The organism is Prevotella sp. tc2-28 (assembly GCF_900107705.1).
In the GTDB taxonomy this organism is placed as follows: domain Bacteria; phylum Bacteroidota; class Bacteroidia; order Bacteroidales; family Bacteroidaceae; genus Prevotella.
Genome location: NZ_FNRE01000015.1, coordinates 1 through 57,671 on the forward strand (window position 1 = coordinate 1; position 57,671 = coordinate 57,671).

General features: G+C 46.4%; 48 protein-coding genes and 1 tRNA gene (1 of these 49 running past the window's edge). 25 read left to right on the top strand and 24 right to left on the bottom strand.

The genetic code is table 11. The features are described 5' to 3' along the window. The 3 genes from BLU47_RS12315 to BLU47_RS15295 all read right to left on the bottom strand — a co-directional run. On the bottom strand, positions 1-282 hold a 282-nt coding region (locus BLU47_RS12315; RefSeq protein WP_218131549.1), incomplete at its 3' end, for a helix-turn-helix domain-containing protein. Then, entirely contained in the window at positions 279-770 is a 492-nt protein-coding gene (locus BLU47_RS14575) for an acyltransferase family protein (protein WP_143025569.1), read from the bottom strand. The genes BLU47_RS14575 and BLU47_RS12315, both read right to left, overlap by 4 nt. Further along, positions 770-1,210 (bottom strand): acyltransferase family protein, encoded by a 441-nt coding sequence (locus BLU47_RS15295; RefSeq protein WP_091963255.1) that lies wholly within the window; start codon positions 1,208-1,210, stop codon positions 770-772. Before BLU47_RS15295 ends, BLU47_RS14575 begins: the two co-directional genes overlap by 1 nt. Before the next feature lie 313 nt (positions 1,211-1,523). Between BLU47_RS15295 and BLU47_RS12325 the strand changes: the two genes are divergently transcribed. The 3 genes from BLU47_RS12325 to BLU47_RS12335 all read left to right on the top strand — a co-directional run bounded on the left by BLU47_RS12325 (position 1,524) and on the right by BLU47_RS12335 (position 4,147). Then, on the top strand, positions 1,524-2,360 hold the full coding sequence (locus BLU47_RS12325; protein ID WP_091963260.1) for an alpha-1,2-fucosyltransferase: 837 nt from the start codon (positions 1,524-1,526) through the stop codon (positions 2,358-2,360). A gap of 1 nt (position 2,361) precedes the next feature. Further along, positions 2,362-3,543, top strand: a complete 1,182-nt coding sequence (locus BLU47_RS12330; protein WP_091963264.1) for a glycosyltransferase family 4 protein — start codon at positions 2,362-2,364, stop codon at positions 3,541-3,543. Between the two features lie 193 nt (positions 3,544-3,736). Next, positions 3,737-4,147, top strand: coding sequence for an HU family DNA-binding protein (locus BLU47_RS12335; RefSeq protein ID WP_091963269.1), 411 nt, complete (start codon positions 3,737-3,739; stop codon positions 4,145-4,147). Between the two features lie 21 nt (positions 4,148-4,168). Here the strand turns inward: BLU47_RS12335 and BLU47_RS12340 are convergent, their stop codons facing one another. Both BLU47_RS12340 and BLU47_RS12345 read right to left on the bottom strand, forming a co-directional pair. Then, positions 4,169-5,149, bottom strand: coding sequence for an acyltransferase family protein (locus BLU47_RS12340; protein ID WP_091963273.1), 981 nt, complete (start codon positions 5,147-5,149; stop codon positions 4,169-4,171). Continuing rightward, positions 5,142-6,455, bottom strand: a complete 1,314-nt coding sequence (locus BLU47_RS12345) for a DUF6056 family protein (RefSeq protein ID WP_091963276.1) — start codon at positions 6,453-6,455, stop codon at positions 5,142-5,144. The genes BLU47_RS12340 and BLU47_RS12345 overlap by 8 nt, the downstream gene beginning before the upstream one ends. A gap of 96 nt (positions 6,456-6,551) precedes the next feature. Here BLU47_RS12345 and BLU47_RS12350 point away from each other — a divergent pair, with 96 nt between their 5' ends. Continuing rightward, positions 6,552-7,493 (top strand): glycosyltransferase family 2 protein, encoded by a 942-nt coding sequence (locus BLU47_RS12350; protein ID WP_091963278.1) that lies wholly within the window; start codon positions 6,552-6,554, stop codon positions 7,491-7,493. On the opposite strand, the gene BLU47_RS12355 is transcribed toward BLU47_RS12350, so the two are convergent. From BLU47_RS12355 to BLU47_RS12365, 3 genes are read right to left on the bottom strand one after another with little or no spacing between them, the layout of a single operon-like run. Further along, positions 7,490-8,617, bottom strand: a complete 1,128-nt coding sequence (locus tag BLU47_RS12355) for an acyltransferase family protein (protein WP_091963281.1) — start codon at positions 8,615-8,617, stop codon at positions 7,490-7,492. The genes BLU47_RS12350 and BLU47_RS12355 overlap by 4 nt on opposite strands. Before the next feature lie 2 nt (positions 8,618-8,619). After that, the gene (locus BLU47_RS12360; protein WP_091963285.1) at positions 8,620-9,756 is read right to left on the bottom strand and encodes a glycosyltransferase family 4 protein; all 1,137 of its coding nucleotides are present in this window, start codon (positions 9,754-9,756) and stop codon (positions 8,620-8,622) included. Beyond that, positions 9,753-10,616, bottom strand: a complete 864-nt coding sequence (locus BLU47_RS12365; protein ID WP_091963288.1) for a glycosyltransferase family A protein — start codon at positions 10,614-10,616, stop codon at positions 9,753-9,755. The genes BLU47_RS12360 and BLU47_RS12365 overlap by 4 nt, the downstream gene beginning before the upstream one ends. Positions 10,617-10,704: 88 nt before the next feature. Between BLU47_RS12365 and BLU47_RS12370 the strand changes: the two genes are divergently transcribed. Beyond that, the gene (locus tag BLU47_RS12370) at positions 10,705-11,727 is read left to right on the top strand and encodes a glycosyltransferase family 2 protein (RefSeq protein WP_091963291.1); all 1,023 of its coding nucleotides are present in this window, start codon (positions 10,705-10,707) and stop codon (positions 11,725-11,727) included. A 224-nt stretch (positions 11,728-11,951) separates the two neighbouring features. Further along, positions 11,952-12,932 (top strand): glycosyltransferase family 4 protein, encoded by a 981-nt coding sequence (locus tag BLU47_RS12375; RefSeq protein WP_255402190.1) that lies wholly within the window; start codon positions 11,952-11,954, stop codon positions 12,930-12,932. Here the strand turns inward: BLU47_RS12375 and BLU47_RS12380 are convergent. The 3 genes from BLU47_RS12380 to BLU47_RS12390 are packed head-to-tail and all read right to left on the bottom strand — an operon-like array spanning position 12,856 to position 16,206. Next, positions 12,856-13,875, bottom strand: coding sequence for a glycosyltransferase family 2 protein (locus BLU47_RS12380; RefSeq protein WP_176780584.1), 1,020 nt, complete (start codon positions 13,873-13,875; stop codon positions 12,856-12,858). The genes BLU47_RS12375 and BLU47_RS12380 overlap by 77 nt on opposite strands. Positions 13,876-13,894: 19 nt before the next feature. Beyond that, entirely contained in the window at positions 13,895-15,046 is a 1,152-nt protein-coding gene (locus tag BLU47_RS12385) for a glycosyltransferase family protein (protein WP_091963302.1), read from the bottom strand. After that, a complete protein-coding gene (locus tag BLU47_RS12390; RefSeq protein WP_091963305.1) occupies positions 15,043-16,206 on the bottom strand; it encodes a glycosyltransferase family 4 protein in 1,164 nt (387 codons plus the stop codon). The genes BLU47_RS12385 and BLU47_RS12390 overlap by 4 nt, the downstream gene beginning before the upstream one ends. 98 nt (positions 16,207-16,304) lie before the next feature. Here BLU47_RS12390 and BLU47_RS12395 point away from each other — a divergent pair, with 98 nt between their 5' ends. From BLU47_RS12395 to BLU47_RS12405, 3 genes are read left to right on the top strand one after another with little or no spacing between them, the layout of a single operon-like run. Next, complete coding sequence (locus tag BLU47_RS12395; RefSeq protein ID WP_091963308.1) at positions 16,305-17,441, top strand: glycosyltransferase family 4 protein; 1,137 nt, start codon at positions 16,305-16,307, stop codon at positions 17,439-17,441. Between the two features lie 12 nt (positions 17,442-17,453). Next, positions 17,454-18,614, top strand: coding sequence for a glycosyltransferase family 4 protein (locus BLU47_RS12400; protein WP_091963311.1), 1,161 nt, complete (start codon positions 17,454-17,456; stop codon positions 18,612-18,614). Next, positions 18,604-19,197, top strand: a complete 594-nt coding sequence (locus BLU47_RS12405; protein WP_091963314.1) for an acyltransferase — start codon at positions 18,604-18,606, stop codon at positions 19,195-19,197. Before BLU47_RS12400 ends, BLU47_RS12405 begins: the two co-directional genes overlap by 11 nt. On the opposite strand, the gene BLU47_RS12410 is transcribed toward BLU47_RS12405, so the two are convergent. From BLU47_RS12410 to aspS, 3 genes are all read right to left on the bottom strand, one after another. Beyond that, positions 19,180-19,515, bottom strand: coding sequence for a hypothetical protein (locus tag BLU47_RS12410; RefSeq protein ID WP_091963317.1), 336 nt, complete (start codon positions 19,513-19,515; stop codon positions 19,180-19,182). The two genes, BLU47_RS12405 and BLU47_RS12410, sit on opposite strands and share 18 nt — an antisense overlap. 69 nt (positions 19,516-19,584) lie before the next feature. Further along, positions 19,585-19,875, bottom strand: coding sequence for a winged helix-turn-helix domain-containing protein (locus tag BLU47_RS12415; protein WP_091963320.1), 291 nt, complete (start codon positions 19,873-19,875; stop codon positions 19,585-19,587). A gap of 114 nt (positions 19,876-19,989) precedes the next feature. Then, positions 19,990-21,750, bottom strand: coding sequence for an aspartate--tRNA ligase (aspS, locus tag BLU47_RS12420; RefSeq protein WP_091963323.1), 1,761 nt, complete (start codon positions 21,748-21,750; stop codon positions 19,990-19,992). Positions 21,751-21,965: 215 nt separating this feature from the next. Between aspS and BLU47_RS12425 the strand changes: the two genes are divergently transcribed. Next, entirely contained in the window at positions 21,966-22,355 is a 390-nt protein-coding gene (locus tag BLU47_RS12425) for a DUF1573 domain-containing protein (RefSeq protein ID WP_091963326.1), read from the top strand. Positions 22,356-22,364: 9 nt separating this feature from the next. On the opposite strand, the gene BLU47_RS12430 is transcribed toward BLU47_RS12425, so the two are convergent. After that, positions 22,365-23,543: a DUF3078 domain-containing protein gene (locus tag BLU47_RS12430; protein ID WP_091963439.1), complete on the bottom strand. Its 1,179-nt coding sequence runs from the start codon at positions 23,541-23,543 to the stop codon at positions 22,365-22,367. A gap of 237 nt (positions 23,544-23,780) precedes the next feature. On the opposite strand from BLU47_RS12430, the gene yidC reads away from it, so the two are divergent. The 3 genes from yidC to BLU47_RS12445 are packed head-to-tail and all read left to right on the top strand — an operon-like array spanning position 23,781 to position 29,289. Beyond that, positions 23,781-25,652 (top strand): membrane protein insertase YidC, encoded by a 1,872-nt coding sequence (yidC, locus tag BLU47_RS12435; RefSeq protein ID WP_091963329.1) that lies wholly within the window; start codon positions 23,781-23,783, stop codon positions 25,650-25,652. Continuing rightward, positions 25,649-27,112: a DUF1846 domain-containing protein gene (locus tag BLU47_RS12440; protein ID WP_091963332.1), complete on the top strand. Its 1,464-nt coding sequence runs from the start codon at positions 25,649-25,651 to the stop codon at positions 27,110-27,112. The genes yidC and BLU47_RS12440 overlap by 4 nt, the downstream gene beginning before the upstream one ends. 17 nt (positions 27,113-27,129) lie before the next feature. Beyond that, a complete protein-coding gene (locus BLU47_RS12445; RefSeq protein WP_091963336.1) occupies positions 27,130-29,289 on the top strand; it encodes a dipeptidyl-peptidase Dpp5 in 2,160 nt (719 codons plus the stop codon). 41 nt (positions 29,290-29,330) lie between these two features. On the opposite strand, the gene BLU47_RS12450 is transcribed toward BLU47_RS12445, so the two are convergent. Then, complete coding sequence (locus tag BLU47_RS12450) at positions 29,331-31,112, bottom strand: SpoIIE family protein phosphatase (protein WP_091963339.1); 1,782 nt, start codon at positions 31,110-31,112, stop codon at positions 29,331-29,333. A gap of 111 nt (positions 31,113-31,223) precedes the next feature. On the opposite strand from BLU47_RS12450, the gene BLU47_RS12455 reads away from it, so the two are divergent. Beyond that, complete coding sequence (locus BLU47_RS12455) at positions 31,224-32,846, top strand: MFS transporter (protein ID WP_091963342.1); 1,623 nt, start codon at positions 31,224-31,226, stop codon at positions 32,844-32,846. Positions 32,847-33,104: 258 nt separating this feature from the next. Here BLU47_RS12455 and BLU47_RS12460 read toward each other — a convergent pair whose 3' ends face one another. From BLU47_RS12460 to BLU47_RS12480, 5 genes are read right to left on the bottom strand one after another with little or no spacing between them, the layout of a single operon-like run. Then, the gene (locus tag BLU47_RS12460; protein ID WP_255402191.1) at positions 33,105-34,589 is read right to left on the bottom strand and encodes a DUF3943 domain-containing protein; all 1,485 of its coding nucleotides are present in this window, start codon (positions 34,587-34,589) and stop codon (positions 33,105-33,107) included. 27 nt (positions 34,590-34,616) lie between these two features. Continuing rightward, positions 34,617-35,534, bottom strand: coding sequence for an endonuclease/exonuclease/phosphatase family protein (locus BLU47_RS12465; protein WP_091963345.1), 918 nt, complete (start codon positions 35,532-35,534; stop codon positions 34,617-34,619). After that, complete coding sequence (locus BLU47_RS12470; protein WP_091963349.1) at positions 35,528-37,057, bottom strand: peptide MFS transporter; 1,530 nt, start codon at positions 37,055-37,057, stop codon at positions 35,528-35,530. The genes BLU47_RS12465 and BLU47_RS12470 overlap by 7 nt, the downstream gene beginning before the upstream one ends. A gap of 8 nt (positions 37,058-37,065) precedes the next feature. Continuing rightward, the gene (locus tag BLU47_RS12475; protein ID WP_369796985.1) at positions 37,066-37,830 is read right to left on the bottom strand and encodes a porin family protein; all 765 of its coding nucleotides are present in this window, start codon (positions 37,828-37,830) and stop codon (positions 37,066-37,068) included. Between the two features lie 9 nt (positions 37,831-37,839). After that, positions 37,840-39,237 (bottom strand): PBP1 and LysM peptidoglycan-binding domain-containing protein, encoded by a 1,398-nt coding sequence (locus BLU47_RS12480; protein WP_091963356.1) that lies wholly within the window; start codon positions 39,235-39,237, stop codon positions 37,840-37,842. Positions 39,238-39,338: 101 nt separating this feature from the next. Here BLU47_RS12480 and BLU47_RS12485 point away from each other — a divergent pair, with 101 nt between their 5' ends. Both BLU47_RS12485 and uvrA read left to right on the top strand, forming a co-directional pair. Continuing rightward, positions 39,339-40,016 carry a T9SS type B sorting domain-containing protein gene (locus BLU47_RS12485; protein ID WP_091963359.1) on the top strand — a complete coding sequence of 226 codons (678 nt, stop codon included), beginning with the start codon at positions 39,339-39,341 and terminating at the stop codon, positions 40,014-40,016. Then, positions 40,009-42,843, top strand: coding sequence for an excinuclease ABC subunit UvrA (uvrA, locus tag BLU47_RS12490; protein WP_255402192.1), 2,835 nt, complete (start codon positions 40,009-40,011; stop codon positions 42,841-42,843). Before BLU47_RS12485 ends, uvrA begins: the two co-directional genes overlap by 8 nt. Here the strand turns inward: uvrA and BLU47_RS12495 are convergent. From BLU47_RS12495 to BLU47_RS12505, 3 genes are all read right to left on the bottom strand, one after another. Further along, the gene (locus BLU47_RS12495) at positions 42,832-45,768 is read right to left on the bottom strand and encodes a DUF4450 domain-containing protein (RefSeq protein WP_091963367.1); all 2,937 of its coding nucleotides are present in this window, start codon (positions 45,766-45,768) and stop codon (positions 42,832-42,834) included. The genes uvrA and BLU47_RS12495 overlap by 12 nt on opposite strands. 297 nt (positions 45,769-46,065) lie before the next feature. After that, positions 46,066-47,697 (bottom strand): chaperonin GroEL, encoded by a 1,632-nt coding sequence (groL, locus tag BLU47_RS12500; RefSeq protein WP_091963370.1) that lies wholly within the window; start codon positions 47,695-47,697, stop codon positions 46,066-46,068. Between the two features lie 58 nt (positions 47,698-47,755). Continuing rightward, a complete protein-coding gene (locus BLU47_RS12505) occupies positions 47,756-48,028 on the bottom strand; it encodes a co-chaperone GroES (RefSeq protein ID WP_091963373.1) in 273 nt (90 codons plus the stop codon). 192 nt (positions 48,029-48,220) lie between these two features. On the opposite strand from BLU47_RS12505, the gene sppA reads away from it, so the two are divergent. The 9 genes from sppA to BLU47_RS12550 form a co-directional block, all read left to right on the top strand. Then, positions 48,221-49,993 (top strand): signal peptide peptidase SppA, encoded by a 1,773-nt coding sequence (gene sppA / locus BLU47_RS12510; RefSeq protein ID WP_091963376.1) that lies wholly within the window; start codon positions 48,221-48,223, stop codon positions 49,991-49,993. A 49-nt stretch (positions 49,994-50,042) separates the two neighbouring features. Continuing rightward, positions 50,043-51,209 carry a tetraacyldisaccharide 4'-kinase gene (lpxK, locus tag BLU47_RS12515; RefSeq protein WP_091963379.1) on the top strand — a complete coding sequence of 389 codons (1,167 nt, stop codon included), beginning with the start codon at positions 50,043-50,045 and terminating at the stop codon, positions 51,207-51,209. Then, positions 51,094-51,975, top strand: coding sequence for a purine-nucleoside phosphorylase (locus BLU47_RS12520; protein ID WP_091963382.1), 882 nt, complete (start codon positions 51,094-51,096; stop codon positions 51,973-51,975). The genes lpxK and BLU47_RS12520 overlap by 116 nt, the downstream gene beginning before the upstream one ends. Next, on the top strand, positions 51,957-53,021 hold the full coding sequence (gene thiL, locus BLU47_RS12525) for a thiamine-phosphate kinase (RefSeq protein WP_091963385.1): 1,065 nt from the start codon (positions 51,957-51,959) through the stop codon (positions 53,019-53,021). Before BLU47_RS12520 ends, thiL begins: the two co-directional genes overlap by 19 nt. A 91-nt stretch (positions 53,022-53,112) precedes the next feature. Continuing rightward, positions 53,113-53,185 (top strand) — tRNA-Phe (locus tag BLU47_RS12530). 97 nt (positions 53,186-53,282) lie between these two features. Beyond that, positions 53,283-54,035 carry an exodeoxyribonuclease III gene (locus BLU47_RS12535; protein WP_091963388.1) on the top strand — a complete coding sequence of 251 codons (753 nt, stop codon included), beginning with the start codon at positions 53,283-53,285 and terminating at the stop codon, positions 54,033-54,035. 91 nt (positions 54,036-54,126) lie between these two features. Further along, positions 54,127-54,744 (top strand): hypothetical protein, encoded by a 618-nt coding sequence (locus BLU47_RS12540; RefSeq protein WP_143025570.1) that lies wholly within the window; start codon positions 54,127-54,129, stop codon positions 54,742-54,744. 105 nt (positions 54,745-54,849) lie between these two features. Continuing rightward, positions 54,850-56,691, top strand: coding sequence for a carbohydrate-binding domain-containing protein (locus tag BLU47_RS12545; protein ID WP_091963394.1), 1,842 nt, complete (start codon positions 54,850-54,852; stop codon positions 56,689-56,691). Positions 56,692-56,719: 28 nt separating this feature from the next. Next, positions 56,720-57,671 carry the 5' portion of a sensor histidine kinase gene (locus tag BLU47_RS12550; protein WP_091963397.1) on the top strand. 173 nt of this gene lie beyond the right edge of the window, so 952 of the gene's 1,125 nt are visible here — the first part of the coding sequence; its start codon is at positions 56,720-56,722; the stop codon falls past the right edge of the window.

Consider the following 57,671-nt stretch of genomic DNA (forward strand, 5'->3'; position numbering starts at 1 on the left):
CGGATTTGGTTTGACATCTGGAATGCCTTGTCTTCTACGCTCAGGCACTTTCCCGTCTGCAAAGGTACTAATCCATCTTCGAATTGTCCTACTACTAACACCAAAATCTGCACTTAGTTGCTCAGTTGGCACATGATTTAACAAATGGGCCTTGACTATCATGCGTATTTCAGCCAAAGACTTGTGCTTTTTGACGTTTTTGTGCTTTAGTGCGAGTTCCTGCAACTCCAACAAATCTGAATCTTCTGTTTTCTCCATTTTTAAACGTTGTTTTTGATTCAACGTTTTTCAGGGCAAGACAAACACCCTAAACTTGCTATGATTGAGAAAAAAGTAGCTACAATGGCATAACAAATCATTGTAGAGTCGAAACGGAAAAATGGTTCGACAAATTTTGAGGCACCCACAAAAAGGGGGGAGAACACATAAATTGCCAATGAGTTGCGTCCCAAATAACCGAGTAAGGACCTTCCTTGATTACCAATATATCTAACAGCAAACAGCAGGAAACAGATTATTAATAAGGTAATGAACAACCCTGGCAAAGTTCCTCTGAATAAATGATCTCTCGAAGAGAGTAATATGACCAGAGGAATTAATGCGAACCATGAGGCAGGAAAGACTTTAGTGAATGGTATTCCAGACAAACGAATCAGAACGCCTAAAAGGAAAAACAAGACGCTCTCCCATACAAAGCCACTACCTGCCATAATGGGTACTACCTCATAATGTCTGACAGAATAAGCGATGGCATAAACAATAGTACTCATCAACAAGAACTTTGATGAATTAGCCATTTGAAATGAAACACCAGGTAATAAACAATGCCACAGACTATCAACACCTGTAAATACCAATAAGCACCAACTGGGTATACTAGCAAGCGAATGGCTACATCCTTCAGTGTCAAGACATCCATCGAAAGCGTCGCATTAACCCCATCTCCGAACAAATGCAACAGCAGCATATAAACTGTCTCGCAAATGATATAAGGCACTATAAGCCGAAGTATGGATCTTCCATAATCCGCAGGATTCTTGTTAATATTAGTCAAATAACCGGATATAATTAAGAAAACCGAAACATGAAATGTGTAGACAGCCATACGTACCGTTGGATAGGCTATATCCAATGCTACTAAATGAAACATGACGACAAGTATAATCATCACTCCTTTAAGATAATCTATTTCTGCTATTCTTTGGTGCATGATTGACAATTCATTTTCGTAATTCCTATCTCTTTGACTATCCCAATGCCGCTGGGAAAGACCGAAAAGCGCATACTATAAAAGGATATAAGACAACCATTACTTTGGCCCAGTCTATCCAATTTATTCTACACTGATTTACCATTATGGTGCAAAAATAGGAAAATATATTGTGGGAACCAAACAAAAAACAAAATTTTTCCATGTAATAAAGAATCATCTCTCTAAAACACGTAAAAATCAGTTTTTATCACTATCTTTGCAGAAGAATTCAATATAAGGGAGATATCTTTTTATAATTTTGGAATGCAGTATGAGAATCATCTGTGATGCCCCAGGTCAGACATGCAACCGTCTATGGACTTATGTTGCAAGTGTCGCTCAGTGTGTTGCTGAGCGCAAGCGAATGGCTATTTTGTTCTTCGACTGGACCATCGAGGACTTTCCCAATCTGCTCCATGCTCCGTTCATATACTATCCACTATGGCACAAATGGTATTTGGAACGGGGTAACGGATGGAACAATTATAAGGGGTTGACATGGAAGGTGACTCACAACAAGACATGGGATAAAATCTTCCACTTCCTCGGCTTCACCAAAGGATGGAGTACAAGGACTGACACCCGCTATCTTCAACAGACATTGCCAGAGCTAAAGCGAATCTTCCGTCCCAAGGATGAGATTATGCAGAAAGCGGAGGGGATGATAGCCCAACTGAAGCAAGTATCTGACATAGTGGTTGGGGTACATATACGTCGCGGGGACTATGTCACATGGAATGACGGACGTTTTTTCTACGAATTAGAAGACTACCATCAATTCATGCTGAACGTAAAAGAGTTATACAAAGACAGAAAAGTATCATTTTTCATCAGCAGCAATGAAAATTTTTCATTGGACATATTCAATGGATGCCATTGTTGTCGCTTTGGACAAGAACCATCAGGAGCCATTCTTGATCTCTATACGCTTAGTCTCTGCGACCGCATCATCGGTCCCTTCAGCAGCTACTCCCGTTGGGCTTCATTTATTGGGGAAATTCCACTTTGTTTTCTAGAAGTGAAAAATCAACAGTTTTCAGAAAGTGACTTCTCCAAGATTGTCGACTATTTCCATTTCGAGAACGGTAAAGAAATATTAGACTGGTAATATGAAAATTGCGATATTGACCTCAGGCATACTTCCTATTCCTGCTGTTCAAGGAGGAGCAGTGGAAAATCTGACAGATTTTTACCTGGAATACAACAATCAGCATAGGCTACACGATATTACCATCTATAGTGTCTGGCACCCTGATGTGGAAAGACATCCTGCCTTACAATCTACTGTCAACCATTACGTATATATCAAGGTAACAGGATTATGGGCCAAGTTGAAAAAGAAATGGCATCAGCTTACACGTCACGAAGAGTACTACCACTATACGATAGAATTTTATCTGCAAGAAGCCATTAAGGATATAAGCAGACGCTCTTACGACATCATTTTGATAGAAAATCGCCCTGCTTATGCACTCAAGCTAAAAGAAGTTTCCAATGCCAAGTTAGTATATCATCTCCACAATGAGAAACTGGACAGCAAATCGGAAAAAGCACTAGACATTTACAATGCAGCTACTTGCATTATAACCGTTTCCGACTATATCAAGTCACGCGTACTGACCATCAATCATTATGACAAGAAGACAACAACCGTATACAATGGTATAGACTTGCATGCTTTTTCTTCTTGCAACCACAGTATCAACCGCAATAGTATCGGTCTTCAAGAGGATGATTTTGTGATGGTATTCAGCGGAAGAGTGACTGCAGAAAAAGGCATCATGCAATTGATAGAAGCGATGACTCTGCTTCAAGACTTACCCAGAATCAAACTTCTTGTGATAGGCAGTTCCTTTTATGGTAACGATGATAATGAAAACTCTTTTGCAAAAGCTTTGAGGGAAAAAGCCGCACATCTGTCTGACCGTATTATTTTCACAGGATTCATTCCTTATGCCCAGATGCCCAACTACTTACAAATAGCCGACATTGCCGTTATTCCTTCCGTATGGGACGACCCCTTCCCCACAACGGTTCTAGAGGCACTGGCTACGGGGCTTCCCATTATTTCTACTCGGCGAGGAGGAATACCAGAACAAGTAACAGAAGAATCGGCTATCCTCCTCGACACCGATGAATACTTTGTCGACAATTTGGCCACCGCTATCCGCAATCTCTACCAACATCCCGAGAAGCGGAAAGCTTTAGGTCAGGCTGGACTTTTGCACTCCAAATATTTCGATAAGGAACGTTTTGCAAAAGATTTCTTTAAAGCAATACAAACTATTTGAGGTAATCATATTAACTCAAATCATAGCAAAACATATGGTTTTACGATGTAAAACATATGGTTTTGTGACGCAAAATATATCATTTTACATCATCTTTTGTTAATCCAAATGCAATAATGAGTTGCAAAAATCGTTATTTGGAATAGGAATTTTATGAGATTACACAAAATCACCAAAGTAAACAATAACAAAAATGGATAAGACTATGGCGCTACAAATTAGAGTACAGAAAATGAAAAGAAAGGGGCAGCCAGACAAATGGTATGGGAAGGCTGTAAAGTGGCAAGACGTGTCATTAGCAACTATCGCAGAAAAGATCAGTATGGACAACTCTGTCACGGAAAGCGATGTGTATGCAGTATTAAAAGCTCTGGTCTATGAAATGAAAAAACAACTACAGATGGGAAACACGGTCAAACTTGACGGATTCGGCAGTTTTCATCTCACTGTGGAAAGTGAAACTGTAGACAACAAAGAAGACTACAAACTGGATGAACATGTCAAACGAGTTGTATGCAAATTCACTCCTACTGGCCATCGTAAAAGCGGTAAGCTCCACTACGATTTCTGTGAGGGTGTGAAATTAAGAAAGATAAAAAAATAAAGACTGTTACATCGTCTGGATTTACTTAAACAGCCAAGGCATATACCTGTTCATGCCTCTTGAAATATACATTCCTACGATGGCTACCGATAATATCTTTATGAGGGTAATCATATAGAACACAATGCCTTCAGTTGGAAAATGTAACATTGAATGAAACACTTGATGACAAATTCGTAAAAGAAACATCTGGGAACAAAAGATAACGAGAGAATGATGACCAAAATCAACTAAAAGCCCCCCCAACGGGGTTTTCTCTATCTTTATTGACAACCATAATAGGAAAACCGCCCCTAAAACACAACCTAAATAATAAAGTATAAAACTGCGACCATATTCACGAACAGATAGATTGTCGCCTCCATTGAATAAAATGACTAAGAAAAAAAATACCAATGTCAAAATATATGTATAATCCGACCGACTCAACAATGATTTATCGCTTCGTAATACAACTCCTGCATACATAAATGCAGCCACCAAACAGGCATTATCCAAGTTCCAAGGGAGCAGTATTGGAATATACTGACAGCCAAAAGTATAGATAGTAAAAAACATCAGAATCCAATTGGCCTTTTCCTGGTTTTTCATTAAGAAAAGAAACGGAATATAAGCTGACAACATGGAAGTCAGGAACCACAGAGGAGGATTACCTCCCCCCATCAAAAAAATGTTGTCTATAGTATGATATGGATAAAGGCAGTATCGGGAATAGAATACGCCAAGAATATCAAAGATTGAGAAACGTTGATAGAGCAAGAGCATTACAATGCTAAAAAAGAAATAAGGTTTCAGTAATCTAACTGCTCTTTTAGAAAATTGATGAAGATAAGATTCATCATGATATTTATATGTATATCCTGATGCAATAAAAAACAAAGGGACAAAAAAATCTCCCATATTTGACATCAACCATTCTTCTGCTCCAGAATGACTGAATATGACCATTAGGATACCAAGACCTTTCAGAATATCAATATAGTCTAGTCGTTGCTTATTCATAATTATTTTTCAGAGCGGTTGGAATGATTTTCAAATGCTTTGCGGCTTTAGTATAATATAGCGAGAAAGTTAGAAGTTCGAAAGGTCTTTCACTACAAAGGGGAGTAGGAATGTATCTTTTCACAATATGTGATTCTGGATGCAAATCGTAATAGACAGTACCGTTAGGACTGTGCAAATATAGCGCTATTACTTCATCATACTGTTTGCGTACCTCGCCAGAACGATAAACGAGCCAAGAGAAATGCACAACCAAGAGCAGTAGACAAGTATAAGAAAGGTTCGTGAGGAAATATCCATTTCGTTCTTTATAAGCAAAGACCTTTAAAAGTAAGATAAAAGAGAACAGCTCCGTACCCCATAGCACTCGGCCATTTCGATAGCCCACATAGAATAAGAAGAGCGACTGAAAAGCCAATGCTACCAATAGTAAACGATTCTGCTTTATAAAATCTGTACTTCTGGAGAAGACAACCCACGCCAAGAGGAATAACCAGAAGATTCTTAGTCGGGAAAAAGACAATAGATGATTATATAATGGCAATGCAGCATCTGTGCGATTGAAATTTCCCGGAGCTATACACAACAAGAAGGCTCCTGCAACAAAACAGATTGCCCAGATCAGCTTTTGAGTATTCAACCGATGACTATATATATCAAAGCACTGGTCAAAGAACAAGCCTGCTGCTATGCCAACGGCCAATCCCTCATGTGACCACCCTGCTCCAAAAGCGAAGACACAACCCATGCCAACTAACCAAGAGGATACGCGATGGTGACCTATGAAAAAATACAAATACAAGAATGATGCACAAATAGCAGAGCTCCACAGATAGTTCAAAGCATAAGTCATCAGGAAAAAACAGGTATTCGTCTCGGGCATTAACAACCAAAGTCCCGACAAAACCACAACCCACCATTTCCAGAATCGCTTTCGATGGTCTACTATCAGCAACGTTACCATCGTTATCATCAAAAAGAACACGAAGGCATTCAATACATTGAACACTGGTTTTCCTATCAGCGCACCAAATACCTGGCTCGTCATATGAGGGAAGAGACGACCATTGGCATTCATGTAATGATAATAGCTGGACTCAAGCAAATCTGGTATAGACTCGACTCGTTCATAACGCCCCAACTGTATGGTATCAGCTACTGCCGAGTTACTCATAGCTGCACCCAATGACGCATCCGCCTTCAAGGTATACACAACATCTTCCCACATCAACGGAGTACGTGAAGAAATCACATAAACAAAAAGCAGAGTCAGCAATGCGAATATCTTAATAAGGATATCTTTCATGAAACAGCAAATGAATAATCACATGCAAAAGTACACAAAAATTTTGATAGAAAGAAATTATTTCGTATTTTTGCAACGACATAAACATACTTGACGATGAATAAACTTGTTTCTATACTCATACCCTGCTATAACGAGGAAGCGTCTTTGCCGAAACTTTATGAGGAAGTCAATAAACTAATGGACAGCGAAACCAGCTACAACTGGGAATTACTCTTTGTAAATGACGGTAGTCAGGACAGGACGATTGACATCATTAAGGAACTATATGCCAAAGACAGCAGAATATCCTATATCGACCTTTCACGCAACTTTGGCAAAGAGAATGCCATGCTGGCAGGTTTTGACCACGTGAAAGGTGACTGCATGGTGATTATGGACGCAGACTTGCAAGACCCGCCTTCATTGATTCCCGAGATGCTGAAATACTGGGAAGAAGGGTATGATGATGTTTATGCCAAGCGAAACTCACGAGGGAAAGAAAGCTGGCTCAGACGTCAGTTCTCGCTGCTTTTTTATAATATTCTCGACCACTCAACGCGGTATGAGGTCCTTCGTAATGTGGGGGACTTCCGCCTATTAGACAGAAAATGTATTGACGCATTGAAACAATTGCGTGAAAGTGAGCGATATACGAAAGGGTTGTTCTGCTGGATTGGCTATCGCAAAAAAGAGATCATCTTCGATAGAGGTAACCGTGTGGCAGGACAGTCAAACTGGGGTTACCATGCTTTGTTCAACCTAGCTATTGAAGGAATCACAGGTTTCACCACTGCCCCACTTCGCTTTGCAACCTTCATCGGATTAATCATCGCCATCTGGGCTTTAGGATATATGGGATGGATCATTGCCAAAGTATTAATCTGGGGCGACCCCGTTCAAGGTTATCCCACCATCATGACCGTCATGCTTTTCTTAGGAGCAATGCAACTTATCGCCATCGGCATATTGGGTGAATACATTGCACGCATTTTCAACGAGGCCAAGAATCGTCCGACCTATTTAATTAACGAGTACAAGGGGAAACAAGCCTCTTAACGCTTGCCTATCAAAACAGAAGTAACTAGAGGCATCCACCGCTTCAACAAGTAATAGACAGCAATATACAAACATGTCTTTATCAATGGAGCAACAAGATATTGTAAGGCATGTGTCACCTCATGTGTTGTTGGGAATACTTTTCCTACCAATTGATCAACAAAAGACAAAAAAATCACATAGTGAACAGCAAACACGAAGAAAGAACCTTCTGCGAAAACGGGTGGCAAGGAAGATGAAGTATGCCGAACACCCCATTCAGCAAAACCCAAGAACACAAACATGCCTATCAACCGTAACAACGGGAATAACATTGATGCCGCTTCCGTTCCGTGTCTCCAAACCATTATACCCAACAACAAGACATACAACCATAAGGCTGGTTGGAAGAAACGATGGAAGAATGTTGCAAAATCTCTTTTAGTAATACTGAACCATGCTCCAAAACTATAGAAAAAGACACAACAAGAAGATAGACCTGGACTGTTTTGGAACAACCCGGAAAGGAATAAGACTGCAAGGAAGGATAACGCCCACCCCCGCCCTCGCCTAATAACAAAATATACTACGGGAGAACAGATAGAAACAACGATTAAGTCGCGAAGAAACCACAGAGGCAAATCAACAGGTGCTGTCAGATGGCTGACATTTCCAAACCAGTCAACACTACCACCACCTATCATGTAGAAAATCCAAAAGCAGGAGAAAATACCTTTTTCCATGTAGTGTGACACTACTTCATCCGCAGCAAGTCCCATATCTATTTGACGAACAAACCAGACACCCAGTGCTATCAGGTTCCAAATAATATAAGGTATCAATAGAGAAAAGAACCGATTCCTCATTTTTGTACGATAGAGTTGAAGGCTATAACCTTCCACCCGATAGAACATCAAGAAGCCAGAGATAAAGAAGAAAGTTGGAACGGCGGAATGAGCAATCATTCCAGATAACAATGTTCTCACCATTTCATAAAATCCCGAATGCAAAAGGGGAACATTGGTATCCTCTGCCGGAATGCCAAAACTGTGAATATAGACCACTAACAAAATCAACGGGAATCGCAACCTACTGACAATAGTTGACTGAGCATCTGCCGTTGAAGAAGGAATATTGTTTGCCATCCTTATACTAATTTCTCAAAAAGTTCCTGCCACATTTCCATTACCTTTACCTGCGTAAACTTCATCGCATGAGAACGGGCCTGTATTCCATACTGTTTCCGCTCCTCCGGATGACTAATCATCCAACAAATTGCATCAGCCAGTTTCTGGACGTTCCCATTTTCAATGAGCAGACCATCTTCTCCGTTCTTAATAATATCAGAAGGACCACAGGGGCAATCGAAAGATACAACTGGCAAGCCAGCAGCCATCGCCTCTACGAGCACCAAGCCGAAACCTTCATTCCGTGAAGACAATACGAACAAAGAGGATGATATATATTGGGTATCTATATCTGTAACAGGTCCATTACAATGTACAACATCCTTCATTCCCATTTTGTCAGCCATCTGTTGGTATTCCTCTCGATTTCCGGCTCCATAGATATCCAAATGCCATTCCAAGTGATATTGACAGACCTGTTTCCATGCCTCTATCAACAGGTCGAAACCTTTTACTCTATCATATCGCCCAACGGCGATAACCCGCTGACGGTTCCCATGAGATGCCTCTGCTGGAATATGAGTTATAAAATTAGGTATGACCTGCAGATTAGAAAGGGCTTTCCAATGTGCAGCGTCTTGATGAGTCAGTACCACAAAACTATCAAGGCGAGCGATTTGTTTCTGTAGCCTCTCCATCCACAATTGCGACAAATATCGATTAAGGCAAGCAGGTAGGATTGGTATATGTACATTCCGATAGTTTGATTTATTAAAATGAATCTCTCCTACCTTCTTACTACCATCCGGGATATCATTGATAAAATTAATCTCTCTCCTGACAGTGGACACCGTGATATCTGGGCGAACTTGCATCAGATAGTCAGTAAACATCTTCTTATATCTACGCTGTTTCTGCTGATAAAAGAACAGTTTTTTAAGAAATGGCATGGTATCCAACTCATCAAAGTTGATATCAAAATTCACCCAATGCACTTTCGGATTGATGGTATAATACCACTTCTGCCCAGCCTTTTCCGTGAGGATCATATATAGTTCATAGTCCGTATGCTCTGCCAAATAATTGATTTTAGCACTCAGCACCGAACTCATCCCATTAGGAGCAAGCAGACCACCCACGACATAGACTATCTTCATTGCTTCTTCATTTTTGAGACGAGATTGTCATCACTATCAACATAGTGAGTAGTCTTATGAAAAATACGCGTGATGCCCTTCATCTGAACCTTAACATGATTCAGGAAGCTCTTCCATAGTGATTCCTGCCCCATCGTTCCATAGCCAGTGATAGCGCGACAACGTGAATCGCGGACAAAGACTATCTTACCATATTTCTTCAGATTAAAGGCCATCGAACCATCTTCACCTCGGATAATGTCAACACGATAGGGTTCCTTCCGTCCATAATCAGCATTATAGGCAAAGACAAGACCACGGACAGACAGTTCTGGACGCTTAAAGTGCTGTATCCACAAAAACAGGTCGCGAGTCATCTCAAACATCTTCAAACCAAAGGCAGAATGATTAGCATCTGGGAAATAGCCCCAAGTGGCAGAAACACACGAGACTCCCGGTTTCAACAGATGGTCAATCATTACTTCGTAATACTGAGGAGGATAAAGTGTGTCACTGTCTACATCAAAATAGAAACGCCCTTTGGCATGTTGCAGACCACAACGACGAGCATAGCCACAAGAATGCTGGTATTCGGTATAAAATGGGATACCTGACTTTTCATAAATCTCAGCAGTACGATCTTTTGAGTCATTGTCAACACCGATAATCTCAACAGGATATTTGCATTGGATTTCACTAATAGCCCATAAACATGCCTGCAGATGTGTCTCTTCATTATAGCCAATAACTACGATAGATGCTAATGGTTCTGAACTCTGTAAACGCGCTAACCGTTCACGAGTCTCATCAATCACTTGCTGGGGCACCTCACTAAAAGGTTTCCCGTAAATGGTCATGTATTTATCGTACCAATTTGCCATTTTTTTAAATCTATTTTGCAAAAATAGCATTTTTTTTTTTGAAATATAAACTTTTCTCCGTAATTTTGCGAAAAAGAACAGAAAAAAGATGAAAGAACTCTCTATTATCATACCTGTCTACAACGTTGAGAATTTTATCGCAGAATGCCTCAATTCTATTATCAGCCAAACTTATGACAATTTTGAGTGCATTATAGTCGATGACTGCTCACCAGACAGGAGTGCAGATATCGCATCAGATATCATTAACCATTATCAGGGGAATATTGAGTTCAAGCTATTACATCACGATACCAACAAAGGGCCATCTGCTGCAAGAAATATAGGCATCCAACAGTCGACAACCGACTATGTATTCTTTCTTGACTCAGATGACCGTCTATACCCTAATTCCATTGAAACACTTGTCAATGAACTAAAGAGGCATCCTAATGCAGATATTATCGATGGAGAAGTTTTTATGGAAGGGGATGCATCTCCGCTGAGTGACTTACCATCAAGTATATGTGGAGAAAAAATGCTATACAAATATTTGATGGATTCCAAAATCATACCCCGTGTATGGAACCAACTTATCAAAAAAGAAATTATCATCAATCATCAAGTATTTTTCAAAGAAGGGATCCTCTTTGAAGATCTTCTTTGGTGCTATTATTTTTATCGATACGTCGAAGAATACTACCGCGTCAAACAATATACCTATTTTTATAGGACATCCAACAGCAACTCTATCATGAGAGAAGCCAGCAAAAAATTTGACAAGCCTGCAAGGAGCTTCATTATTGTCATGAAGGAAATTATCAAGGATATTGACTACTCACTCTATCCACAAAACATCGTTTTTATTCTCAGCAAGTTGATGCCTATAGTCTATAACGCCAATAAGATGGGGATTGAGGATGATACAAAAAAACTGCTGCATCAGTTAAAAAAAGAATTACTTGTAAGGCATCTGAAAGAATTCAGACCTTTGGAAGTTATCTATGAACTTCATCTGTTCCTTCCACTTAGCCATCTGCTTAATCTTGGGTATTATAGACACCAGGTTTTGTATAAATACTGTTCACTCATCAAATTGTACTATAAAATATTAGGAGCATTCTACGCATGAAGATTATATATATTTACACTGGTCTAGTCACTAAAGGCGGTGCAGACCGAATCTTAAGCGAAAAAGCAAACTATTTAGCAGAGCACGGCTATGAGGTTGCATTCATTACCGATACGCAATTAGGCAGGCCTCCTATCTACCCTCTTTCAGAGAAAGTTCGAATCATCGACCTTGCCATAGATTTCAGTCAGGAATACGGACATGGATTGTTAATGAGGGCTTATATGTACTTCAGACTCATGCGTCAATATAAGAAGAAACTTAAAGATACCCTTCTTCGTGAAAAGGCTGATATCGTCATTTCCACCCTAGGGCGAGACATGGATATACTGACCTCCATCCATGACGGTAGCATCAAAATAGCAGAGTCACACATTGCAAAGCCATTCGTACGCAATTTTCACCTCATGGAGCAACGCGGTTTTCCATATCGACAGATAGCTCACTATTGGCGACACAAGCATGAACGGAATGTCAGCCAACTGAAGGCGTTGGTCCTTCTGACTCAACGAGATGCTGAGGCTTGGAGTCCATTCGTGAAAACAGAGGTTATCCCTAACTCTTTGCCTTTTGAAGAAGAACATATCTGTACCTGTATGAACAAACAGGCTATCTGCGTGGGGCGGCTGAACGAACAAAAAGGGCTCGACTATCTGATAGATGCTTGGGAACTCGTTGCTCGGCAACACCCAGACTGGACTCTGAACATATACGGAGCTGGGGAATTGAAAGAAGAACTACAGCAACGTATTGATAGCAAGCATTTGCAGAGAAATATAATCATTAATGCCCCTACTACAGACATCAAAGAAAAATATTTGGAGAGTTCTATCTATCTGATGACTTCCCGTTTTGAGGGTTTTCCTATGGTTTTATTAGAAGCCATGGAATGTGGACTGCCTTGTGTGGCCTTCGACTGTCCAAATGGTCCTGCAGAAATCATCAGTCATGGAAGAAACGGCTATATTACTCCCTACAAGGATACTAATACATTCGCCACCTACGTATGCAAACTGATTGAGAATGAAAAGCTAAGATGCACTATGGGTCTTCAAGCAAAGAAAGATATAAAACGCTACAAGAGGGAGAACATCATGCGACAATGGGAATCCCTATTTTGTCATCTCATCAATCCCAAACTGACAACTTGCGCACAAGACGAACAATTTGATGATGATGATGACGGAAGAAGCGGAAGTATGTAAGCCTACTCCACGGATTAAATAGTATCATCAAATATAAGGCAAGGAGAAAATGACTTTTTGATAAGGCCCCTTTCATCAACCGTCTCTTCAGTTGCGTAAACTGCTGCCGAATTCCGTCCGAAAGTCTACTTTTATTCATCTTATCTTGAACTATCAACATAAAATACGCAATAAACAGACTACAATCTACATACAATTCTTTGTCAATATGCTCGATAGCATCCTCAAAAATATACATATAACTTTTTGCAGGAGTTTCAAAGTCCCTATCAGCTTGACGCATAATAGATTGAGGGTTATCCTCATACGAATAGGTAACCTCTGGGACAAAGGCATACGACGGTAAAATGCGAAACAGGCGGTAAGACCAATTCAAATCTTCAAACAACAGACCTTCTTTAAAGAAAAACCGATTCTGAAGAATAAAATCCTTGCGTATTAATTTGTTCCAGGCGGTAACAGGAAGGGAATGAGAATAAAATAATTTCCTAATCACATGATTGTCATAACTGCAAAGTGGAACTTCACCAACCTTGATTGTATTTGACAAATTATTCTGCGTATTACCTAATACCATTGTTATATCAGGATGTTGCTCCAATTGAAACGCAAGCTTTTCCAAACAACCTTCTACGATATAGTCATCAGAATCAACAAATAGTAGATAACTACCCCGAGATTGCATGATTCCCGTATTACGTGCAGCTGACAAACCTCTATTCTTTTCATGATTAATGACTCTAAAAGAAATATTTCCCCGATAACCATCAATGATACGCTTAACTATTGACATACTATTATCTGGAGTACAATCATTAACAAGAATACACTCAAATGGCTTCCCGTATGTCTGGTTCATCACTGAACAAAGACACCGCTCAATAAATTTCTCAACTTTATAAACGGGGATAATAACCGTTATGTCAAATTCTGCACTCTTCATCGCTGGTCGTTTTTGGGAGTTAAAACAATTCATTCAATACACGTTGCATCTGCATCTTCCACCTCAGATGCCCTACTGACTGTCGAATATCTATCGGCTGCATACTGAAGGAATCTACGAAATCTATGATAGACAGTATTGATATTGGAGACTCATCAGCCGGTGCTTTCAAAACGTATGACTGCGTATCGAAATCACTGTCTTGTTCACTATAGATAAATGGGATTCCTCGTGCGGCATACTCTCTGTTCTTCAATGGCTTGATATTTGTTATGCCACTACGATGACGAGCTAGTGAGCCAATAGCAAACTGACATTGATTAAAGACTTCGTCCAGTTGCTGTCCGAAGAGTTGTCCATGGAAAATCACCTTGTCTTTAATCTGGTATTTTTCCATCAGTTCAGCAAAACCGGGAGCGTGTGTGGAGTCATACATCTCGCTTGGTCCCACCCCACCAACGATATGGAAAAACACATCTCTCTTTCCTCCATTTTTATAGTATTCGCCAATACCGGCAATCAAACGGTCATAACCGTGCCAGTAGTGTACTTCCGCAACACCGATGAGATGAAGAGGGACCTCTCCCCCCGCCCTCTCTAAAGTGAGGGGGGACTGATGCAACGGAATACTATCGAAATCTACACCATTACTAATGTTTATAGTACGCTGGCCGAAAATTTCCTGAGCATCTGAAAAAGTAACAACAGCATCCATTTGAGCATAGAGCTGCCGACGGAACAACTGGTCTATCTTTAGGCCAAGGCGTGTTTCCTGCGGAAAGCCAACAAACTCGCTATCATAAGGATAGGTCGGTATCTCCGTCACAGAACGAATACCAGCTTGCTTTAATTTCTTGAAGAAATGAATCAGCCAGGGATTAGCATTCTGGAAACAACGGGCATATACAAACTGGATACCCTCTTGTATGCAATAGTTATATATGCAATCGTAGTCTAAACGTTGACGAATTCCTGCCCACTTGCCCTTACCATAGTCCATAATGACCTTATCATCAATATATCGACAACGATGACCATTTTCTGCAAAGCCATAGTAACACAGGCGCACATCATGTCCATTCTCTCGAAGTCCCTTCACTTGATAGTGAATTTTCTTGGAGATTCCACTGACCTCTGAAAATCCATGATAGACAAGAAATAATATAATCATGATGCACTTGGATTTAATGATTCAAAGACGCTTCTCCATTGTTCTGCAATATTCTCTATTTCAAAACGCTTAACATTCTTCAATCCAGCTTGAGCCATAGATTGTCGAAGAGTTTTCTCGTTCATCAACTTTAACATGCTTGAAGCCAATAAATCAAAACGACCATTCTCAACTAAGATACTATCCTCATCATCAGATAATATATAGCGAGGTCCCCAAGGGCAATCAAAAGACACGACGGGAAGGCCACAAGCCATAGCTTCTGTAAGAACCATGCCGAAACCTTCGAAACGAGAGCTCAAAACAAAGACACTACTATTACAATATTCTTTCTCCACATCATCAGTTCTTCCATGCAACTGACAAGATTTCCTATTAATCTTTAATTCCGAAATCAGCTGTTCATAAGGAGTTATATCCCCATCACCATATACATCTAATCTCCAATCTGAAATTTGCTTTTCAACGATAGACCATGCTTTTAACAACAAGTCTATTCCCTTTTCATGTGAATAACGGGCTATTGCAACGACACGTTTCTCAGTTAAAGGACTAATCGTTGTTGGAGATAAAGACAACGGATCAGGAATAGTAACTACATTATTCAATTCAACCCATGACTCACGATCACTATCTGTCAGAACAACCAACTTATCAAGACTTTGAAGATGATGCAAAAGATTTAAAAACCAGAACCTTGCAAATAGCTTCTTTAAAAGATTTGCCTTTTCAGTATTGAAATTTCTATAATTAGCCCGATTTATGTGCATTTCGCCGATTTTCCTGCTCCCATCCTTTATGTCATTCAAGAAATTAATTTCACGACGCAGCAGACTAATGGTTATGTCTGGGCGAAGATGCATCAGCTCTGCAGTAAGCAATCGTTTAAAACGATGTTGTTTCGATAAATAGACAAACACCTTCTTGGCAAATGAACAAGTCCAAAGTTTTTCAAATCCAATATCAAGATTGACAACTTTGATTTTATCCGACAAGGGATAAAACAAAGGTTTGTCCTTGCCCTCTGTTAGAATAATCGTAATATCATAACCAAAATGTTCCGCAAAATAGTTGGCCTTCAGTGTCAATACGCGCTCCACTCCTCCTGCCATATACAAAGCGGGGGTAACATATACAATTTTTAAAGGACGCTTATCCATACACATCTTGGTTGATGGCACAAAAGTACGACAAAAATTTGGAATAATCAAAATTTTATTGTATTTTTGTCCAATCTATCAAAAGAATCGAGACAAGTATGATTATCGGCATCGAAGCACAACGGATATTCCGTAAAAACAAACACGGCATGGACTATGTGGTACTGCAGGATATTAAAGAATTGCAGAAGCTAGACACAGAGAATGAATATTATGTGTTTGTTAAGCCGGGAGAGGACAGATGTGTCGAAAGCACAAAGAATATACACATCATTGAACTGAATTGTCCATCCTACCCACTTTGGGAACAGTGGGCTCTGCCACGTGCAGCGAAGAAACATGGGATTGAAATCCTTCACTGCACCAGCAATACCGCCCCCCTTTGGTGTGATATTCCACTAGTGCTGACTTTACATGACATTATCTTCCTTGAACCACGCGACAAACAAAACCACTCCTTATACCAGAACATGGGATGGCTTTATCGTAGACTTGATGTGCCCAGGATATTAAACAAGTGCCAGCGCATTATTACGGTGTCCAATTTCGAACTGGAAAATATTGTCGAAAAGCTAAAAATCCCTCGCGAACGGATGGCGATGATTTACAATGGCTATAACGAATGGTTCAAACAGATAAAGGACACAGAGAACATCTGTCAAAAATACATTTCTGAAAAAGGCTATTTTTTCTTCCTCGGCAATACCGACCCCAAGAAGAATACGGAACGGACGCTTGTGGCTTATTCTAACTACCTGAGACTATCAAATGTCAAACGAAAACTGCTGATGGCCGATTTGGATTCTGCCTACCTTAACAGCATCATTCAACGCAACCACATTGAAAATATCAGGGATAATATTGTAATGCCCGGTTATATTGTCAATAGCGACTTGCCCTACATCTACAATGGTGCCTTTGCCTTTCTCTACACCTCGCTACGTGAGAGTTTTGGCATTCCTCTGCTGGAAGCGATGGCTTGCGGAACGCCTGTCATTACGAGTAACACGTCATCCATGCCAGAGATTGCAGGCACTGATGCTATCCTCATTCATCCAGAAAACAGCGAAGAGATCACCCAGATGATGTTACGTTTGGAGACCGATGAGGTATTCTATAAGAAACAAGAACAAATAGGCTTGAATCGTGCCAAGCTCTTCTCATGGAAGAAAACGGCAGAGTGTCTTCTTCAAGTCTACAAAGAGGTGTACGACACATGTTATCAACGAAAGTGATAGTCTTATAATATGAAAAAAATTTGCTTCTTAATGGATTCCATCTTCTCATACGGAGGAGTGCAACGCGTGACAGCAGTCATTGCGAAGGAACTGGCAAAAGACTGTGACGTAACTATCGTTACGCTGGACGCGCCTTCGTTGGAGAATACTGCTCTCTATGGACTTCATGAAGCAAAGATTCACTATCGCTTTTTCTCTTATCCAGAGACTTCTCGATGGAAACTGCTTTTTTGCAAGGCATATAGTTATCTGTATAGGAAGTATATCCCTCAAAACCAATTTACTTCAAAGCTATACGGTCATAGTTCTTTTCCTTCCGAAAAGCGAAAAGCACTGACAGAAAAGCTAAAAGCGGGAGACTATGATGTCATCGTCGGAGTACATGCCCCTCTTGCAGTACGTTTGGCAGCATGTAAACAAGAGTTGAAAGGTGTCAAGCTGATTGGATGGATCCACAACTCATACAAAGCTTTGTTTGGAAAGTCTTCTCAATATATCGGTGACGAGGTTCAAAAGTTCTACGAAATCCAGTTGAAAAAATTGAATGAGACCATCGTTCTTAGTCATGATGACGCGAGTCAATATTCTTTCCCCGTGCAAGTGATATACAACCCCTTGACGCTTGAACCAGGGAAGTTGTCACAAGGGAACAGCAAAAGATTTCTAGCTGTTGGGCGTTTTTCCCGACTACATAAAGGTTTCGACTTGCTCATTGAAGCCTTTCACTTGTTTACCAAGAAAGACAAGGAATGGACGCTTGATATTGTCGGAGAAGGAGAAGAAGAGGCGTTATACAGAAAGATGATTGCAGAATACGGACTGCAAGAGCGAATACATATCCATCCATTTACAAACCACATCCAAACCTACTATTCTGAGGCACAGGTCTACGTGCTCAGTTCACGCTGGGAAGGATTTGGACTCGTCTTGGTTGAAGCGATGGCTCATGGACTACCTATCGTCTCGTCTGATCTCCCAACCAGTAAGGAAATCATGGGTGACTTCGGCATATATTTCACGAACGGAAATGTAGAACAACTGGCTCAACAATTGGAGTTTGCCACCCGAATAGATTGGACAAAAGCATCTGCAGAGGCTTTGCAAATAGCCCAGCGATTTGACATTTCACATATCATCGAACAATGGAAAGACATTATATATGAAAGATAAAGAAGGAATACGTGAAGGATTGAAAAACAGTCCCAGACTGAAGCGATGGCTAGACTACCTCATCATGAACCAACGTGATGCTCGTCCTAGATGGTATATTCGCTTACTGGCACCATTGTATCAGCATCGGGGAAGGGATTCGAAAATTTATTGGAGCGTCAGGATGGACACACCACCCTACCGTCGTTTTTTCCTCGGACGAAAGAGTGTCATTGAATCATATTGTTGTGTTAACAATGCTGTGGGCGATATCGTAATTGGTGACCACACACGCATCGGCATTCATAACACAATTATCGGTCCGGTATGTATCGGAAGTCACGTAAACCTGGCACAAGGTGTTACCATCACAGCCTTGAACCATCGTTTTGAGGACACGACGAAACGCATCGATGAGCAAGGCATCACCACCAAACCCGTCGTCATCGGAGATGACGTATGGATTGGAGCCAATGCAGTAGTTCTGCCAGGTGTAACAATCGGTAATCATTGTGTGGTAGCAGCAGGTGCCGTTGTCACGAAAGATGTGCCAGACAACAGCCTTGTGGGTGGTGTACCTGCCAAACTAATCAAACAGATTTAATGAAAGGTCCTGTTGGGTTTTCTCTTCTTTAGTTTCCTGTTGCTCCTCGCGAAACTGGAGTACCATTTGCTGTGCATCCGCAGAACCTGCCGTGTTCAGTCGGTAATAGCCGCGACGTCCGACATTTTCTATCAGTGACTGCGACGATTTACTGTTACGCAACAGATACTGCTGGATATAATTGCGTAATTCTTCGTAATCAGGAGTCGTGAAGAAGGTGTGGTTCATATTATAAACGTGCTTAGCAATAGCCTGTACGCTTATCCCCTGTTCACCTGCAACAGCCAGTATATGTAGTATCTGTTTGTCGTACGTCATGTTTTGATACGAAAAGAGACCGGTATGCCTTGTAGCTTACCGGCCCCTTTTTATTCTTCTTAATTGAAATTAAGCCAAAGTTACTTTGTCATCAGCGGTAGCGAGCTTACCCTCCTTGAAGAGCCAACCCAGACCCAGCAGAGTCTCCTCCTCGCTGATCTTAGCTGCCTTAGCAATCTCCTTAACGGTCATAGCCTTCTCTGCAGCTGCAAGAGCCTGATAAACATCACCAGCCTTGAAACCAGCATTCTCAGCGTTTACTGTAAACACTGCCTTCTTAGCAGCAACGGCCTTCTTTGCAGGGGCCTTCTTTGCGGGTGCCTTCTCAGCAACCTTCTTTGTAGTTTTCTTTTCTGCCATAATTTTGTAAATATTAATACACTATTGAATGGATATTCTATATTTTGCGTGCAAAATTAAGAACTTTTCAGAAAATTTATGCTCACTTACCGCTGAGTTTTTCTTATTTCTGCTTTATTCTTGATGTAAGTCAATCTTTAACTGCAGTTCTTCCAGCTGTTTAGGGTCAAGTTCACCCGGTGCATCCAACATGACATCACGACCACTGTTGTTCTTGGGGAAGGCGATGCAGTCACGGATACTATCAAGACCAGCCATGATACTTACGAAACGGTCAAGACCGAAGGCAAGACCTGCATGGGGAGGAGCACCATACTTAAAGGCATTGATGAGGAATCCGAACTGAGCCATTGCGCGCTCTGGCGTGAAGCCCAGAATCTGGAACATCTTCTCCTGCAACTTGCCATCATGAATACGTAGTGATCCGCCACCAACTTCGATACCATTGCAGACAAAGTCATAGGCAACAGCGCGAACCTTTTCAGGTGCTGTATCCAACAAGGGGATATCGTCCGGATTGGGCAGTGTGAACGGATGATGCGTAGCCATCAGACGCTGTTCCTCGTCACTCCACTCGAAGAGGGGAAAGTCAACAATCCACAAGCACTTGAAGGTATCTTTGTCACGCAGTCCCAGACGGTCACCCATCTCGAGGCGGAGCGTACAAAGCTGCGTACGGGTCTTATTCGGTTTGTCACCACTGAGAATCAGCACAAGGTCACCATCCTTGGCTTGTGTTTTCTCCTTCAGTTTAGCCCATACCTCTGGTGTATAGAACTTATCAATAGAGGTTTTCACTGTTCCATCTGTGTTGAACTTCACATAGACAAGTCCCTTGGCTCCTACCTGCGGGCGCTTCACAAAATCAGTCAGTTGATCGAGTTGTTTACGGGTGTAGTCAGCACAGCCAGGAACGACGATACCGCCGATATACTCTGCCTCGTCGAACACAGGGAAGGTTCCCGTACCCTTCAGCACGTCCATCAACTCTACGAATTCCATGCCAAAGCGAAGATCGGGTTTATCTGAACCGAAACGACGCATGGCTTCATGCCAAGTCATACGCTCCAACTTAGGGAGTTCCACACCTCGTACCTCTTTGAACAGATGACGAGCCAAATCCTCGAATATATTAAGTACGTCTTCCTGATCAGCAAAAGACATCTCACAGTCAATCTGCGTAAACTCAGGCTGACGGTCTGCACGCAAATCTTCATCACGGAAGCACTTGGCAATCTGGAAATAACGATCAAATCCACTGACCATCAGCAGCTGTTTCAAAGTCTGAGGTGATTGAGGAAGTGCATAGAACTGACCTGGATTCATACGTGAGGGAACCACGAAATCACGTGCGCCCTCTGGTGTTGAACCAATCAAGATAGGTGTTTCCACCTCGATAAAGTTCAGGTTATCAAGGAAATTACGAATCAGAATTGTCATACGGTGGCGCAACTCCAAATTCTTACGGACACAATTTCTACGCAGGTCCAGATAACGATATTTCATGCGAATGTCGTCACCACCATCGGTCTGGTCTTCAATGGTGAACGGAGGTGTCTGGCTCTCACTCAACACGTTCAGTTTATCCACCAAGATTTCGATATCACCCGTTGGCATCTTGCCATTTTTTGACTGACGCTCACTCACTTTACCAGTAGCTTGAATACACCACTCGCGTCCGAGTTTGTTAGCCTGTTCGCAGAGTGCAGCATCCTTAGATTCGTCAAACACCAACTGTGTAATGCCATAACGGTCACGTAGGTCGACAAAGGTCATGCCTCCCATCTTTCTCGTTCTCTGTACCCAGCCAGCAAGCGTTACCTCGCTGCCAACATCCGTGAGCCGGAGCTCACCACAAGTCTTTGTTCTATACATTATTATTTATTGTTTTTCTTTCGACCTGCAAAGGTATGAATTATTAATGAAACAGCAAAAAGATTTAAGGGAAAAAGATGGAACTATTGATGGAAATGGCGCGTTTGTGTTAAAATTGATAAAAATAGCGACCAAAATAAGAACTATATTAATTATTTAGTTTACTTTTGCGGCTGAATAACGTCTTATAATATGGACAATTAAAAAGAAAAAGTATGAAGAAATTTATATTTTCTACCTTATTGTTAGTGTGCGGTCTGACGATGGCAATGGCCCAGAAACCGGCTCAGATCAAGTTTGACAAGACCACTCACGACTTTGGTTCTTTCTCTGAGAAAAGCCCTAAAGTAACATGTACGTTTACCTATACCAATGTAGGCGAGCAGCCTTTGGTTGTTAACCAAGCTATTGCTTCGTGCGGATGCACAGTACCCGAGTACACAAAAACACCTGTCAAGCCAGGCGAGACAGGTGAAATTAAAGTAACTTACAATGGTGCTGGCAAGTTCCCCGGTCACTTCAAAAAATCAATTACAATTCGCACCAATGGTGCCGTAGAAATGACTCGTCTCTACATTGAGGGAGACATGACAGAAGCGAAATAATCTTTCCTCTTACCAGCTATAGCTCAGTCCTATGGAGCTCCACTCCTGGAATTGGAAGTAGCCCATGTCATTATCCCACGTTCCAGAATCGTCGAAACGTGGATAGAGAAACAGGTTGGCTGAAAGATATTTCGTAACCTTGAGTTCGAACTGGTTTTCCCATTCTACCAATGCGCGGTGATAAGACGTATTGGCATAGAAGCGTGTCTTCCATGAAAGCTGGTCAACAATCTGCCATTTCAAATCAGCCGTGAATTGTGAACCGAAATCCTCTGAAGTATGTCTTCCACTGGAGATGCCATTTTTCTCGGCCAACCCTAAGCGGTCAACGTAGACAAGGTTGAACGACAACGGAAGGAAGTTCAAACTTCCCGTAAGCCTCTTATCGAACGCTTCAACCTTGTATTCCATACCGACACCGACATTCAGATGAAAAGGTGACATAAAGTCAGAGTAGGTATTAACGTCATTTGCTTTAAGACCTTTGGCAAACTGCGTATAGGCCAGCACCTGCAAGGTATAGTACCAACGTTTATGTGCCTGTAGTCCCAGTTTACTGGTCAGACGCAACAGGTCGTTGTTAGTCTTGAACTTATGTACGGTATCCGACTGGGAAGTCTGGAAGCCCAATTTCATTTCCAACTTATTTTCGAAAGTAACTTTGTCCTTGTCGTTATAGTTCAACTCGAGCGTAGCAGCAGCAACAGCAGAATAATTGCTTTCACCACCTTTGTGCCAGTTATCTGACACGTAGTTCTGCAAGAACTGCAAATATCCATCACCCTTGAACTTCCAGAAATTAGGTTTCTGGATGAGCACTGCTACAGGAGCCGGAGCTGCTTGGGGCTCTTGAGGTATCGGAGCAGCCATCTCCACCAGTTCCACCTTCTGTGTCAGTTCCGTATTCACATCATCACGCAGGGAACCGACTTTCTTTAGCTGGCTTTCATCGTTTTTTACCAAATCCGGACGCCGCATATAAAGACTCATCAACGCAGCGTCAACGGCATCAGTCACCTCGTCTCCTATCTTGGGAGATAACGACAACTGTTTGTTAGCCCCAGAATGATAGAACGTGGTGGGGGCAAACAGACGCAGATAGCGCCCGTCACTCGATTCTGTTCGCAACTGACTGTTCACTTGCTGCAACGAATCAAGCTGACGACGAAGTACTGTCAACGAATCCATATAGTCTTTGACAACCTGAGCCGTATCGGGATTCGTTAGTATTTTTTTACGTCGTTGACCTGATGCATCAACAAATGCTATCAGGACTAAGCATAAAGCTAAAACATACTTGTATCTCATAATCGAGTGCAAAGATACAAAAAAGTTAAGAGTTAAGAGTTAAGAGTTAAGAATTATTTTGGTGTTCGGAGTTTTTTTTGTAATTTTGCACCTTGTAATTTTAATAATAGGTAAAAGATGAATAAAGATACCATTATCGGTTTCGTCCTCATTGCTGTAGTCTTGATAGGTTTCAGCTGGTACAACCAACCATCAGCAGAGGAGATTGAAGCCGCTCGTAAACAGGATTCAATTGAAACGGTTATGAAGGAGAAAGCTGTCAAGGAACAGCAGGTAGCAGCACAGGCCAAGCAGGCCGCTGTCGACTCTATGGCGCTCAATGACACCACAGCTCTCTTCCATCAGGCCATGAGTGGTACCTCACAGAAAGTCGTGCTCAAGAACGACAAACTGGAGCTGACGCTCGACACCAAAGGTGGTGTCGTTCGAAAGGCCGTTATCAAGAATTTCAAGAGCATTGACGGCAAGCAGGATGTGACACTGTTCGACGAGCAGGACCAGAACATGAATTTCATGCTTGCTGGTAAACAGGACAACATTGTTTCTGACGACTTATACTTCACACCCACAGAGCAGACAGACTCAACAGTCACGATGACGGCTCTGGCAGCAGGAGGCGGTTCCATTAGCCTTAGCTATCTACTCGGTCAGGACTATTTGTTGCACATGACCTTGCAAACCAAGGGACTATCCAAGTTCTTCTCCCCTTCCTACAAGGAGATGGAGATAGAATGGAACGACCACTGTCGCCAACAAGAGAAGGGTTTCTCTTTTGAAAGCCGTTACACCTCTTTATATTATAAGGAAACCAAAGGAGGCACCGACAAACTAAGCGAGTCGTCAGACAAGACGGAAACCGTTGAAGAGCGATTGGATTGGATTGCTTTCCGTAACCAGTTCTTCAGCGTAGCTCTCATCTCGAAAGATGACTTTGCAGCCAACGCCACACTTACTAGCACCCAGGACGAGAAAGGCTCTGGCTATCTCAAACATTTCAATGCCAAGATGAAGACATCCTTCGACCCAACAGGTGTCAAGCCCTCTGAATTTGAGATGTATATCGGTCCTAACAACTTCCGGCTGATTAAGGCTGTTGAGGAGCAGAGTCAGTTTGGCAAGGAACTAGACCTAGAGCAGCTTGTAGATCTGGGATGGTGGCTGCTGCGTTGGATCAACCGTTGGTTCACGCTTTATGTATTCGACTGGTTGACAGGCTTTGGACTGAATATGGGTATCGTGCTCATTCTGATTACCTTGTTGCTGAAAGCCATCACCTTCCCAATGGTCAAGAAGAGCTATATGTCTTCTGCCAAGATGCGCGTGCTGAAGCCTAAGTTCGAAGAGGCTACCAAGCAATACGACAAGCCGGAAGACCAGATGAAGAAACAACAGGAGATGATGTCGCTCTACTCCAAGTATGGTGTTTCTCCCCTCTCAGGATGTCTGCCTATGATTATCCAGATGCCTATTTGGCTGGCTATGTTCTTCTTCGTGCCCAACGCCATCCAATTGCGTGGTGAGTCGTTCCTGTGGATGAGCGACCTGTCAACCTATGATCCCATCGTCGAATGGGGTACAAACATCTGGGGTATTGGCGACCACCTGTCCCTAACCTGTATCCTGTTCTGTGCCGCCCAAATTATCTATACTTGGTTCTCAATGCAGCAACAGAAAGACCAGATGGTAGGTGCCCAAGCTGAACAGATGAAGATGATGCAATGGATGATGTACATCATGCCGCTCATGTTCTTCTTTATCTTCAACGACTACAGTTCTGGTTTGAATTTCTACTATTTCGTATCGTTATTCATGTCTGCAGCCATCATGTGGACCCTGCGTAAGACCACAGATGATGCCAAGCTGTTAGCCATTCTGGAAGCAAACTATCAGGCCAACAAGAACAACCCCAAGAAGCAGTCTGGTCTTGCCGCTCGCTTAGAAGCACTGCAAAAGCAGGCTGAAGAAATGCAAAAAGGAAAAAGAAGATGAAGATTGGATTTGATAACGAGAAGTATCTGAAGATACAATCAGAGCATATCCGCGAACGTATTGCTCAGTTCGACGGAAAGCTCTACCTCGAGTTAGGTGGTAAACTGTTTGACGACCATCACGCCTCTCGCGTGCTTCCCGGTTTCAAACCTGATTCAAAACTTAAAATGTTCGGACAGCTACGCGACCAGTTAGAGATTGTTATCGTGGTCAGTGCTGAGGACATTGAGAAAAACAAGATTCGAGCAGACCTCGGCATCACTTATGACGAGGATGTCCTGCGACTGCGCGATGAGTTCATGAAGCGTGACTTCATGGTAGGTTCTGTGGTTATCACCCATTACAACGGACAACGGGCTGCTGACCAGTTCCGTCATCGTCTGGAGCGCTTGGGTATCAAGTCTTACATTCATTACTTGATTGACGGATATCCTCACAACGTGGAACTCATCGCATCAGACGAAGGATTCGGAAAGAACGAATATGTAGAGACCTCACGTGAGTTGGTCATCGTCACTGCTCCAGGCCCTGGCTCTGGCAAGATGGCCGTTTGTCTGTCTCAGCTATATAACGAGAACAAGAGAGGCATTCGTGCCGGCTATGCCAAGTTTGAGACATTCCCTGTCTGGAACCTACCCCTTAAGCATCCTGTCAACATCGCCTATGAGGCTGCCACGGCCGACCTCAACGACGTGAACATGATTGACCCGTTCCACCTGGAGGCTTACGACAAAATTGCCATCAACTACAACCGCGACATTGAGATATTCCCCGTGCTGAATGCCTTGTTTGAAGGCATCTATGGTGACAACCCCTACAAATCGCCTACCGATATGGGGGTCAACATGGTGGGATTCTGCATCAGCGACGACGAGGTGTGCTGCAATGCCTCACGCGATGAGATTATCCGCAGATACTACAACGCCACCAACAAACTGGCCGATGGTGCTGACAATGACAACGAGGTTCATAAGATACAGTTGCTGTTCAATCAGGCCAAGATTAGCACAGCCTATCGACGCGTCACGGTTGCTGCAGCTGCCAAACAAGAACTGACGGGCCTTACTTCTGCCGCCATCGAGCTGGCTGACGGTACTCTCATCACAGCCAAGTCGAGCCCCCTGCTCGGGTGCTCTGCAGCACTATTGCTTAATGCCACCAAACACCTGGCAGGCATTGATCACGAGGCCAAGCTCATTCCACAGTCGATGATTGAACCCATTCAAAAGACTAAGATTGAATATCTAGGTGGTAAGAACCCACGACTGCATACCGACGAAGTATTGGTAGCCCTCAGCGTGCTCTCTGAGAACGACGATCTTTGCAGACGTGCCTTGGAGAAACTTCCTGAACTGCGCGACTGTCAGGTCCACTCTACTGTCATGCTCAGCGAGGTCGACCGTAAGATTTTCAAGAAGCTTGGATGTGGGCTTACCTGCGACCCGGTGAGAAAGAAATGAAGAAATAATGATGAGATATGAAAAGAATACTAACCTTAACGGTGCTGGCACTGATGGTGCTGGGCACAGCAACAGCTGAAAACGACGTGATAGGTAAACAACATATCAAGCTGAATAGTCGCATGATGACGCCTGAGGCTCTTTGGGCCATGGGACGCATTGGCACCGTAGAAGCTTCGCCAAACGGTCGCCAGGTGGTCTATCAAGTAGGCTATTATAGCGTAAAGCAGAACAAGAGTCATCAGGTTATCTGCATCATGGATGCCGACGGAAAGAACAACCGCCAGCTGACAACGAGCAGCAAGAGCGAAAGCGATCCCACATGGCTCGACGCCCAGACTATCGCCTTTCTGAGCAAGGGAGAAGTATGGACTATGCGTCCTGATGGTTCTGAGCGCAAGCAACTGTCTGAAACCGACGGAAAGGTTGAAGGATTCAAGTTCTCACCAGACCGTCAGAAGGTCATCATCCTCAAGTCAATACCTTTCAATGAGGTCATCCAAAAGAATCCAGACGACCTGCCTAAGGCCACAGGTCGACGCGTTACTGATCTTATGTATCGCCACTGGGACCATTATGTAGAGAGTATCCAACACCCCTTCCTCTGTTCAGTAAGTAGCGATAAGATTGCCACAGACATGACGGATATCCTCGAAGGTGAACCTTTCGAATGTCCTATGGAGCCTTTTGGCGGTATCGAACAATTGACATGGAGCCCTGACTCAAAGACAATCGCCTATACTTGTCGAAAGAAGAAAGGTATCGACTATGCCACTTCTACTGACGCTGACATTTATTTATATAATATAGGTACGCGCGAGACTCGGAACCTCTGCAAGCCTGAGGGTTACGTAGCTCCGAAGTACGACCCCAGCCACACCTTGGCTGACCAGGCTGTCAATCGCAACACACAGGAGAACAACCCTGGCTATGACCAGAACCCACAGTTCTCACCTGATGGTAAGTTCATCGCATGGCAGTCTATGGCTCGTGATGGTTACGAGGCAGACCTCAACCGTCTTTGCATTTACTCGTTGGAAGATGGCAGGAAACACTATATCAATTGGAAGAGCGACGTGGAATCTTTCTGCTGGGCTCCTCTGAATGACAAGCAAGCCAATCTCTATTTTATCAGTGTATGGCACGGTTGCGCTAACATGTATAGCTGTAATTGGAAAGGAGAAGTAAAGCAGTTGACAGAAGACTGGGCTGACTGGACTTCCCTGCAACTGGCTAACGACGGCAAGCGCATAGTGGCTACTCGTCAAAGCCTCAGCACTCCGACAGACATTTATATGGTGACACCGGGAAAGAATGTAGAGAAGACCAAGATTGAGCAGATTTCCTTTGAGAACAAGCATATCCTCGACCAACTGACGTTCGGTAAGATGCAGCAATACTGGGTACCAACTACTGATGGCAAGAAAGAACTTGTCTGGGTAATGCTACCGGCTAACTATGAAGAAGGCAAGAAATACCCCACCCTGCTTTTCTGTGAAGGAGGTCCTCAGTCTCCAGTCTCTCAGTTTTGGTCGTATCGCTGGAATTTCCAGATAATGGCTGCAAATGGCTATGTTGTCGTAGCACCTAACCGTCATGGTCTTCCGGGATTTGGACAAGAATGGAAAGAGGAGATTAGCGGTGATTGGACAGGCCAGTGCATGGACGACTACCTGTCTGCCATCGATTTCGCTGCAGACTCACTGCCTTTCGTTGATCGCAACAAACTGGGAGCTGTAGGTGCCTCCTTCGGTGGATTCTCCGTTTACTATCTTGCAGGTCATCACAACAAGCGTTTCAAGGCATTTATCGCCCACGACGGTGCCTTCAACCTGGAATCGATGTATACGGATACTGAGGAAGTATTCTTCTCCAACTGGGAGTACGACGATGCCTATTGGAATAAGAACCGCACCAGCCGTGCAGCAAAGACTTACGAGAATTCTCCCCATAAGTTTGTCGACAAATGGGACACCCCTATCCTCTGCATCCACGGAGAGAAAGACTATCGAATCGTCTATAACCAAGGTATGGGCGCCTTCAACGCTGCCCGCCTGAGAGGTATTCCTGCAGAGTTGCTGATATTCCCTGACGAGAACCACTGGGTACTGAAGCCCCAGAACGGCATACTCTGGCAGCGCACCTTCTTCAACTGGCTTGACCGCTGGTTGAAATAAGCAACCTTTTCAAATGTACAACAAGGGGGTATGACAATTGGTCATGCCCCTTTGTTTTGATAACGTATGGCTAGCAGAGTCAGATCATCACTTTGCTCAGCTCCTTCCGCAAAGTCATGAACGGCCTTCGTCACATGAGTCACCAAAGCCTCGCAACTGCCATTCTCCACGACGGTTTCCTGTACACGCTTCAAACCAAACTGTTCGCGTCGCACATTCATAGCTTCCGTCAGTCCATCGGTATAGAGGAACAACATCGTACCCGGTTCCAGCATCATCTCCTGCTGACTAAAACTGACATCATCAAATACGCCTAATGGCAGATGAGGATTGGCATCCAATTGTCCCTTGCCCACAATGACAGGTTTGTCATGACCTGCGTTACAATAAGACAGACGGCCTGTAGGCAGATCCAGCACGCCAATGAAGAAAGTAATGAACATATTCGACTTGTTGCGAAGACACAAAATCTCATTCAGCGCCTGCATGATATGGGCAGCGTTACTTTCCTTCGTCGAAGCCACACGGAACAGCGACTGTGCCTGTGCCATAATCATCGCAGAGGGAACTCCTTTTCCACTGACATCGCCAATACAGAAGAATAGTTTCTCATTGCGGATGAAGAAATCAAACAGGTCACCACCAACCTCACGGGCAGGCAACAACTGTCCATACACATCAATATCCGTACGGTCGGGGAAGGGTGGAAAATCCTTGGGCAGCATCGACTGCTGAATATTGCTCGCTATACGAAGCTCGTCGGCTATGCGTTTCTGCTCCATGTCCTTCTGGTTTAAAGTGATGATGTTTCTAATCATCCTATGTATAATAAAGCCTAACAGCAGGAAACCCGCCAGCATCAACAACATGCTATATTTCCGAATTTTATCTAGTCCACCATACACTTCACTGTCGTAGCATACCAACGCAACCGTCCAAAAAGGATCATGGTGCATTTGCAGATAGTAGATATAGGCCTTATCTTCTTTCTCATCGTCGTAGAACTCGATATACCTCACATTGTCAGCGTCAGCCAACAGATGGTCAACGGTAGAGTCGTTAATGAGCATGACTACCTGGTCACGACGTTTCTTGCTGACAATTTTCTCTGATGGACCTCCTACAAGTTGTCCTTTCGGTGTCAGGAAGAGTTCGAACGACGATGTTTTATGGTGATGAGCATTCAATGTGTCACCCAGCCATGACAACGACACATCGAGTCCATAGGCAGCTATCAGTCGATTATTCTTGTCCAACAACGGATAGGTATAGGTTGTCAGCGACTGTACACCCGATGTACTTTTGTATTCATAAGGATCACTCCAGAAAGGTTCGTGCTGCTTCATGATTCTAATGAACCCCGGATGTTCCAGATAATTGTGTCCCTCCAACTCACCAAGCTGCTCCGTCATGATTTTCCCATTCTTCTCGTAGACATAAGGTTCATAGAGTCGTCCCTTCTCTTTATAATAATAAGGTGTAAAAGCCAGAAATCCGCCCACAACCTTATCGTTTACTTTGACCACATGGCTCAGCGTATTAGTAATCGAATCGGGGGTTTCCAGACTTTTCCTAACATCCCAAATATGCTCTTTCAACGTCTGTTCGGCAGAGTTCAGCGTTGCTCTAAGGTCACGCACCTTCACACCGAGATCCATCAATACACGCTGTTCCATCTCACTCTCCAGCATTTGACGTGAGTAGTAATACTGAAGTGCAGACACCAACTCCAGCAGCAAGGCTGCGACGGCAACCACCGCCACATTGCGCCATCCCCCGCGATGAATCAACCTATAGGTCCAATTTATCTTCTCTTTCTTCATACTTTATCGGCAAAGGTACGAAAAGTCATCAGTAAAACAAAGAATCTAAGAACTTTTTTGTACCTTTGCAGTCAAAATCACAAAAAAAATAAAAATATAACAATAATTCAAATGGTTCAACAAATTCAAAAAACGTTGAGAGACTCAGCAGCGATGCGCTGGACTGCACTACTGCTTTTGGCCATGGCCATGTTCTGTAGCTATATCTTCATGGACATTCTCTCACCCATCAAGGATCTCATGCAGGAGACACGAGGATGGGACTCTACCGCCTTTGGCACCATGCAGGGTTCCGAGGTATTCCTTAACGTATTCGTATTCTTCCTTATTTTCGCAGGCATCATCCTCGACAAGATGGGTGTTCGCTTCACAGCGGTCCTTTCAGCTGCTGTCATGTTGGTAGGTGCTTGTGTCAAGTGGTATGCAATCAGCGACAGCTTCATTGGCAGCGGATTGGAGACGTGGTTTAACAACAACTTAAACTACATCCCGCTGTTCGACGAACTAGGGGTTTCACCCTTCTATGCCGGCATGCCTGCTTCTGCTAAGTTTGCTGCTTGCGGCTTTATGATTTTCGGTTGTGGTTGTGAAATGGCAGGCATTACCGTGTCCAGAGGTATCGTAAAGTGGTTCAAAGGTCGTGAGATGGCGCTGGCAATGGGTTCTGAGATGGCATTGGCCCGCCTGGGTGTTGCCACCTGTATGATCTTCTCGCCTTTCTTTGCCCGCCTGGGTGGTGAGGTCAGCGTTAGCCGCTCTGTTGCCTTTGGTGTCGTACTGATGTGTATTGCGCTCATCATGACCATCGTCTATTTCTTCATGGATCAGAAACTCGACGCACAGACCGGTGAGGCTGAAGAAAAAGACGATCCCTTCAAGGTCAGCGACATCGGTAAGATCCTCTCCGACAGCGGTTTCTGGATTGTTGCCTTGCTGTGTGTGCTCTACTATTCTGCCATATTCCCCTTCCAGAAGTATGCTGTCAACATGCTTCAGTGCAACCTGACACTGACATTGCCTGCAGCAGACTCTTTCTGGGCAAAACCCGACGTGACCATCATTCAGTACGTCATCATGCTTCTGGTGGCTGCAACCGGTTTTGCCTCTAACTTCCAGAAAAAGGCTAATATGAGATATGGGCTGTTGTGCATCTCTGTCCTTGCCCTGATTACCTACTGCTATATGGGCTTTATGCGTCAGTCTGCGGAGTCTATCTTTGCCGTATTCCCCTTGTTGGCAGTGCTCATCACTCCTATCCTAGGCAGTTATCTCGATCATCATGGCAAAGCAGCCACCATGCTGGTGCTGGGTTCATTGCTGCTCATTGGATGTCACCTGACATTCGCCTTTGTATTGCCCATGTTCAAGGGTAATGCGGTTGGAGGTATCATCATTGCCTATACCACCATTTTGGTCTTGGGAGCATCATTCTCCTTGGTACCCGCTTCGTTGTGGCCCTCTGTGCCCAAGCTCGTTGATGCCAAGGTAATTGGCTCTGCCTATGCCCTCATCTTCTGGATCCAGAACATCGGTCTCTGGCTATTTCCACTGCTCATCGGCAAGGTGCTTGATGCCACCAACCCTGGTGTCACCGACCCCACTCAGTTCGATTATACCGCGCCACTCGTCATGCTTGCCTCGCTGGGTGTAGCAGCCCTCTTGTTAGGCCTGTTGCTGAAGGTGGTTGACAAGAAGAAAGGTATCGGACTCGAGGAGCCGAATATCAAGGCATAATCACCAAATGCAAAACGAAAAAAGAGTCGCTATCATCCACTGGTAGCGATTCTTTTGTTTGGGCTCGTCAATAAGCGGGGGGTATTTTGCAATAACCCAGCCTTATTGTGAAATAACCCAGCCTTATTGTGAAATAACCCAGCCTTATTGATGAATAACCCTTCCTTATTCAAAAATACTTCCGGAGTATGCTAAAATACTCCGAAAGAAAAAAAATTTACTCCAAGAGAAATGAAAACTAGTGTAATGATGATTCGATTAAAAGTAATAGGTAAATCCAGCCTTCGTCTCAAATGTCTTAGCTTCCTTGTTTGAGTGTTCCTTATAACGTGTATTTCGATGATAATAGGAACCGGAAAGGGTAAGACTGCAACGTTTCCAGAGGTCGACCTCGAAGATGGGAGTAACCACAAACAGCCCTGCATTACCTTCATCGCCCTGCACATTGAGATAGCGCAGATCGTCTATCTTAAGCTCAGACTTCTTATAACCTACCCATGTAAAGATACGGAAATACTTGACATGCAGATCGAAACGCCCCCAATTGCCAAACTCCAGGTGCGTCTTCGTCTTAATACTGAATCCGCTGCCCATGTTGTAGTCACGCTCCAGCACATTAAAGTAGTCGCTTTTGGTACCACCTAGCAAGATAGCATCGAGAAAAAGGCGTTGTTCCCAACTGGAAATGAAACCTTTCTGGTGTTCGCCAGCAAAGATAAATCCAGGTCCCAAGGCTGCCGGTTCGCTGATACGATAGGGTGTCTGGTCCGATCCATCAATGACTGGACTCGAATCGTAGTAGTTGAAATGCTGGTAGATGCCAAACTCGCCCAGTTTTCCGTTCTTATCCAATATCGGAGTACTCCACAAACGTCCAACAATGTGCAGGTCGTTGATGAACGGCTGGTTAGAACTAAGACCAAAGGTAACGTCAACGTCGAAGAAATCAAAAGGAGTTGTATGCCGTTCGCCATCCACAGCATCCCCATAGACAAGGAACAGGTCGATGAAGGGATTGCTTTCACCACCCGTCAACTTGCCCTTGTCAGCCAGATATCGCCAACCTGCCGACATGGAGAATTTAACAGGGAAACGGTGGGCGTCGTGATACTTGTAATGTGTACTCTTGACCCTCCACGCATCGCCACGTGCCAGGCGGGCAATGCCCTTCATAGGATTAATAACGAAGGCTGCCGCCTCACGCAGGAAACGTCCGAAACCGCGCTGACGATCATCGAGAATGATGTCACTCACACGATGCGTTATCTCACCAAGAGCCATACCACCCATCGTTGTCGTGATAATATCGTTAACAGCTGGCGGGTCTTTCTCGCCAAAGAGTTCCCACATCAGCGAACCACCCAGTGCATAAGGTGCCGACTCCCAGAAATTCATACCGTTAGAACGGGCCACATTGAAGTATAGATTACCATGATAAGGATGGGCAAACATGTTCATGATGAATACGTCGTTGTCCCACACAAAACCTGTGTTTAGGTTGTCGCGGATGGTACGCATCGTTGTTTGGGCAAACTCCTCCTTTGTGACATAACGGTTGTAGAGTTGTACACTAGTGTTCAGTGCCGTTACAGCTGCTGCCGCTACCCACGGATGCTTCTTCTGCGGCTGAGCCATAATAGAGTCAGGGCAGATAGTCGAATCAGCCTTTTCCATCGGTGTCTGCTGAGCCATCGCTGCCAACGACATCAAGAGGAACAATACCGTATGTAGTAGCTTCATCATCACAAATGCTGCGGCAAATAAAATCAATTAATATTGAAAACGTACGACCAAAGGAAGATGATCGCTAAAACCACGCTGATATCGAAGACCATTGAAAGTACGGAAGGGTTTAACACCTCCATATTTTTTGTCTTCCTCCAAAAGGAAGGGGGCATCGTTGATATAGGCTGTTGACACATGGCCACTCAATGCAGCACTAACGAAAATATGGTCTATACTCTCCCAACGTCCTTGATAGCGATAGGTTCCCTCTGCCCCATGACTGCCTTGTGCTTCACGGCTGACATTCGTCAGTGCATGGTCTTCCAGAAAACGCAAGGCAGGGTCATTCGCTCCATCGTTGAAATCGCCAGCAATGACAACCTTAGCATGAGCAGATAAATGACTGATGGCTTCAACCAACTGGTCTGCTACCACCTGACGATTGGGACGTGTCTGCTTCTCGCCACCAAAGCGACTGGGCGCATGAACGACAAAGACATGAAGGGTATCGCCTGATATAATCTCCCCCTGCACATAGAGGATATCACGCGTAGGACGCATGCCTTCCAATGGAGTGACAGCAAGAAAATCATAACAGATAGGACGGAAGGAGAATGGCTGATAAAGCAAAGCCACATCAATGCCTCGGAGATCGGGCGACTCGGTCATCAAGAATTCATAACCGGCATGGCGGAGCAAGGAGCGACGGGTTAAGTCAAAGAGACAGGAGTCATTCTCCACCTCAACCATAGCGACGAGGTCCGGAATACCATTTTCCTGACACGACAAGATTTCTTGTCCTATATGGTTCACCTTACGCCAATAGCGGGCAGGAGTCCATTTACGCACTGAAGCAGGCAACCACTCGGTATCCTGCTTCAGTGAATCATGATGACAATCAAAGAGATTCTCGCAGTTCAGTTCCACGAGTGTCAGCCATGATGTCAGAAGAAGACTTAACATACCTTCTCTAGTCTCTTCATCATCGCAAACATAAAGACTGCAGCAACGAGACAGACACCGAGGAAGACGCTCCAGCATATCCACAGGGGTACAGCGCCCCACAGCAATCCACCAACCACAACGAGCTGGTTACCAATAGCTGTGGCCACAAACCAGCCACCCATCATCATACCCTTGTACTTGGGAGGAGCAACCTTCGATACAAAGGAGATACCCATCGGGGAAAGCAACAGCTCACCAAAGGTAAGCACAAGATATACCATGATGAGCAGGTTCGGGGTGACATCAGCTACATGGACAGCAACGGGATTGCCATCAGCACCCATCTCTGTCTGTGGCATAGGCAGTCCAAAGGAGCCAAAGGCCATCAGTGCATAGGCAACAGCAGCGACAATCATGCCATAGGCTATCTTACGAGGAGCTGAAGGCTCTTTGCCCTTCGCTGCCAGCGAACCGAAGATAGCCATAGAGACCGGTGTCAGTGCTACGACATAGAAGGGATTGAACTGCTGGAAGATAGGAGCAGAAACAGTGACAACACCCTCGCCATCATATTGCAGGAAAAGGAATGCCAAGGCTGCCAAAATGACGATTCCCGAAATCAGCTTGCCTTTGTCCGTCTTCGACTGGAAGAGTGAGAAGAGGGCATAGACAATGAAAATGACAGCCACCAAGTTCCACACATCGAAACACATAGCCTGCAAGCCTTGAGCTGACTGGGCCGTAAACTCATCGGCAAAATAGGTCAGCGAGAGTCCGTTCTGATGGAAGGCCATCCAGAAGAAGATGACCACAGCAAATACAAGGCATAGGGCTACAATGCGTTGCTTCGTTTCTTCCTTAGACAACTCCTCAACAGGAGCGCTTTCTGTTGATGAGCTCTTCTTGACGCCACCCTCAGTATGGCGGAAGGTAGAACGAAACAGGTAATAGATTGCTATACTCAGCACGAGCGAAGCACAGGCTACAGCGAATGAGAAGTGGTAAGCATCGTTACTGGAATAGCCCAGCGAAGTCTCTGCATACTCCTTAATCTTAATGGCTGCTGTAGGAGCAAACAGCGCTCCTATGTTGATGGCCATATAGAATATGGAGAAACCAGAGTCACGCTTGTCCTTATATTGTGGATCATTGTACAGGTCACCTACCATCACCTGCAGGTTACCCTTAAAGAGTCCCGTTCCAAAGCCAATGAGCAACAGGGCTGCCAGCATGACGACAAGCGCTACCGTGTCACCCCCCAAAGGAACTGACAGCAGCAGATAGCCTGCAAACATGATGATAATACCCGTTGTCACCATACGGCCAAAGCCAAACTTGTCAGCCATGATACCTCCGATGAGGGGGAAGAAATAAACTAACATGAGAAACGCACTATAGATGGTGCCGGCCAGTGCAGGTGACAATCCATAGTTAGCTCTCAAGAACAAAGCAAAGACAGCGAGCATGGTATAATAGCCAAATCGCTCACCCGTGTTGGCAAGAGCCAACGCAAACAGTCCTTTCGGTTGGTTTTCAAACATAATCTTTTCTATTTAATTTTATCGTTTTTAGTTCTGATGAGATCAAACAGGTAGGTAGCCTTGATGACAATCTGCCCGAAATTACTACGTCCGAAGAAGTCGGACTTAGAATTCTTATATATGTCACCCAGTCCATAGTAATAGCGTCCTTCCAAAATGAAGTGACCTACCTTGGGATGGGAAAACTCAATGCCACCACCCACCGCGATGCCATAGTCAAACTTCTTCTGGACAGCCATCGTGTCCTGTGCCTCTATCTTCGATGAGCGCTCTGTCAGTTTGCCTATACCTGGCTGCAGGTTACTGGTAGTCGACTCATCAAGGAAAAAGCCTATCTGTGGACCTAACTGAATGAATCCCTGCAGTCCTTTGCGCTCACGTCCCCACCCTAGACGCGCCATGATAGGCACCTGAACATATTTCATATGACGTTCATAGGACAAGGGATTGGCCTTTTCCTTGTCATTGACATAATAGACGGGTTGGTTGTCCATGTCCATGATATTCTCTTTCCATCCGGTCTGTACCAGGTTGACCTCTGCCACGATGGCACAGACGCTCTTGAAATATTTCTCACAGGTATAGCGGAAGGTGACTCCACCTGTCATTCCACCCAACTGTTTTTGGGGTACCTCAGGCACAAAACCTACCGAACTCAGCATATAACCTGCGCTGACACCAACGGCTAAGTCGTTACGATATTCTCCTACCTGAGCACGTGTGGCGAGCAACGAGCAATGAACTACGAGCAATAAAATCAAATACCGTTTCATCTTCAAGCTTTAAAAATTGATGGTTTCCACCTTATTGCCAGTAGTATAGTGAACAAAGAGGATGGCTTTGTTCTGCAGTCCGCCATTGCCCATCCGCTCGAAATGAAGGGGAGTCTGCAAGGGGGTATAACCTGCCATGCCGGAAGCACCCGTGAAGTGCTTTCCATAGAGGTGAAGACCCTTCAGCATGAAGAAGGCATGGTCAAATCCTGTCACTGCATAGCGCTGGTGGTAGTTCTGCATTTCCTGATGGAAGTTCCAGCGATACTTGCGCTTGATACGTTCTGAGCGTACGGACAGCGGATCCATATAATAGGTTGAAGGGATGTACACATCGAACTTATAGAAATTGTCCAGATACATACGGGTATACATCAGCCACTCGGTATAGCCAAACATGGTGATGAGGATGCCCGGGGTGGACGTTATCAGACCATTCAACTTGGCAAATGCCACATTCAATTCGGAAGACCTGCTAGTGTTTAGAATCACGACATTACGCTGGTTCATGTCGAAAGCCTTGCGGAACATGCTCTCGCTAGACCGTAGGTTTGTGATGGAATACTGGATGCCATCCTGTTCCAGTTTGCGACGCAAGGCTGCCGTAAAACCGCCTTTCGTACTGGTTGAGTCGTTGCAGTCGATGAGCACGGGGTGGCAGCCCTTGAAACGCTGACAGAAACGGTAGACATAGGCTTCGTTCAACACATGTCCGTTCTGGTAAGCCTGAAAGAGGTTACCATTATCGTAGACTTCCTGCGAACTGGTGGAGAATGGAATCAACACGCGAATGTCATGGGTCTGAGCAAAGTCACCCAATGCCTTAACCTGTTTGGTATAGAGTGGGCCAATAATCAGGTCGCGGTTAGCAGCCTTGGGGTCTTTGAGCACCTTGCTGATATCTGTATCTTCTGCCACATTCCATGCACAGACATCCACGGAGATGCCTTTGGTCTTCAGACTGTCACAAGCCATCAACACCCCCCGATAGTACTCCACCATGCGCTTGCCGTCACCATTCTGGTCGTGCAAGGGCAACATGACACCCAATCGGATAGCTCGTTGGCGTACATCGTCCTTGTCCATGGGCTTGGCAGCGCTTACAGAACTGGCGACAACGTTCTGACTCGTAGAACTAGCTGCACTGTTCTGGCTGTTCTGACTGTTCGAAGGGAATGGTATTCTGATGAAGGACCCCTTTTTCAACTCATAGCCTGGAGTGTTCATCTCGGGGTTCGCCTTGATGAGCTCCTCTATCGTGATATTGTTCTCACGGGCAATACCGAAAATGGTTTCCTTACGTTTTACTTCATGCAGTTCCTTGTAGCTCTGCACCTGTGCTGACACGGTCTCCGACATGGAGAGCGAGAGCACCAATGCGACAAAATATCGTGTTATTCTTTTCATCTTCTAGGTCTTTTTTTACGTTTTGCGCTACAAAATTACAAAAAAAGTAGCGTAAGTTCTACTTTTTTCAGTAATTTTGCAAAAATATTCGCATATCAACAATGATTTTAAAGAAAACAACCTGTCTTTTGGCTCTCCTGAGCATTTGTCTTGGGGGCTATGCTGACATCGTAGTAACGGCAACCTATACAGATAAGGAAGGAACGGAACAGACTGCTGAAAAGGAGATTCAAGACGTCAGTGCTCCCTTAAGGGTTCATTTCACCACCAATGCCCTAGACCTTTATGAAGGGGCTTCTCTGGAATGGCGCATCCGCCATCAGTCATCAGGTCCTCGTGTCACCCGATACGACCAGGAACTGGACTACACCTTCACAGAGGCGGGCATCAACCTGGTCACGCTACGTGTCATGCAGGAGGGCGAAGCCGTTGATTCCACATCGTTCAGCGTCACCATCAGCGAGAGTTGTCTGGAGATGCCCAATGCCTTCTCGCCTAATGGCGACGAACATAACGACATCTACCGTCCTAAACAGAGTAGCCTGAAGAGTATCGTGGAGTTTCATGCCTATATCTTCAACCGTCATGGCCAGAAGCTATTTGACTGGACTGACCCGACAAAGGGATGGGATGGCACCTACCGGGGCAATCCCGTGAAGGACGGTGTCTATTTTGTCTATGTCAAGGCTCGTGGAGCTGATGGCATCGAGTATAACATCCGACGTGACGTGAACCTGATTCGTAATTTTAACATCGTGACCAACAGCAATAATGAGTAACGACGAGAAGATAAACGTATGGGGAGCCCGGGTGCATAACCTGAAGAACATTGATGTGGAGATACCACGTCACTCACTCACGGTCATCACGGGGCTCAGTGGAAGTGGTAAGTCAAGTCTTGCCTTTGACACCATCTTCGCCGAGGGACAGCGCAGGTATATCGAGACGTTCTCTGCCTATGCCCGTAATTTCCTGGGAGGCATGGAACGTCCGGATGTAGACAAGATAACAGGACTGTCACCTGTCATCAGCATCGAACAGAAGACCACGAACAAGAACCCTCGTTCCACAGTAGGTACGACGACGGAGGTCTACGACTACATGCGACTGCTCTTTGCCCGTGCCGGTAAGGCATACAGCTATGCAACAGGCGAACCTATGGTGAAATATACCGAGGAGAAGGTCGTCGACATGATTACCCACCACTATGCTGGAAGAAAGATCCTCATCCTGGCACCACTGATACGCAGTCGTAAAGGTCACTATCGCGAACTCTTCGAAGGTCTGCGACGCAAAGGCTACCTCCATGTACGCATCGACGGTGAGGTTTCTGAGATTAGACAGGGCATGAAGGTTGACCGCTACAAGAACCACGACATCGAGGTAATCATCGACCGCCTGGCTGTCAAGGACAATGCCGACGAGCGTCTGAAGAAGAGCGTACAGATGGCGATGAAACAAGGTGAGGGGTTGGTCATGATTATCGATCATGAGAGCGGAGAGGTCAAGCACTTCTCCAAACGACTGATGTGCCCTACCACAGGCATTTCCTACAACGACCCTGCTCCTAACACGTTCTCTTTCAACTCTCCCCAAGGAGCCTGTCCACGATGCAAGGGACTGGGATATATCAATGAGATAGATCTCGGCAAGGTCATCCCCAACCGCAAGCATAGCATCTACGAAGGGGGCATCGTACCACTGGGGAAATACAAAAACCAGATGATCTTCTGGCAGATTGACGCCATCTTACATAAGTACGACTGTGACCTGAAGACCAAGATAGAGGATATTCCTGACGAGGCGCTCAACGAGATTCTTTATGGCTCTCTGGAGAGTGTCCGCATCGCCAAAGAACTGGTACACACGTCGAGCGACTACTTCGTCGACTTCGACGGTGTCGTGAAATACCTGCGCTCTGTGATGGAGAACGACGAGAGCTCGAGTGGTCAGAAATGGGCTGACCAGTTCCTGGCCGAGTGCGAGTGTCCGGAATGTCATGGACAGCGACTTACACGTGAGGCACTGAGTTATCGGATATGGGACAAGAACATCTCCGAACTGGCACGTATGGACTTGTCCGAACTGCGTCAGTGGCTTGACGAAGTGGAGAAGCATCTCGACAACCAGCAACAGCAGATTGCCGCAGAGATTCTGAAAGAAATAAGGACACGTCTGGACTTCCTCCTGGAGGTTGGCCTCGACTATCTGGCACTGAACCGCCAGGCAGCATCGCTCTCGGGAGGTGAGAGCCAACGCATCCGCCTAGCCACTCAGATTGGTTCACAGCTAGTCAACGTACTCTATATCCTTGACGAACCGAGCATCGGACTGCACCAGCGTGACAACGACCGCCTCATCAAGTCATTAAAGGAACTACGCGATCTAGGCAACACGGTCATTGTCGTTGAACATGACCGTGACATGATGCTAGCTGCTGACTACGTCGTTGACATTGGTCCCAAGGCTGGTCGCAAGGGGGGCGAGGTTGTCTTTCAAGGCACCGTCGACGAGATGCTGAAACAGAACACCATCACTGCCCAATACCTCAATGGACAACTGAAGATAGAACTGCCCAAGAAGCATCGTCCAGGCAATGATCATTCTCTCATACTCAGGGGATGCCGGGGTAACAACCTGAAAAATGTCGACGTGGAGTTCCCCTTGGGCAAGCTCATCGTAGTGACAGGAGTTTCCGGCTCTGGAAAGTCAACACTGGTAAATGAAACGCTCTACCCCATCCTCTCGCAACATTTCTACCGTTCCCTTCAGCAGCCCATGCCCTATGAGGCTATCGAAGGACTGGAACAGGTCGACAAAGTGGTGAACGTCGACCAGACTCCCATTGGCCGTACACCACGCTCCAACCCTGCCACCTATACAGGTGTCTTCAGTGATATCCGTTCGTTGTTCGTCAACCTGCCTGAAGCCCAGATTCGTGGTTACAAGCCGGGACGTTTCTCTTTTAATGTGAAGGGGGGACGCTGTGAGACGTGTGGGGGCAATGGCTATAAGACCATCGAAATGAACTTCCTCCCTGACATCCAGGTGCCCTGTGAAGAGTGTCATGGCAAGCGCTATAACCGCGAGACGCTGGAAGTACGCTACAAGGGCAAGTCGATTGCCGACGTGCTGGACATGACCATCAACCAGGCGGTGGAGTTCTTTGAGAATGTTCCCGACATCCTCCGTAAGATAAAGACCATCCAGGATGTCGGACTGGGCTATATCAAACTAGGACAGTCGTCTACAACACTCAGTGGTGGTGAAAGCCAACGTGTCAAACTGGCCACAGAACTGGCTAAGAAGGATACTGGAAAGACGGTCTATATTCTCGACGAACCGACCACAGGACTCCATTTTGAAGACATCCGCATCCTGATGGACGTCCTCAAACGCCTAGTGGACAGGGGCAATACCGTCATCATTATCGAGCATAACCTGGATGTCATCAAACTGGCCGACCATATCATCGATATGGGTCCTGAGGGTGGACGCAATGGCGGTACTGTCCTGACAACAGGCACCCCAGAGGAGGTGGCGAAGTCGAAAAAGGGCTTCACACCCAAGTTCCTCAAGGCTGAACTGAAGAACTCATCGCGCTAAGGTCACTCCCATCAGTCCGATGACCACATCATTCGAGAGGGTGCGCAACGTCAGACTGCGTACCTTTTTGTTGCGCTGCAGCGGCATACGGAGCATCTGGGCAGCACCACCGGGAATCTCTCGTCCATAGACGCCTTTTATAGCCAGCTCCTCACCAAGCTGACGACTGACTGTACCCGTTCCAAAGGCCACACGATAAGGCCGGGGCTCTGCTGTGCGGAAGGCCTGTCCGTCGACATAGTAGTCTTGCTCTATCGGACACCAGTTGTGAGGAGGTCTGAGACGCAGCGTATCAGTGGTATCATCCACATAGCGAACGGTCACCAATGCATTGTCTATGCCATACTGCATATGGTTCGTCGACCCTGCCATCAACAGCCAGAGGCTTTCTCCACGCCCTTGCAGGGGGATGGTGACACTGTCGGGATAGTTGTCCCATAGCGAGGTATAGATGATGTTACGTCCTGTGACAGGCGTACGGAAGGGAACTCCAGCCACCACAAACTGTCCATGGTGAATCATCGAACGGAACACGCTGTCATTGATATCAGGACGATAGTGTGGATGGCACCACTCCCCTATGCCTTGCAAGGGAATCTGTAACGTAGTATAGGGAGGACGAGGCGAACGATATTCCTGTTGGAAGATGTCCTTTACGGAAGCATTGAAATAACGCTCGATGCGCTGTGGACGGTATTTCATCCCTGCAACAGGCTCTGCAGTATCCGTATTTTTCGTTTCCGGGATGTATGCTAGACTGACAGCATCTTCCATATAATCTGCTCGTTCCACTTCTATGACCTGGTAGGTTGCTGTCGTACCCGTCACGTCACGATAGCGTCCTTGTCCCAGGTTCTGCCGCAGCACGATGCACAGTGGCTGACGGAAATGTTGGGTAATCTCATAACGTTCCTTGTTTCCTTTACGCACAAACCGATATTCTATATATGGCGTCTTCACATGTACACTGTCCCACTCTTTCGGAAATCCCGGACGCAGCAGACATTGTCCATACAAAGCCTGTGGAACGATACCGAAAAGACCTTGCAACAGTGTACGTGAGGAGATGCCGATGCAGTCGCCAAAATCGCGGTAGCACTCACCACGGGCGGCATCGTAATGACTAATCTGTCCAAAGTTAGCCGGCGACTGTCCATAATACATCTGATCCAGCACGTTGGCCTTCATCAATTGAAAACCTGCCTCACTGCGGCCTGCCTCGAAATAAGCCAGGGCGGTATGCATTACCTCTGCCGCAGCCACATTGTTGATACTCCACGAATAGGGCATCCATGTACTAGTGGCTATCGTGCTCAATCCTGTCTTCTCCACAGGAATATGTGGAATCTCCCGATCGACATATCGGGTAGCCTGATAGGCCTGTTCCTGTGTGCAGGCACCACAGTCAATGGGGGTATAGATGCTCCACACCGCCGCATGTTCATGAACGCGCTGTAACCCCATCAGGTCCTGGTATTCCGCCCAGTGTCCCTTGTCTGCCAGCCACAGCCTGCTATTCATCGCCTGTAGAATGGCGTCAGCCTCCTTGCGATAAGGGGTGGCATCTTCTCCCAGGAGTTCTGCAATACGGGCAGCCAGCAGATGCCCTCGGTAGTTATAGGCGGAGGAATGAGTGACGGCACCACCACTATAGTAAAGGGCATCCGACGCCCAGATACAACAGTAGGCATCATACAGGTGGTCTCCATCGGGATCGTAGTTTCGCTTCTCCCAAGCCAGATGACTGGTCAGCACCGCCCACATCTGTCGCATATACGTGGTATCTGCATCATATTGGAAATGCCACAGCAACTCATCGACATAGTTGAGGTTCATGTCATAGTGGTGCATCTGGTTGTTACGGTTCGGGTTACGACAGATATAGCCATTGCTATACATCTGCGTTCCCCACTTCTTCTCTGCTCTTGCCAGCTGCTGTTGGGGATCTTGGGTGGGATGTGGAAAGACTGGGGCGACGTCACGCACCTGACTATTGGCATAGGCATTGAAATGCTTCACAGCCCGCTCGTTCCATCCCAGCACATCACCAAGGTAACCTGCGCGCCAACCTGCCAGCGGCATGCGCCACCCGACACAGCCATGCAACCACGTCTCTCCGTCCCAGTCTCCGTCTGCTGCCATCACCAGTGCGGCTCCTAACGTGTTGATATAGGGGTCTGGCGTGTCAAACTGGATGCGCTGGGCCATCGTATGCCAGTGACTGAAAGCCTTGTCATACATCCTGACAGCCTCAGCATATGGCACATGGGCTATGGAGTCCAGTATCACCACGATAGTGGCAGCCTTGCGTCGTTCGTCTGCATACGCTGCCGTGCTAACCTGCAGTCCTTTTTCTTGTGGATCATGTTCAAAGACACCTGGCCGGTCAGCCCCGATGTCACCATTACGTTGCAGTTTGGGCTGTGCGATCTGACACACCTTCACCTGCACATCAAGTGCAGGGAAAACACCTGTCGTTGCCAACTGCCACACGGCACCCTCTTCGTCATACAGCGACACCACCTTCACACAGAGCGTTCCACTACCCCAGCGCTGGTCACGCAACACATAGGAACGCATGCCGTCTTCATAGGCAGCACGACAAAAGTCCGTAGCGTCCAGTGGCACACCATTGACCACCAGTCGGATGTTCCGGTGATGGTTCTTCTTGGCTACGGCAAACACCGGACGGTCAGAGGTCTCCAGCCGCCAGTCTGTGTGCGAGCCATAGAGGGCACGTGTGAAGCGGTTACTGCCATTCTCGCTGACAAAGGCTCGTCCCTCAGGACGGTATTGCAACGTACGGGCACTACCTGCCTTTCCGTCGTTATAGGACATCGACTCGATATAGTCTCCAATACGTTTGTTCTGTGCAGTGGCTTGTATAACGCCACACACTGCAAAAAGTGCGATTAGTTTTTTCATATCGCTTGCAAAGATACAAAAAAAAATCGACTGTCATCACGACAATCGATTCTAAAAACAAACTACTTAAAAACTAATCTACTAAAACAAATCAAAAAAATATCTTTTTTCTTATGAAGTCTTATACGATATTGCCTACGGTTTTCCGTTTGACGTTGCAAAGTTAGGAATATTCCTATCAAGAAACAAGCATTCGGGCAAAAAGTTGAGTACGATTTTGATTTAAATCAATACGGGTGCCCGACTTTTTTATCAGACACCCGTAATTTGACATATATAGTTTACAAAATCAGCACTTTACATCATGCCGCCCATTCCTGGGGCACCACCCATTGGCATGGCAGGTTCCTTCTCTGGTTTGTCAACGATGAGACATTCTGTGGTCAGGAACATACCGGCAATAGAAGCAGCATTCTCCAAAGCAACACGTGCTACCTTGGCAGGATCTACGATACCAGCCTTGCGCATATCCTCATAGGCATCGGTACGCGCATTGTAACCATAGTCGCCCTTGCCCTCGCGAACCTTCTGCACGACGACAGCGCCCTCGCCACCTGCGTTGTGGACAATCTGGCGAAGCGGCTCTTCGATGGCACGCTCTACGATATTAATACCGGTCTGCTCGTCAGCATTGACACCCTTGACATTCTTCAAGGCCTCAAGAGCACGGATGTAAGTGGTACCACCACCAGCTACAACACCCTCCTCGATAGCAGCACGAGTAGCACACAGGGCATCATCTACGCGGTCTTTCTTCTCCTTCATCTCAACCTCGCTGTTGGCACCGACGTAAAGCACTGCTACGCCACCAGCCAACTTAGCCAGACGCTCCTGTAACTTCTCCTTGTCATAAGAAGATGTGGTGAGTTCAATCTCTTTCTTGATCTGAGCAATACGATCCTGGATAGCCTGCTTGTCACCAGCACCATTGACAATCGTGGTGTTGTCCTTTGAGACAGTCACCTTGTCACAGGTACCCAACATCTCCAGGGTAGCCTGCTCCAATTTCAGACCTTTCTCTTCGCTGATAACGACACCACCCGTCAGGGTTGCGATATCCTCGAGCATAGCCTTACGACGATCACCAAAGCCAGGAGCTTTGACTGCACAGATCTTCAATCCGCCGCGTAAGCGGTTGACAACCAGTGTGGTAAGTGCTTCCGAATCAACATCTTCTGCAATAACCAACAAAGGACGACCACTCTCTGCGGCAGGCTGCAGGATAGGCAGGAAATCCTTGATGTTTGAGATCTTCTTATCATAGATGAGGATATACGGATTCTCCATCACGCACTCCATCTTCTCTGAGTCGGTTACGAAGTAGCCTGACAGGTAGCCACGGTCAAATTGCATACCTTCTACAACACCGATATGGGTATCGCGGCTCTTGCTCTCCTCGATGGTGATGACACCATCTTTTGATACCTTACGCATGGCGTCAGCCAGCAGCTTACCAATCTCCTCGTCGTTGTTGGCTGATACGGTAGCAACCTGCTCTATCTTGTCATAGTTGTCGTCTACCTGCTCAGCGTTCTCCTTGATGAAGTCCACAACGGCCTTGACAGCCTTGTCGATACCACGTTTCAAATCCATGGGGTTGGCACCGGCAGTGACGTTCTTCAGTCCTTCTGTGACAATGGCCTGTGTCAGGATGGTAGCTGTTGTCGTACCATCACCGGCATCGTCACCAGTCTTGGAGGCTACGCTCTTGACGAGCTGTGCACCGGTATTCTCGAACTTGTCTTCCAACTCAATCTCCTTGGCTACAGTCACACCGTCCTTGGTAATCTGGGGAGCACCGAATTTCTTCTCAATCACAACGTTACGACCCTTCGGGCCTAAGGTAACCTTCACTGCATTAGCCAACTGATCAACACCCTGCTTCAGCAGGTCGCGGGCTTCGATATTGAATTTAATGTCTTTTGCCATAGTTTTATTAATTTTTTGTCGTTATTACGTAATGACGTTATTCCGTTATAACGCCTTTTTACTTCTCAATAATTGCCAAGACGTCACTCTGACGCATCATCAGGAACTTCTCTCCCTCGAACTCCAGCTCTGTGCCGCTGTACTTGCCATACAGCACCTCATCGCCTTCCTTCAGGATCATAGCCTCGTCTTTGGTTCCCTGACCTACTGCCTTGATGGTTCCGTGCAAGGGTTTCTCCTTGGCTGTGTCAGGAATGATGATACCACCGATTTTCTCTTCTGCCGGTGCGGGCATTACCAGCACGCGGTCTGCTAATGGTTTAATGTTCATAATACTATAATTTTTAAATTAGACTTTAATTCTTCTGTCATGGACTATGCGAAAAGCGTGCCAACAGCGTGTCGACTGACACATTGGCAGATTTATGTCAGAAAACAAAAAAAACAGACGACAAAATAGGTCATATAAGAAAAAATGCCTATCTTTGCAACAGATTACGCATTAAATTTACAGAAAAGAATTATGAAGCAATTTCTGAAGTATGTACTGGCCACAGTGACAGGTATCGTCCTCGTCATGGTCATCATGGGTGTTCTGGGAGCCATCTCCCTGGTAGGCATGGCTGCCGCAAGTGCCGGCAACACCCAAGTGAATGAGAATTCCGTGTTTACCTTGTCGCTCTCGGGACAACTGGATGAGCGGGCCGCCAACAACCCCTTGTCTGAACTGACAGGACAGGTCAGCAAGAACCTGGGACTGGACGACATTCTGACAGCCATCAAGAAGGCCAAGGACAACGAGGACATCAAAGGTATCTATCTCGAGGCAGGTGCTTTCATGGCTGACACACCAGCCTCTGCACATGCCATCCGTGAGGCTTTGCTCGACTTCAAGAAGAGTGGCAAGTGGATTATCGCCTATGGTGACAGCTATACGCAGACCACCTATTATATCTGTAGCGTTGCCGACAAGCTGTTCCTCAACCCTGAGGGTATGGTCGACTGGCACGGTCTGTCTTCTTCGCCCTATTTCGTCAAGGACCTCCTGGCAAAGTTTGGCGTGAAGGTGCAGCTTTGCAAGGTGGGCAAATACAAGAGTGCCCCTGAGATGCTTACTGCAGACCAGATGAGCGAACCTAACCGTGAGCAGGTAACAGCCTATATGTCAGGTGTTTGGAAGGTTATGCTAAATGATGTATCCAAGAGTCGTAAGATCAGCGTTGACTCCTTGAACGCCTATGCTGACCAGTTCATTGCCCTTGCTGACCAGCAGCGTCTGGTCCAGACTAAGATGGTCGACAAACTGCTCTATACAGACGAGGTGAAGGGTGAGGTAAAGAAGATGCTCAAGATAGATGCTGATGACGATATTTCCCAGTTGACCTTGAGTGAGATGTCTGGTGTCAAGGGTAAGAAGAAAGAGGGCGAGCAGATTGCCGTCTACTATGCTTATGGCGAGATTGTCGACACAGGCACAGGCAGTGCCATGGACGACGAACACAGCATCGTGGCTAATACCGTATGCAAAGACCTCCATAAGCTGATGGAAGATGACGACGTGAAAGCAGTCGTGCTCCGCGTCAACTCTCCTGGTGGCTCTGCCTATGCCTCTGAACAGATATGGCACGCTGTCACTCAGCTGAAAGCCAAGAAGCCCGTAGTTGTCTCCATGGGTGGTTATGCAGCCAGTGGTGGCTATTACATCAGCTGTAATGCCAACTATATCTACACAGAACCGACAACGCTGACAGGTTCCATAGGCATCTTTGGCATGTTCCCCGACTTTAGCGGTCTGTTGAAAGACAAGCTGGGCGTGAAGTTCGACGAGGTGAAGACCAACAAGCACGCTGCCTTCGGTACCATAGCTCGTCCGTTCAACGACGAGGAAATGGCATTGCTCGGCAACTATATCGACCGGGGCTATAACTTGTTCCGCAAACGTGTAGCAGACGGTCGCAAGCTGAAAGTAGAACAGGTCGAGGAGATTGCACAGGGACGCGTATGGCTGGGCTGTGACGCTCTTCCCATCAAGTTGGTCGATGCCATCGGTTCTTTGGGTGATGCCGTGAAAAAGGCTGCAGAACTGGCTAAGCTCAAGGAGTACCACACCTCAGCATATCCTAACGAGCCCAGTTGGCTGGATGCCCTCTTGGACATAGCCGGCGACAAGAGCTACCTCGACGAACAGATGGAGGCTACCCTGGGTGAGTACTACGAGCCCTTCAAGTTGGTGAAGAGCCTCAACCGCCAGAGTGCTATCCAGGCTCGTCTGCCGTTCTATATGACGGTGAAATAGTGGTAAGAGGTAAGTGGTAAGAGGTAAGAATCCTATATAATATAATAAGGTGGAAGGCGATTTCATCAAGATCAACAAATGGCTGATGCCACTGAGCTGGCTCTACGGCTTAGGGGTGAAGATGCGAAACATGCTGTTCAACATCGGCATCCTCAAAAGTCGTGCCTTTAACACACCTGTCATCTCAGTGGGCAACATCACGGTAGGTGGTACAGGAAAGACGCCACATGTGGAATACCTCATCAACATATTGAGGAACCACTATAAGGTGGCAGTGCTCAGCCGTGGCTACAAGCGCAAGAGCAAGGGATTCGTCCTTGCCGACAGCAGCAGTACGGTGGCTGACATTGGCGACGAGCCTTACCAGATGAAGCAGAAATTCCCGCAGGTTACCGTCGCTGTCGACAAGGACCGCTGTCATGGCATCGAACAAATCGAACAGGGTGACAACAATATAGATGTCATCCTGTTGGACGACGCCTTCCAGCACCGCTATGTCAAGCCTGGCATCAACATCCTACTGGTCGACTACCACCGCCTGATCATCTACGACAAGCTGTTGCCTGCCGGACGCCTTCGTGAACCCCTGGAGGGTAAGGACCGGGCTGACATCGTCATTGTCACCAAGTGCCCTTCCGACCTGAAGCCTATGGCTTATCGCGTCATCACGAAGGCATTGAACCTCTTCCCCTACCAGCGACTGTTCTTCACGACGATAGCCTATGGGCAATTGCAGCCTGCCCTTCATCAAGGCACCGCAAGAGACTTACACGAATTGAAAGACGACAACGTGCTGCTGCTGTCAGGCATCGCCTCACCACGCCAGCTGTACCATGACCTCTCATCACATTGCAGTAACATCCAGACGCTCACCTTCCCTGACCATCATCGGTTCACCCCGAAGGATGTCCACCTCATCAACGAGACTTTCGCTGCCATGGAGGCGTCCAAATGTATCATTACCACTGAGAAGGACCTTACCCGCCTGAGGGATGTCGAAGGACTGAACGACGAGGTGACCGCCCACCTGTATGTACTACCTATCACCATCCAGTTCATGCACGAACAGGAGGATATGTTTAACCATTACATCATTGACTATGTACGAAAAAATTCAAGAAACGGCATCCTGGCTAAAGGAAAGGATGACCACCAGTCCCAAAACAGCAATCGTCCTGGGAACAGGACTCGGACAATTAGCTTCAGAAATAACTGACAAGCGGGAGTTTCCCTATTCGGACATCCCCAACTTTCCCGTATCTACCGTAGAAGGTCATTCTGGCAAGCTCATCTTCGGAAAACTGGGTGGCGTTGACATCCTCGCCATGCAGGGTCGTTTCCACTTCTACGAGGGCTACTCCATGAAGGAGGTGACGTTCCCCGTTCGTGTGATGTACGAACTGGGCATCAAGACGCTCTTCGTGTCCAATGCCGCTGGTGGCATGAACCCTGCCTTCAAGATTGGCGACCTGATGATCATCACCGACCATATCAACATGTTCCCTGAACACCCGCTGCGTGGAAAGAACTTCCCAACGGGTCCCCGCTTCCCTGACATGCACGAGACCTACGACATGGAACTCATCAAGGAGGCTACGGCCATTGCCCGCGAGAAGAAGATCCGCGTCACCTATGGTGTCTATGTCGGTGTACAGGGACCAACCTTCGAGACACCTGCCGAGTATAAGATGTACCGCATGATAGGTGGCGATGCCGTAGGCATGAGTACCGTTCCTGAAGTCATCGTAGCCCACCACTGTGGCATCCGCACCTTTGGCGTATCAGTCATCACTGACCTGGGAGGCTTCGACACCCCTGTAGAGGTTAGCCACGAGGAGGTACAGGAGGCTGCCAACAAGGCACAGCCGCTGATGACGGAGATCATGCGTGAGATGATATTCCGCTCAGAACATGTCCAGAGCACTGACATGGAAACGTTCAACACTGACCACCCGACAGAATCATGGAAATCGCAGAAATAGGAGAATTCGGGCTGATAGACCGTCTGACAAAGGATACGAAGTCCCAGAACATATCCACCAAGTACGGCATAGGCGATGACTGTGCCGTACTTCACTACCCCGACAGTGAGGTACTCGTCACCACTGACATGCTGATGGAGGGTGTCCACTTCGACCTGACCTACATCGACCTGCAACACCTCGGGTATAAGTCGGCCATGGTCAACATCAGCGACATCTTCGCCATGAATGGCACACCCCGCCAGCTCACCGTCTCACTGGCCATCAGCAAGCGTTTCTCTGTGGAGGACATCGAACAGTTCTACCTCGGACTGCACATGGCCTGCGACAAGTGGGGCGTTGACATCGTGGGTGGCGACACCACCTCCAGCTTCACAGGTCTTGCCATCAGCATCACCTGCATCGGGGAAGCCCGCAAGGAGGACATCGTCTATCGCAATGGCGCCAAGGAGACCGACCTCATCTGCGTCAGTGGCGACCTGGGGGCTGCCTATATGGGACTGCAACTGCTGGAACGTGAGAAGGCGGTCTATTACGCACAGGTGGACGAAGCCAAGAAGAAGGGTGACAAGAAGGCACTGGAAGAGCTATCCCATTTCCAACCTGACTTTGCCGGCAAGGAGTATCTCCTGCAACGCCAGCTGAAGACAGAGGCCCGTGGAGATATCATCCGTCGCCTCCGTGAGGCTGACATTCACCCTACTGCCATGATGGACATCTCCGATGGACTGAGCAGCGAACTGATGCATATCTGTACGCAGAGCCACGTGGGCTGTCGCATCTTCGAGAAACAGCTGCCCATCGACTACCAGACGGCAGTCATGGCTGAGGAACTGAACATGAACGTCACGACATGTGCCCTGAATGGTGGCGAGGACTACGAACTACTGTTCACCGTACCCATTGGTGACCATGAAAAGATACAGGACATGGAGGACATCCACCTCATCGGTCATATCACCAAACAAAGCCTGGGCCATGTACTCGTCACACGCGATGACCAGGAGTTTGAACTGAAAGCACAGGGGTGGAAATCACTTTTTTGAAAAATAATTCCCGAAAAGTTTGGAGGATTCATTTTTTTGTCGTACCTTTGCACCCGCAATCAAGAGGATTGCCTAGAAAAAACATAATGATGGTGCCTTAGCTCAGTTGGTAGAGCATCGGACTGAAAATCCGTGTGTCCCCGGTTCGATTCCTGGAGGTACCACTCCTCCTTTCATTATGAACCCCTGTCTTAGAGATTTCTCTAACCAGGGGTTTTTCTATTGAAAACAACTAACAATAAAACAAATTCAGCAAGATATATGAAACTGATTTCATGGAACGTCAATGGCCTGAGAGCATGTGAGTCTCATGGCTTTAGCACTATTTTCAAACAGTTGGATGCCGACTTCTTCTGTCTGCAGGAGACCAAGATGCAGGAGGGACAGCTCGACCTGCAGTTCGAGGGCTACCAGTCCTATTGGAACTATGCCGAGAAGAAGGGTTACTCCGGCACCGCCATCTTCACGCGTCACCAGCCGCTCAGTGTCACCTATGGGATAAGCATTGCAGAGCACGATCACGAGGGACGCGTCATCACGCTCGAGATGCCTGAGTTCTTCCTGGTCACCTGTTACACCCCTAACTCACAGGACGGCCTGAAGCGCCTTGACTATCGCATGCAGTGGGAGGACGACTTCCGTCAGTACCTTATGACACTCGACCGGCAGAAACCGGTCATCCTTTGTGGCGACCTCAACGTGGCCCATGAGGAGATAGACCTGAAGAATCCGAAGACGAACCGCATGAATGCAGGCTTCACCGACCAGGAGCGTGAGAAGTTCACCTTATTATTAAATAGTGGCTTCATCGACACCTTCCGCACGCTCTATCCCGACCAGGTCACCTATTCGTGGTGGTCATACCGCTTCCAGGCTCGTCAGAAGAATGCCGGATGGCGCATCGACTATTTCGTCACCTCCGAGCGTCTTCGTCCGCAAATCATCGATGCCACCATCCATACCGACATCACGGGGAGCGACCACTGTCCGGTTGAGTTATCGTTAAAAAGTTAAAAAATAAGAACAACGTAACGGAAAAAAGTGTATATTTGCCACCGTTTTAACAAACATGTTTAACTTTAACTGAAAAAAGGAGAAAGAAACAATGAAGAAATTCGTTTTAGCAGTGATGGCTGTTGCTGCCATCGGATTCACCGCATCATGTGGTAACAAGACTCAGCAGGGTGCAAGGATTGACACCGTAGCTGTTATCGATTCTATCGCTTCTGGTGCTGCCCAGGAGGACATCGATGCCATCAGTGGTATCCTGGCATCCAAGGATGCTGCCAAGTTACAGGAAGCCCTGGCTGCTGTCAAGGAGAAGATTGCCTCGTTCATCAAGGAGAACCCTGAGGTTGCTAAGGAGTATGTGACCAAGGTTCAGGAGTTCCTGAAGGAGAACGAAGAGCAGGTAAAGGCTGTCGTTGGCGACAATGCTGCTGTAGCTGCTGCAGTTAGTGCAGTGACCGAGATTGAGCCAGAGGCTATTGTCAGCGGTCTGCTCGAACAGGTGGGCGATGCAGCCACTGAGGTCAAGGATGCTGCTGTCGATGCTGCCAACCAGAAGGTGGAAGAGGCTAAGGATGCTGCCAACCAGAAGGTAGAGGAAGCCAAGGCTGCTGCTGACAAGAAGGTGGAGGACACCAAGAATGCTGCCAAGCAGAAGACCAACGAGGCTATCGACAACGCTGCTGCTTCTGCCAAGAAGAAGTTAGGCCTCTAATCCCAATTCGTTGAACAAACAAGCCGGTTTGCTGAAAGTTTTTTGCAGACCGGCTCTTTTTGTCTACTTTTGCCCCATCGAAAACAAACTCTAAAGGATAAAAGTATGAAAAAGACCTTGTTTATCACGATGCTCACAGCGACTTTCACGATGCTGACAGCATGCTCGTCGGACGATCCGTTTAGCGACGACTACAACAACTGGATGAATAACAACAATAACACCAGTGGAGGCAATATCTCCGACACCTCCGGAGGCAGCAGTTCTGGTGTGTATAGTGAGATGAGCAGCTTTACCGTCGCACTTGACAAGACGACGGAAGAGCCTGCCAGCAGCATCGCTGCAGCTTATCCTGAAGAAGGTGACGCCCCCGCCAGCCACACCTTTTCCAAGGTGGTAAATATTGATATGGCCAATCCTGTGGACCCCGTTGTGGAAGGTGTGACCATCACCATCGACGGTAATCATGTGACAGCTAGTCACGGAAGTACGGAGGGGGTCTGCTACGTGGTGACAGGAAAGACCGCTAACGGCTCGCTGACTATCGACGGAAAGACCGATTTCGAACTAAACCTGAACAATGCTGACATCACCAATCCCGCCAGTACGGCTATTGATATAGAGAGCAAGTTGAATGCCTATCTCGTACTGACAGGCAGCAACAAAGTCACTGACGGTACAACCGCTGACGACAGTCACAAGGGTGCGCTCTATGCCAAAGGAAAACTATTCATTGGCGGCAGTGGCTCTTTGGAGGTCTATGGCATCTATAACAATGGTATTCACGGCAAGAGCAACGTGGTCATTGACAAGGGCATCAACCTCTATGTCAAATCAACTGCCAATCACGGCATCAAGGCTGGGGCAGATATGTTTATCAACGGGGGCATCATCAACGTCGAGGTATCTGCCAACGGTGCCAAGGCCATCAACTGTGACACCAACGTGACCATCAACGGAGGACGCACCACAGCGATTGCCACAGGTAACGGCGAATGGGAAGTCGATGAAACACTGACCTACGGAGGTGACACGAAAGCAGCAGCTGGTATTGGCTGTGACGGCATCTTCTATATGAACGGAGGCGAACTGTACGCCAAAGCGACGGGCAGCGGTGGTAAGGGTATCAAGGCTGACCTGGAAGGCTACATCACCGGTGGTAAGATACGCATCATCACCGAGGGTGGTCTCTATTACAGCAATGGTACCACCGAGAGCCATAACTATACGGGAAATACTGACAACCTGCCTGCTGCTTACACCTCTTCACCCAAGGGCATGAAGATTGGCAATAAGGAAGAGAACGGCAGTACAACGACCACCTACGGCATCCTGAAAATCTCAGGCGGCGACATTATGGTACGCACCAAGGGTAACAACGCAGAAGGTATTGAAAGCAAGGGAACCTTCGACGTGACAGGTGGTACGATACTCATCTATGCGCACGATGATGCAATGAACTCCACAGACGACATGACCATCTCGGGTGGCACAATAGTGGCTGTAGCTACCAACAATGATGCCATCGACGCCAATGGTAACATGTATCTCAAGGGAGGCACCATCATCGCCTGCGGAGCCAATGGTGCCGAAGCTGGCATCGACATCAACGAACAGAAGAAGCTCTACATCACCGGTGGCAACATCTTCAGCATTGGCGGACGTGTCGATGGCAATCTGGGCAGTACCACACAGGGCATCATCAATGCTTCCGGTTCTCTTTCTGCCAACAGCACTGTCAGCGTCAGCAACAGCAGCAAGACACTCTGTTCCTTCACCATGCCTCCCGTTTCCTATACCGGAAACAACGTTATCATCATCAGTTCTCCGGAACTGACCAGCGGTTCTTCCTACACCCTCAAAGCTGGCAGCAGTTCTACCAGCGTGACGGCTTCCAACACCATCAGCGGTGGAATGGGTGGCGGCATACCTGGTGGTCGCTGGTAAACACAATAAATCGACGAGGATTCCGTTTATGAAGTGGATGCAGAAACAGTCGAAATATGAGAACATGGCCTACGTGGGACTGTGGGGACTACTCCTCGCAGCACCACTGCTGAGCCTGTATGTACGGACATCTAACGACAGCAGTCTGGAATTCAACTGGCAGGAAGTGTTCATCGTCTGGCGACATATCATAGTCTATCTGCTCGTCTTCCTCGTCCATAACTTCATACTGGCTCCACTGCTCATCTATCGCCACAAGCGCTGGCTCTATGGCATACTCACCCTGTGCATGATTGCCCTCTTCACCTTTTATCAGTGTCAGCAACGCCCCGACAACCCACGTCGTGAACGTTTCAGACACCGCATGGAACAGCGCTGGGAACATCGCGACCGTCCCCCACTCCCGGAAAGCCATGAGGCATTCCGCAGACATCATCGTGACCGTCCACCGGTATTCATGGGCGAGCGCGACATCATATCCATCGTCATCATCATCCTGATGTGTGGCATGAACTTGGGCATTAAGCTGTATTACAAGACCCGTGGCGACCAGAAGAAACTGTTACGCCTGGAGAAGCAGAACCTCGAGCAACAGCTGGAATACCTGAAATACCAGATCAACCCGCACTTCTTCATGAACACACTGAACAACATCCATGCCCTCGTCGACATCGATGCTGAGAAGGCGAAGTCCACCATCCTCGAACTGTCTAAGATGATGCGCTTCATCCTCTATGAAGGCGACAAGAAGGGCGTTCCGCTCTCCCGTGAGTTCGACTTCATACGCAACTACATCACGCTGATGCGCCTGCGCTATACCGACAAGGTACACATCAACGTCGACCTGCCTCAACAGGCTCCCGACCGCCAGCTGCCACCCCTGATGCTCATCACGTTCATCGAGAATGCTTTCAAACATGGCATCAGCTATCAGCACGATTCCTTCATCGATATCTCCGTCACCATCCATGACGAGCACC

Coding starts and splice junctions, on each gene's coding strand:
- BLU47_RS15295 (WP_091963255.1), bottom strand. CDS start 1,210: ATGCACCAAAGAATAGCAGAAATAGATTATCTTAAAGGAGTGATGATT.
- BLU47_RS12375 (WP_255402190.1), top strand. CDS start 11,952: ATGTACTTCAGACTCATGCGTCAATATAAGAAGAAACTTAAAGATACC.
- BLU47_RS12460 (WP_255402191.1), bottom strand. CDS start 34,589: ATGATGAAGCTACTACATACGGTATTGTTCCTCTTGATGTCGTTGGCA.
- BLU47_RS12330 (WP_091963264.1), top strand. CDS start 2,362: ATGAAAATTGCGATATTGACCTCAGGCATACTTCCTATTCCTGCTGTT.
- BLU47_RS12365 (WP_091963288.1), bottom strand. CDS start 10,616: ATGGCAAATTGGTACGATAAATACATGACCATTTACGGGAAACCTTTT.
- thiL (WP_091963385.1), top strand. CDS start 51,957: ATGGAAATCGCAGAAATAGGAGAATTCGGGCTGATAGACCGTCTGACA.
- BLU47_RS12345 (WP_091963276.1), bottom strand. CDS start 6,455: ATGAAAGATATCCTTATTAAGATATTCGCATTGCTGACTCTGCTTTTT.
- BLU47_RS12495 (WP_091963367.1), bottom strand. CDS start 45,768: ATGAAAAAACTAATCGCACTTTTTGCAGTGTGTGGCGTTATACAAGCC.
- sppA (WP_091963376.1), top strand. CDS start 48,221: ATGAAGCAATTTCTGAAGTATGTACTGGCCACAGTGACAGGTATCGTC.
- BLU47_RS12430 (WP_091963439.1), bottom strand. CDS start 23,543: ATGGATTCGTTGACAGTACTTCGTCGTCAGCTTGATTCGTTGCAGCAA.
- BLU47_RS14575 (WP_143025569.1), bottom strand. CDS start 770: ATGAGTACTATTGTTTATGCCATCGCTTATTCTGTCAGACATTATGAG.
- BLU47_RS12380 (WP_176780584.1), bottom strand. CDS start 13,875: ATGAAGAGTGCAGAATTTGACATAACGGTTATTATCCCCGTTTATAAA.
- BLU47_RS12505 (WP_091963373.1), bottom strand. CDS start 48,028: ATGAACATTAAACCATTAGCAGACCGCGTGCTGGTAATGCCCGCACCG.
- yidC (WP_091963329.1), top strand. CDS start 23,781: ATGAATAAAGATACCATTATCGGTTTCGTCCTCATTGCTGTAGTCTTG.
- BLU47_RS12415 (WP_091963320.1), bottom strand. CDS start 19,875: ATGGCAGAAAAGAAAACTACAAAGAAGGTTGCTGAGAAGGCACCCGCA.
- groL (WP_091963370.1), bottom strand. CDS start 47,697: ATGGCAAAAGACATTAAATTCAATATCGAAGCCCGCGACCTGCTGAAG.
- BLU47_RS12390 (WP_091963305.1), bottom strand. CDS start 16,206: ATGGATAAGCGTCCTTTAAAAATTGTATATGTTACCCCCGCTTTGTAT.
- BLU47_RS12480 (WP_091963356.1), bottom strand. CDS start 39,237: ATGAAAAGAATAACACGATATTTTGTCGCATTGGTGCTCTCGCTCTCC.
- BLU47_RS12340 (WP_091963273.1), bottom strand. CDS start 5,149: ATGAATAAGCAACGACTAGACTATATTGATATTCTGAAAGGTCTTGGT.
- BLU47_RS12485 (WP_091963359.1), top strand. CDS start 39,339: ATGATTTTAAAGAAAACAACCTGTCTTTTGGCTCTCCTGAGCATTTGT.
- BLU47_RS12360 (WP_091963285.1), bottom strand. CDS start 9,756: ATGAAGATAGTCTATGTCGTGGGTGGTCTGCTTGCTCCTAATGGGATG.
- BLU47_RS12445 (WP_091963336.1), top strand. CDS start 27,130: ATGAAAAGAATACTAACCTTAACGGTGCTGGCACTGATGGTGCTGGGC.
- BLU47_RS12425 (WP_091963326.1), top strand. CDS start 21,966: ATGAAGAAATTTATATTTTCTACCTTATTGTTAGTGTGCGGTCTGACG.
- BLU47_RS12465 (WP_091963345.1), bottom strand. CDS start 35,534: ATGTTAAGTCTTCTTCTGACATCATGGCTGACACTCGTGGAACTGAAC.
- BLU47_RS12410 (WP_091963317.1), bottom strand. CDS start 19,515: ATGACGTACGACAAACAGATACTACATATACTGGCTGTTGCAGGTGAA.
- aspS (WP_091963323.1), bottom strand. CDS start 21,750: ATGTATAGAACAAAGACTTGTGGTGAGCTCCGGCTCACGGATGTTGGC.
- BLU47_RS12405 (WP_091963314.1), top strand. CDS start 18,604: ATGAAAGATAAAGAAGGAATACGTGAAGGATTGAAAAACAGTCCCAGA.
- BLU47_RS12400 (WP_091963311.1), top strand. CDS start 17,454: ATGAAAAAAATTTGCTTCTTAATGGATTCCATCTTCTCATACGGAGGA.
- BLU47_RS12385 (WP_091963302.1), bottom strand. CDS start 15,046: ATGATTATATTATTTCTTGTCTATCATGGATTTTCAGAGGTCAGTGGA.
- BLU47_RS12475 (WP_369796985.1), bottom strand. CDS start 37,830: ATGAAACGGTATTTGATTTTATTGCTCGTAGTTCATTGCTCGTTGCTC.
- BLU47_RS12325 (WP_091963260.1), top strand. CDS start 1,524: ATGAGAATCATCTGTGATGCCCCAGGTCAGACATGCAACCGTCTATGG.
- BLU47_RS12450 (WP_091963339.1), bottom strand. CDS start 31,112: ATGAAGAAAGAGAAGATAAATTGGACCTATAGGTTGATTCATCGCGGG.
- BLU47_RS12520 (WP_091963382.1), top strand. CDS start 51,094: ATGTACGAAAAAATTCAAGAAACGGCATCCTGGCTAAAGGAAAGGATG.
- BLU47_RS12335 (WP_091963269.1), top strand. CDS start 3,737: ATGGATAAGACTATGGCGCTACAAATTAGAGTACAGAAAATGAAAAGA.
- uvrA (WP_255402192.1), top strand. CDS start 40,009: ATGAGTAACGACGAGAAGATAAACGTATGGGGAGCCCGGGTGCATAAC.
- BLU47_RS12350 (WP_091963278.1), top strand. CDS start 6,552: ATGAATAAACTTGTTTCTATACTCATACCCTGCTATAACGAGGAAGCG.
- BLU47_RS12395 (WP_091963308.1), top strand. CDS start 16,305: ATGATTATCGGCATCGAAGCACAACGGATATTCCGTAAAAACAAACAC.
- BLU47_RS12455 (WP_091963342.1), top strand. CDS start 31,224: ATGGTTCAACAAATTCAAAAAACGTTGAGAGACTCAGCAGCGATGCGC.
- BLU47_RS12370 (WP_091963291.1), top strand. CDS start 10,705: ATGAAAGAACTCTCTATTATCATACCTGTCTACAACGTTGAGAATTTT.
- BLU47_RS12355 (WP_091963281.1), bottom strand. CDS start 8,617: ATGGCAAACAATATTCCTTCTTCAACGGCAGATGCTCAGTCAACTATT.
- BLU47_RS12535 (WP_091963388.1), top strand. CDS start 53,283: ATGAAACTGATTTCATGGAACGTCAATGGCCTGAGAGCATGTGAGTCT.
- BLU47_RS12470 (WP_091963349.1), bottom strand. CDS start 37,057: ATGTTTGAAAACCAACCGAAAGGACTGTTTGCGTTGGCTCTTGCCAAC.
- BLU47_RS12545 (WP_091963394.1), top strand. CDS start 54,850: ATGAAAAAGACCTTGTTTATCACGATGCTCACAGCGACTTTCACGATG.
- BLU47_RS12540 (WP_143025570.1), top strand. CDS start 54,127: ATGAAGAAATTCGTTTTAGCAGTGATGGCTGTTGCTGCCATCGGATTC.
- BLU47_RS12440 (WP_091963332.1), top strand. CDS start 25,649: ATGAAGATTGGATTTGATAACGAGAAGTATCTGAAGATACAATCAGAG.